This is a genomic window from Mucilaginibacter metallidurans (assembly GCF_003286435.2).
GTDB lineage: Bacteria > Bacteroidota > Bacteroidia > Sphingobacteriales > Sphingobacteriaceae > Mucilaginibacter > Mucilaginibacter gossypii.
This window is the reverse complement of sequence record NZ_CP043449.1, coordinates 2,246,965-2,304,635: the sequence shown is the minus strand read 5'-3', so window position 1 is coordinate 2,304,635 and position 57,671 is coordinate 2,246,965. Positions and strand designations below refer to the sequence as shown.

General features: G+C 43.1%; 43 protein-coding genes and 1 tRNA gene (2 of these 44 only partly in view). 12 read left to right on the top strand and 32 right to left on the bottom strand.

Features of this window, described 5'->3' with window-relative positions; genetic code table 11:
• From DIU38_RS09980 to DIU38_RS09970, 3 genes are all read right to left on the bottom strand, one after another.
• Nucleotides 1-766: the beginning of a SusC/RagA family TonB-linked outer membrane protein gene (locus DIU38_RS09980; RefSeq protein WP_243770771.1), read on the bottom strand. The gene continues 2,588 nt to the left of window position 1, outside the view; only the first 766 of its 3,354 coding nucleotides appear in the window; it begins with the start codon at nucleotides 764-766; its stop codon lies beyond the left edge, outside the window.
• A 124-nt stretch (nucleotides 767-890) separates the two neighbouring features.
• Nucleotides 891-1,835 (bottom strand): FecR family protein, encoded by a 945-nt coding sequence (locus DIU38_RS09975; protein WP_112652365.1) that lies wholly within the window; start codon nucleotides 1,833-1,835, stop codon nucleotides 891-893.
• 70 nt (nucleotides 1,836-1,905) lie between these two features.
• Nucleotides 1,906-2,499, bottom strand: coding sequence for an RNA polymerase sigma factor (locus DIU38_RS09970; protein WP_112652366.1), 594 nt, complete (start codon nucleotides 2,497-2,499; stop codon nucleotides 1,906-1,908).
• Nucleotides 2,500-2,622: 123 nt separating this feature from the next.
• Here DIU38_RS09970 and DIU38_RS09965 point away from each other — a divergent pair, with 123 nt between their 5' ends.
• Nucleotides 2,623-3,426, top strand: a complete 804-nt coding sequence (locus tag DIU38_RS09965) for a 3-keto-disaccharide hydrolase (protein ID WP_244311278.1) — start codon at nucleotides 2,623-2,625, stop codon at nucleotides 3,424-3,426.
• A gap of 32 nt (nucleotides 3,427-3,458) precedes the next feature.
• The gene (locus DIU38_RS33920; protein WP_244311277.1) at nucleotides 3,459-3,620 is read left to right on the top strand and encodes a hypothetical protein; all 162 of its coding nucleotides are present in this window, start codon (nucleotides 3,459-3,461) and stop codon (nucleotides 3,618-3,620) included.
• Nucleotides 3,621-3,684: 64 nt separating this feature from the next.
• Here the strand turns inward: DIU38_RS33920 and DIU38_RS09960 are convergent, their stop codons facing one another.
• The 6 genes from DIU38_RS09960 to nirB form a co-directional block, all read right to left on the bottom strand.
• Nucleotides 3,685-5,127 (bottom strand): rubredoxin, encoded by a 1,443-nt coding sequence (locus tag DIU38_RS09960; protein ID WP_112652368.1) that lies wholly within the window; start codon nucleotides 5,125-5,127, stop codon nucleotides 3,685-3,687.
• A 4-nt stretch (nucleotides 5,128-5,131) separates the two neighbouring features.
• Nucleotides 5,132-8,647 (bottom strand): nitrate reductase, encoded by a 3,516-nt coding sequence (locus DIU38_RS09955; protein WP_112652369.1) that lies wholly within the window; start codon nucleotides 8,645-8,647, stop codon nucleotides 5,132-5,134.
• 120 nt (nucleotides 8,648-8,767) lie between these two features.
• Complete coding sequence (locus tag DIU38_RS09950) at nucleotides 8,768-10,060, bottom strand: MFS transporter (RefSeq protein WP_112652370.1); 1,293 nt, start codon at nucleotides 10,058-10,060, stop codon at nucleotides 8,768-8,770.
• A gap of 108 nt (nucleotides 10,061-10,168) precedes the next feature.
• Nucleotides 10,169-11,710: an alginate export family protein gene (locus DIU38_RS09945; RefSeq protein ID WP_112652371.1), complete on the bottom strand. Its 1,542-nt coding sequence runs from the start codon at nucleotides 11,708-11,710 to the stop codon at nucleotides 10,169-10,171.
• Between the two features lie 595 nt (nucleotides 11,711-12,305).
• Nucleotides 12,306-12,656, bottom strand: coding sequence for a nitrite reductase small subunit NirD (nirD, locus tag DIU38_RS09940; protein ID WP_090525796.1), 351 nt, complete (start codon nucleotides 12,654-12,656; stop codon nucleotides 12,306-12,308).
• A gap of 66 nt (nucleotides 12,657-12,722) precedes the next feature.
• Nucleotides 12,723-15,218, bottom strand: coding sequence for a nitrite reductase large subunit NirB (gene nirB / locus DIU38_RS09935; RefSeq protein ID WP_112652372.1), 2,496 nt, complete (start codon nucleotides 15,216-15,218; stop codon nucleotides 12,723-12,725).
• Between the two features lie 289 nt (nucleotides 15,219-15,507).
• Here nirB and cobA point away from each other — a divergent pair, with 289 nt between their 5' ends.
• Both cobA and DIU38_RS09925 read left to right on the top strand, forming a co-directional pair.
• Complete coding sequence (gene cobA, locus DIU38_RS09930) at nucleotides 15,508-16,236, top strand: uroporphyrinogen-III C-methyltransferase (RefSeq protein WP_112652373.1); 729 nt, start codon at nucleotides 15,508-15,510, stop codon at nucleotides 16,234-16,236.
• A 4-nt stretch (nucleotides 16,237-16,240) separates the two neighbouring features.
• Nucleotides 16,241-16,600: a DUF7009 family protein gene (locus DIU38_RS09925; protein ID WP_112652374.1), complete on the top strand. Its 360-nt coding sequence runs from the start codon at nucleotides 16,241-16,243 to the stop codon at nucleotides 16,598-16,600.
• A gap of 66 nt (nucleotides 16,601-16,666) precedes the next feature.
• On the opposite strand, the gene DIU38_RS09920 is transcribed toward DIU38_RS09925, so the two are convergent.
• A complete protein-coding gene (locus DIU38_RS09920; RefSeq protein WP_112652375.1) occupies nucleotides 16,667-16,903 on the bottom strand; it encodes a hypothetical protein in 237 nt (78 codons plus the stop codon).
• A 4-nt stretch (nucleotides 16,904-16,907) separates the two neighbouring features.
• Nucleotides 16,908-20,342 carry a beta strand repeat-containing protein gene (locus DIU38_RS09915; protein WP_146750378.1) on the bottom strand — a complete coding sequence of 1,145 codons (3,435 nt, stop codon included), beginning with the start codon at nucleotides 20,340-20,342 and terminating at the stop codon, nucleotides 16,908-16,910.
• A gap of 286 nt (nucleotides 20,343-20,628) precedes the next feature.
• On the opposite strand from DIU38_RS09915, the gene DIU38_RS09910 reads away from it, so the two are divergent.
• A complete protein-coding gene (locus DIU38_RS09910; protein ID WP_112652377.1) occupies nucleotides 20,629-20,958 on the top strand; it encodes an ArsR/SmtB family transcription factor in 330 nt (109 codons plus the stop codon).
• A gap of 14 nt (nucleotides 20,959-20,972) precedes the next feature.
• On the opposite strand, the gene DIU38_RS09905 is transcribed toward DIU38_RS09910, so the two are convergent.
• Nucleotides 20,973-22,103, bottom strand: a complete 1,131-nt coding sequence (locus DIU38_RS09905; RefSeq protein WP_244311276.1) for a hypothetical protein — start codon at nucleotides 22,101-22,103, stop codon at nucleotides 20,973-20,975.
• A 727-nt stretch (nucleotides 22,104-22,830) separates the two neighbouring features.
• On the opposite strand from DIU38_RS09905, the gene DIU38_RS09900 reads away from it, so the two are divergent.
• The 6 genes from DIU38_RS09900 to DIU38_RS09875 all read left to right on the top strand — a co-directional run bounded on the left by DIU38_RS09900 (nucleotide 22,831) and on the right by DIU38_RS09875 (nucleotide 26,626).
• Nucleotides 22,831-23,166: a hypothetical protein gene (locus DIU38_RS09900; protein ID WP_091170798.1), complete on the top strand. Its 336-nt coding sequence runs from the start codon at nucleotides 22,831-22,833 to the stop codon at nucleotides 23,164-23,166.
• 173 nt (nucleotides 23,167-23,339) lie between these two features.
• Nucleotides 23,340-23,426: transfer RNA gene (locus tag DIU38_RS09895), tRNA-Ser, on the top strand.
• Between the two features lie 251 nt (nucleotides 23,427-23,677).
• Nucleotides 23,678-24,886 (top strand): site-specific integrase, encoded by a 1,209-nt coding sequence (locus tag DIU38_RS09890; RefSeq protein WP_112652542.1) that lies wholly within the window; start codon nucleotides 23,678-23,680, stop codon nucleotides 24,884-24,886.
• 137 nt (nucleotides 24,887-25,023) lie between these two features.
• Entirely contained in the window at nucleotides 25,024-25,536 is a 513-nt protein-coding gene (locus DIU38_RS09885; protein WP_112652379.1) for a hypothetical protein, read from the top strand.
• A gap of 11 nt (nucleotides 25,537-25,547) precedes the next feature.
• Nucleotides 25,548-25,931 (top strand): hypothetical protein, encoded by a 384-nt coding sequence (locus DIU38_RS09880; protein ID WP_112652380.1) that lies wholly within the window; start codon nucleotides 25,548-25,550, stop codon nucleotides 25,929-25,931.
• Nucleotides 25,931-26,626, top strand: coding sequence for a hypothetical protein (locus tag DIU38_RS09875; RefSeq protein ID WP_112652381.1), 696 nt, complete (start codon nucleotides 25,931-25,933; stop codon nucleotides 26,624-26,626). Before DIU38_RS09880 ends, DIU38_RS09875 begins: the two co-directional genes overlap by 1 nt.
• A gap of 350 nt (nucleotides 26,627-26,976) precedes the next feature.
• Here the strand turns inward: DIU38_RS09875 and DIU38_RS09870 are convergent, their stop codons facing one another.
• From DIU38_RS09870 to DIU38_RS09800, 15 genes are all read right to left on the bottom strand, one after another.
• Nucleotides 26,977-27,897 (bottom strand): DUF5712 family protein, encoded by a 921-nt coding sequence (locus tag DIU38_RS09870; RefSeq protein WP_112652382.1) that lies wholly within the window; start codon nucleotides 27,895-27,897, stop codon nucleotides 26,977-26,979.
• A gap of 57 nt (nucleotides 27,898-27,954) precedes the next feature.
• A complete protein-coding gene (locus tag DIU38_RS09865) occupies nucleotides 27,955-28,509 on the bottom strand; it encodes a BfmA/BtgA family mobilization protein (protein ID WP_112652383.1) in 555 nt (184 codons plus the stop codon).
• A gap of 358 nt (nucleotides 28,510-28,867) precedes the next feature.
• Nucleotides 28,868-29,185 (bottom strand): hypothetical protein, encoded by a 318-nt coding sequence (locus DIU38_RS09860; RefSeq protein ID WP_112652384.1) that lies wholly within the window; start codon nucleotides 29,183-29,185, stop codon nucleotides 28,868-28,870.
• Nucleotides 29,182-29,451, bottom strand: coding sequence for a helix-turn-helix domain-containing protein (locus DIU38_RS09855; RefSeq protein WP_112652385.1), 270 nt, complete (start codon nucleotides 29,449-29,451; stop codon nucleotides 29,182-29,184). The genes DIU38_RS09860 and DIU38_RS09855 overlap by 4 nt, the downstream gene beginning before the upstream one ends.
• Before the next feature lie 210 nt (nucleotides 29,452-29,661).
• Entirely contained in the window at nucleotides 29,662-30,423 is a 762-nt protein-coding gene (locus DIU38_RS09850; RefSeq protein WP_112652386.1) for a hypothetical protein, read from the bottom strand.
• 268 nt (nucleotides 30,424-30,691) lie between these two features.
• The gene (locus DIU38_RS09845; protein ID WP_112652387.1) at nucleotides 30,692-32,047 is read right to left on the bottom strand and encodes an IPT/TIG domain-containing protein; all 1,356 of its coding nucleotides are present in this window, start codon (nucleotides 32,045-32,047) and stop codon (nucleotides 30,692-30,694) included.
• Between the two features lie 467 nt (nucleotides 32,048-32,514).
• Nucleotides 32,515-36,636, bottom strand: coding sequence for a hybrid sensor histidine kinase/response regulator transcription factor (locus DIU38_RS09840; protein ID WP_112652388.1), 4,122 nt, complete (start codon nucleotides 36,634-36,636; stop codon nucleotides 32,515-32,517).
• Between the two features lie 202 nt (nucleotides 36,637-36,838).
• Nucleotides 36,839-37,714 carry an AraC family transcriptional regulator gene (locus DIU38_RS09835; RefSeq protein WP_112652389.1) on the bottom strand — a complete coding sequence of 292 codons (876 nt, stop codon included), beginning with the start codon at nucleotides 37,712-37,714 and terminating at the stop codon, nucleotides 36,839-36,841.
• Nucleotides 37,701-39,380, bottom strand: a complete 1,680-nt coding sequence (locus tag DIU38_RS09830) for a DUF5060 domain-containing protein (RefSeq protein ID WP_112652390.1) — start codon at nucleotides 39,378-39,380, stop codon at nucleotides 37,701-37,703. Before DIU38_RS09830 ends, DIU38_RS09835 begins: the two co-directional genes overlap by 14 nt.
• 10 nt (nucleotides 39,381-39,390) lie before the next feature.
• Nucleotides 39,391-40,452 carry a glycoside hydrolase family 26 protein gene (locus tag DIU38_RS09825; protein ID WP_112652391.1) on the bottom strand — a complete coding sequence of 354 codons (1,062 nt, stop codon included), beginning with the start codon at nucleotides 40,450-40,452 and terminating at the stop codon, nucleotides 39,391-39,393.
• A 233-nt stretch (nucleotides 40,453-40,685) separates the two neighbouring features.
• Nucleotides 40,686-41,606, bottom strand: coding sequence for a hypothetical protein (locus tag DIU38_RS09820; RefSeq protein WP_112652392.1), 921 nt, complete (start codon nucleotides 41,604-41,606; stop codon nucleotides 40,686-40,688).
• 17 nt (nucleotides 41,607-41,623) lie between these two features.
• Nucleotides 41,624-43,132, bottom strand: a complete 1,509-nt coding sequence (locus tag DIU38_RS09815) for a RagB/SusD family nutrient uptake outer membrane protein (RefSeq protein WP_112652393.1) — start codon at nucleotides 43,130-43,132, stop codon at nucleotides 41,624-41,626.
• An 18-nt stretch (nucleotides 43,133-43,150) separates the two neighbouring features.
• Nucleotides 43,151-46,177: a SusC/RagA family TonB-linked outer membrane protein gene (locus tag DIU38_RS09810; protein ID WP_112652394.1), complete on the bottom strand. Its 3,027-nt coding sequence runs from the start codon at nucleotides 46,175-46,177 to the stop codon at nucleotides 43,151-43,153.
• A gap of 234 nt (nucleotides 46,178-46,411) precedes the next feature.
• Nucleotides 46,412-46,825: a hypothetical protein gene (locus DIU38_RS09805; RefSeq protein ID WP_243770878.1), complete on the bottom strand. Its 414-nt coding sequence runs from the start codon at nucleotides 46,823-46,825 to the stop codon at nucleotides 46,412-46,414.
• 593 nt (nucleotides 46,826-47,418) lie between these two features.
• A complete protein-coding gene (locus DIU38_RS09800; RefSeq protein WP_112652395.1) occupies nucleotides 47,419-49,974 on the bottom strand; it encodes a M1 family aminopeptidase in 2,556 nt (851 codons plus the stop codon).
• A 417-nt stretch (nucleotides 49,975-50,391) separates the two neighbouring features.
• On the opposite strand from DIU38_RS09800, the gene DIU38_RS09795 reads away from it, so the two are divergent.
• Nucleotides 50,392-50,733 carry a helix-turn-helix domain-containing protein gene (locus tag DIU38_RS09795; protein ID WP_112652396.1) on the top strand — a complete coding sequence of 114 codons (342 nt, stop codon included), beginning with the start codon at nucleotides 50,392-50,394 and terminating at the stop codon, nucleotides 50,731-50,733.
• Nucleotides 50,734-51,102: 369 nt separating this feature from the next.
• Here DIU38_RS09795 and DIU38_RS09790 read toward each other — a convergent pair whose 3' ends face one another.
• From DIU38_RS09790 to DIU38_RS09770, 5 genes are all read right to left on the bottom strand, one after another.
• Entirely contained in the window at nucleotides 51,103-54,162 is a 3,060-nt protein-coding gene (locus tag DIU38_RS09790) for an efflux RND transporter permease subunit (RefSeq protein ID WP_112652397.1), read from the bottom strand.
• 9 nt (nucleotides 54,163-54,171) lie between these two features.
• Nucleotides 54,172-55,224 carry an efflux RND transporter periplasmic adaptor subunit gene (locus DIU38_RS09785; protein ID WP_112652398.1) on the bottom strand — a complete coding sequence of 351 codons (1,053 nt, stop codon included), beginning with the start codon at nucleotides 55,222-55,224 and terminating at the stop codon, nucleotides 54,172-54,174.
• A gap of 12 nt (nucleotides 55,225-55,236) precedes the next feature.
• Nucleotides 55,237-56,601 carry a TolC family protein gene (locus tag DIU38_RS09780; protein WP_112652399.1) on the bottom strand — a complete coding sequence of 455 codons (1,365 nt, stop codon included), beginning with the start codon at nucleotides 56,599-56,601 and terminating at the stop codon, nucleotides 55,237-55,239.
• Between the two features lie 55 nt (nucleotides 56,602-56,656).
• A complete protein-coding gene (locus tag DIU38_RS09775; protein WP_112652400.1) occupies nucleotides 56,657-57,268 on the bottom strand; it encodes a TetR/AcrR family transcriptional regulator in 612 nt (203 codons plus the stop codon).
• A 71-nt stretch (nucleotides 57,269-57,339) separates the two neighbouring features.
• A protein-coding gene (locus DIU38_RS09770) for an SDR family NAD(P)-dependent oxidoreductase (RefSeq protein ID WP_112652401.1) crosses the window boundary here: on the bottom strand, nucleotides 57,340-57,671 show its final stretch. The gene runs 430 nt beyond the window's last position; 332 of the gene's 762 nt are visible here — the last part of the coding sequence; the start codon falls outside the window, past its right edge — the gene reads right to left on this strand; the stop codon is at nucleotides 57,340-57,342.

Sequence of the window (57,671 nt, the reverse complement as noted above, 5' to 3'; positions counted from 1 at the left end):
TGCTTTGTGCTACCTGAACACCTGCAGCCTTACCTTGTAGTTGTTGGGCAAACTGCATTACAGGCATATCCTGAAGCGGAGCTGCATCAACCTGGGTAAGCGAGCCTGTAACTTCCCTTGCACGCTGTTTTCCATAACTTACAGTAACTTCCTTTAGCTGGTTACCGGCCACAAGGCGAATATTTAAAGTAGTTGTTTGATTACCATTGACTGTAATATTAGCAGATTCAACACGGGTGTAACCCACAAATGAAGCGGCCACAGTATAAGTACCTTCGGGCATGCTGATATTGTACCTGCCATCTGCATCTGTCATCATTCCAAATGAGGTGCCAACAACACTTACCGATGCACCGGGCAGGGGTTGTCCGCTTTCATCTGTTACCCTGCCGCTTACGTGCCCTGAGAGCTGCCTGTATAGTATAATATTACCGGCTTGCTCCTTAAAACCTATCTCCTGCCCTTTTAGCAATGCTGTAAGGATGTTTTTAAGGCTTTCGTTCTGATAATTTGCCGCGTTGACATGTTTATCAGCGAGTTTTAAAAACAACTCGTCATAGGCAAAAACAACGTTGGCCTTTTGCTCCAGTTTTTTTATAACTGAAGAAAGGTCTTCGTTCCCGATGCTGATATCAAGCCGGGTATTAACCCCCTGGGCCGCTAACTCAGTGGCTTTTACCGATACCAGGCCGATGGTTATTGATATGGAAATTAGTAAAAAAGAGATACGCATAAACTGTCTGCATAACTGTGTATGGAAATTCATATTTTTGATTGCTTTGTAATAGTCAAATTTTGCTGAGCATTGCAGGCTGGGGTCGGCAAACCTTCACCTGCTGAAATTAAAGCCGGCTCCTGCTGAAACAGGACCGGTTTCTCTTTTAAAAGGGTTAATAAATAATTACTTCAGTACCCTCCTTTCTGAAATGTGCATTATGTATGGCGCTGATGAGTTTCAGCGTTTCTGTTGCGGGGGTGTTGCGCTTAATGCGTAAAGTGAATAAATAATTATGTACGCGCTTGCTGCCTGCCTTTAACGTAAGGCCATGCAGGTTTTTGAAAACCAGCGACAGTTCCTCAAACTTTACGCGGTTTAAATAAGTGTCACCATCTTTCCAGCTCTGGCTTTGACCAGCATCCACTTTTTTCTGTTCAAAGGTGCCTTTATCAGTCAAATAACTAAGTTCCTGCCCCGGCGTGAGGAATGACAGCAGCCTTGTGCCTTTACTTACCCCTACCTTACCCGTAACAACTGTTATTTTAACATGAGGCAGACTATGGTATGCATAGATATTGAACGAGGTTCCTAAAACCTGCACCTGTAACGGCGCCGTGATAACCCTGAATGGCTTATGGACATTATGCTTTACTTCAAAATAAGCCTCGCCTTCATCCAGGTAAACCTGGCGTATAGTTTTATCAAAATTAGAAGGGACCCGTACACGGCTTTGGGCATTTAGCCAAACAACAGAACTGTCGGGCAAGGTCAGTTTCCTGATCTCACCGTTATGTGTACTTAAAGTGGTATAAGTTTCCCGAACTTCAGTTGCGGGCTTTCTCAGAAAATAAATCAACGCAGCCGAGCAGCATAACAATAAAATACTTGCCGCAATGCGATAGTTGAACCACATCAACCGTACAGGCGTGTTGATGGAGCCGCCGATCTTTGCGTGCATAGCATTTCTTACACGCTCAAGCTCTTCTGCCGGCAACGCTTGCTTTTCATTCCCGGCATCATATGAATCATACCAAGCTTCAATGATCGCTTTTTCGGTTTCGTTGGTTGTGCCTTTCTGGTACCGGCCAAGTTGTTTTATAAATTTACGTAGCTCCATAGTGGGTTTTCAACAGTAAGTCGTTAAAAGGCCCTGGAGGTACTTATAATTTACATCAACATTTTGTTAATTAATTGTAAAGCACAAATAGTATTAGTGCTAAATAGGCGGCGCTTTGTTCGGGGTGTTTTTCGGAGATAACGATACGCAGCCGGCGCAGTACTTCAGAGATATAATTTTTTACAGTTTGCTCGGCCAGTCCCAATTCGCTGGCAATTGCTTTTACCGAGTGGTTTTCGCTGCGCAGTTCGTAAACCTTTTGCAGCATTTCGGGCATATGCTTAACCGCCTGTTCAAGCGTTTGCTCCAATTCAAGATATCCGGAATGGTCATGTATGGAATTTTCAAGCAATTCTACACGCTGCAACGCATCCTCCAGGCGCACATGCGTAACCTTTTGCGATCTGAAATAGCTGATCACGCTCAGACGTACCGCGCTCAATAAATATTGCTCGAAACTTGTTTGAATGTTTAGGGAATGTCTGCGCTGCCACAGTTTGATGAAAATTTCCTGAATGAGGTCCTGCGCTTGTGCTTCGTCGTCAATCCTGGCCCTGGCCGCCCGGTATGATCGCTCCCAGTAACGCTCAAACAGCAGATCAAACGCCGAATGATCGTCTTCCCTGATTCGTGAAAGTAAAATAGTATCGGCAATTTCTATCATTTGATGCTACAAACCTACATTACTAATGTTAACTAAACTTTAAGAAAATGATCGCTGCATGGTTGTTACAAAAAACCAACCGTGTAATAAAATATTGAATGATAGTTTGTAGATTTAAAAATTATGAGAAACCAAACTACTATTAAAAAGAACTCAAATAGCAGATTCATCCGCATACAGCTCATCGCAGGATTGCTGCTTTTAATAATTTCGGGAGCCAAAGCTCAACAGGCAAAGGATCCTGCTGTTATCGGCCGATGGGATATAACTATTGATAAAGGTGGCAAAAGCCTTCCTTCCTGGCTGGAAGTTCAAAAATCAGGCACACATACCCTGATTGGCCGTTTTACCTATGCTTTCGGAAGTGCGCGACCAATATCAGAAGTAAAACCACATGACGGCAAATACAGCTTTTCTATCCCGCTGCAATGGGAAGAGGGAAACCGGAACATGGATTTTGAATTTGAGGTTAAGGGTGACGAATTAACCGGAACAATGGTATATTCAGATGGGGTTACTTATCATTTTACAGGTGTCAGAGCTCCATCAATGACAAGGGCAAAGGCACCGGTTTGGGGCAAACCTGTTAAACTGTTCAACGGTAAAGATACCAAAGGCTGGCATACTGACGGCAATAACCAATGGGTAGTAGAATCGGGCATATTGAGAAGCAAGCACTCCGGCGCAAACCTTATTACCGATCAAAAATTCAGCGATTTTAAATTACACATCGAATTTCGCTATCAAAAAGGCAGCAACAGCGGCGTTTACCTGAGAGGGCGCTATGAAGTACAGGTTATCGACACTAAAACCGGTGAGCCTGAACCTATCAATAACCAGTTTAGCGCTATTTACGGTTTCCTGCCGCCTAATAAAATGATGGCAAAAAATGCCGGGAATGGCAATCATATGATATTACACTGGTAGGGCGTTTAGTTACCATCGTAGCCAATGGCACCATGGTGATATGCCAGCAGGAGATTCCGGGCATTACCGGCGGGGCTATCGACAGTAAAGAAGGCGAACCAGGGCCGCTGCTGATTCAGGGGATCACGGACCTATCGATTACAGAAACATCATCATTACTCCGGCAAAATAAATTACCGAAGGTATATTATTAAAAAAATCGGCCTGTTTACAATAAGCAAACAGGCCGATTTTTTTTAATTAATTTATTAAAAACGATTAATCGGCTTGATACATCAGTTCTGCAAAGTTTTCCTTTTCGGCGCCGCAGGTTGGGCATTCATAGTAGCTTAAATTTTCAAAAGGCATTCCGGGTTCTATATTATTAAAAATATCTCCATACAGCTCGTCATAAATAGTGAAGCAGCTTTTACATTGATGAACTGTTTTTTGATCGGGTGATTTAATTTCAGTATTGGTTTTGCTTACCGGCAACGGTGATAGATTATTGATTTGTTGTTCATAAAACATATCGCAAAGCGCTGTCAGGTGCCTGCTTAAATCTGCTTTGGCAACACCTTGTTTATAAATCACAAATTCGCGGGTATTGTGGTTAAAATCGCGGGTATGCACAATTTCAAATTCATCGGGCATCCGCGCGCGGATCATAATTGAGCCATAAATCCCCGATTTAGGCGACCGCTTTATGGCAAAGCTAAGTCCATATGTTCGCAAATCGGCCTCTTCAAATTCGCTTACCAATTGCTGCTTAAGCTCAAGGCAGGGATTGCAAAGGTCTTCAACCTGCCAGTTAAGCTCATTTGAAGCATGCCTGATGTTTACCCGGTATTTATTAAGCAGGTTGCCCCATAACGGCCTGTGCTTTGCCTCGATATTTTTTATAAGCAGAGATTTCCATGGGCTAAAATACAATTGTCCAACCCGGGTTTGCATGCACAGGTTACAGATCTCTTTTAAAAACTCAATATCAAAAAGCTCGTGACGCCTGTAAATGCCCAGCCAATATTTGTTACCCTGCTTATTAAAACCCTCATAATAGGGTAGTTGAAATTCGGGAATGATAAGCGGTTGATCAATTTCCTGGATTACAAATTGGTAACCGGCAGTAACTAATTGATAAAGCTTATCGGGATTGATTTCAACCTGATCGTAAAACAGCTTTTTGTTGGCAAATATAACCTGTTGTATTGCTTTGCCAATGGCGGGAATATCATCCGAATAAACCAAAACAGGCCAGCAATACAGGATATTAGTTTTAGGAAACCTGATATACAAGTACCAGTAATTACTTACCGGCGAAGAAATAAAATTAAGGTTACCGGTAAAAAACGAAGCAAAAGTTTGATTGCTGTCAACCAGGTTTATTTTCAGTTCGGGCTGATAATCAAACAGATCGAAAATGTCTTTATAAACACCTTCTTTGAGCCAGTTCTCCTGGTTAAAAATACCATCGGCGATATACGAACTGGTGATGTTGGGATAAGTATCCTGGTTAACTTCATGGTCAATACCGGCACTAAGCATATCAAATTCCAGATCCTCCAGCTGTGTTTCTTCAATTTCAAAATACATTTGCTGCCTGTTCCCAAAACGGACCTGTTTAGCACCAGCATTTTGCGCGATGATGAGCATCTCGTAAAAATCACCGGCAGAAGCTACACCGCCGGGCAAATTTATCTTAATTAGTTGCTTATTATCCATTGGTTCAAGCTTTTAATAATTGTTGCTCAAGTACTTCTTCTAACAGGCGTTTTACTTCGGGCCTGCATGATCCGCAGCCTGTTCCGGCTCCGGTTTGGCTGCAAACATCGGCCAGTTGGGTACAGCCGCCGGCTACTTTATTACGTATATTATCGGCACCCACATTATTACAACTACAAACCAGTTTGCCTAAAACAGGTTCAGCCGTTTTACCGCTGCGAAGCAGTTTCAGGCGCTTATCGCTAAGCTCGGTTTTGTTTGCTATCAGCTCTCTGAATTCCTGAAACTCGCCTTTATCTCCAATTAAAATGGTGCCCACCAGCCTGTCCTGGTGAATAATGCATTTTTTATAATAACGTTTTGCCTTATCTATAAACACAATTTCTTCATAGTCTTTTTCATTCGGGCAATCAGATAAACCGATACTGCACAAATCAAAGCCATGAATTTTGATGATATTCATAAACAGGCTGCCCTTATAATAACTGGCTATGTCGCCGTTCATATAACCTGCAACTACTGCGGCTTGCTGTTCCGCAGCAGCGGTTATACCATATAACGTGCCGTTAAACTCTGCTATTTCGCCAATGGCGTATATGTTCGGATCGCTGGTAAGTAAACGTTCGTTTACAATTACGCCGCGCTTAATTTCAAGGCCGCAATCTTTTGCTATTTCAAGATTTGGCGTAGTACCAATGGCCAGAATCATTGCATCGCAGTCAATTTTTCGCCCGCTTTTTAAACCGACACCGGTAAGCTTGCTGCGGCCATAAAATAACTGCACTTCATCATCATAAAAAATATCGCAGCCCTGGTCAACCATTTCTTCGTGCAATAACCTGCTGCCCAATTCATCCAGCTGACGGTTCAAAAACCTTGATGTACGTTGAATAATGGTGATAGTAATCCCTATTTCACGCAAGGAAGCCGCCATCTCCAATCCCAATAAACCACCTCCGACTATTACTACGTGACCATTTTTGGGAACATGCTTTTTAAAGTTATCAGCATCATTGCGGCTACGCATACTGAAGATCCCTGTCAACGATGGAACGTTTTTAGGAATTGCCGCCCGGCTGCCGGTAGCCAGCAGCAATACATCGTAATAAGTTTTTACACCCCGGCTATCCAGCACATATTTGTTAACACGGTCTATTTTCTCGACACTTATGCCACGTAATAACCTTATTTTAAGTTCGGGTTCTTCCTCATCCGTCATTTTTACCAGTTGCTCCCAGCGTTGCTCGCCGCTGATATAATCTGGCAGCATAACGCGGTTATAAAAAGGATGATCTTCTTTGCTAAAAATGATGATCTCATCATCTTTGTTCAACTCCCGGTATGACCGCACGAAGCCGTGCGCACCGGCACCGGCGCCAACAACCACAATTCTTTGAAAAGGCTTTTTATACTTTTGAATCTTTACTGCGCAATACTTGAAATCCGGCTCTTTTGATATCGGATCAAGTGCGTCATTAGTAACATTGTTAATGCGGTGCAGATCATTGTTCAGGATCTTGCCCCAATGCATCGGCACAAAAACAACACCCTGTTTTATCTGTTCGGTAATCCGGGCTTTTACCCGCACTTCACCCCTCCGGGATGTGATAATAGTAACATCGCCTTCCCCGATCTCCAAAGCTTCCGCATCAACAGGATTGATTTCGATAAATGACTCTTTGATATGCTGATTAAGCTTATTTACCTTACCGGTTTTGCTCATGGTATGCCATTGATCGCGGATGCGGCCGGTAGTTAGAATGAAAGGATAGTCGCCGTCAGGAACCTCGCTGGTATGCGCATCAGGTACCGCGCTTATCTTAGCGTTACGTGTTTCGGTATAAAATTGCTTGTCGGTAAATAAGCGGGGCGTCCCTGGTATTGCATTGCGTTTTTTATACGGCCATTGTATTGACCGTTGTTGTATGATGGTTTCGTGCGTGAGCCCGCTGATATCAATATTGGTTTTGCCTGTTAGTTTAGCATGCTCGGCATAAATTTCGGCAGCATTTTTAAAATCAAAGCCTTTATACCCCATTTTTTTAGCAAAGCGGCAAATGATCTCGCTATCCGGCATAGCTTCGCCCGGCGGGTCAAGTACTTTACTCAAATAACTGATACGCCTTTCAGAATTGGTCATAGTACCCTCCTTTTCGGCCCAGGCTGCTGCGGGGAGGATCACATCGGCATAAGCCAATGTTTCGGGCTTATTACTAATCTCCTGAACCACTACAAACTTTGCTTTTTTCAAAGCCTCTTCGGCAAGGCGTACGTTTGGTAAGCTGGTTAAGGGGTTGGTACACATGATCCAGATGGCTTTAAGGCGGCCATCATTCAGGGCCTCAAACATTTCGGTAGCGGTAAGGCCGGGTTTGGCGGCTATCTCTGTACCTCCCCAAAACTTCTGTACCTCCGCCCTGTCTGACGGATTGGTTAAAACACGATGCGCCGGTAAAAGATTAGCAAGCCCTCCCACTTCACGCCCGCCCATAGCATTTGGTTGCCCGGTTAGCGATAATGGGCCAGATCCCGGCTTACCAATATGGCCTGTTATCAAGTTAAGATTCAGGAGGCTTAAATTTTTATTTACCCCAACAGCGCTTTGATTTAGCCCCATTGTCCACATCGTTATGAAACCTTTTGCATCGCCTATATAACTGGCAGCAAGCCGGATGTCGTTTTCACTTACACCGCAAATTGCAGATGATTCAGCAAGGGTACGTTCAAATACCAATTTGCTGTACTGCTCAAAACCATCAGCATGATTGTTTACAAAATCAATATCGATATCCCCATTCTCTATCAATACCCTGCCAATAGCGTGGTTAAGGGTGATATCGGTACCCGGGTTTAACTGCAGGTGCAGATCGGCATTGCTGCAGGTATCCGTAACCCTGGGGTCAACAACAATGATTTTCACATCGGGATTTGCGGCTTTATGCGCTTCAACCCTTCGCCATAAAATAGGATGGCACCAGGCTGGGTTAGCTCCGGTAACATAAAAGCAATCGGCCAGTTCAATATCGTCATAACAAACAGGTACAGTATCCTCGCCTAAAGCAATTTTATACGCGGCAACCGCGCTGCTCATACACAAACGCGAATTAGTATCTATATTATTACTACCAATAAAACCTTTAATTAGCTTATTGACAACATAATATTCTTCAGTAAGGCACTGGCCTGAGGCATAAAATGCAACCGAATCCGGCCCGTATTTATCAATGAACGTTTTAAAAATGGCTGCTGTGCGCTCCAATGCGTCGTCCCAGCTTACCCTTTGCAGGGGCATGCTTTTGTTATAACGCATTTGAGGGTACAGCAGCCTGTCGGTTTTATCATTAGCTGTGTAATGCAGGTTAAGCCCTTTACTGCACAACATGCCTTTATTTACAGGATAGTCCTTATCGCCCTCAAGCGTTATACTGCCATTTTTTTCTTTATTAATTACCACGCCGCATCCTACTCCGCAGTAGCAGCAAGTACTTTTAAATGTATTTTGAGGGCGTTTATTCAACATTTCTTTTAAGCTAAAAGCTTAAGGCTGAAAGCCAAAAGCTCTTTTATTTATTACTATTTATTATGTGTTTTAAGCAGAAAGCGTTAATGGCTTTCTGCTTAAAATTTTTTTGCCCGGGCTTTAAGCTCCTAAAGCTAAAGCAGGCTCATCTGCTGTTTGAGCTTCAGCCTGTTTTTGAAAACGGGTGATCAATACAATCACGGAAATCACCATAACAGTTATACCGATGTAAGTAAATGCCTGTATATAAGTGATATGTTCGGACTTGAAAAGAAACCCAAACAACATCCCCCCAAGGTTACCGCCTGCACCCACTATACCGCTTACCATCCCAACATTTTTACTATTGATAAACGGAACTATACCATAAGTAGCACCATTTGACATTTTGAGGAACAGTGCAAACGAGAGCATGGAAATAATAGCCATTGTAAGGTTGCCCGAATTTGCAAACAGAACAAGACCAATGCCTTCCAGCAGCAGTACGCCGGCAAGCAATAAGCCCTTGCCCCGCATTCCGAATTTGCCACCAACTTTGTCAGATACAATGCCGCCTAATGCACGGGCAAAAATGTTCATGAAGCCAAAAATACCTGCCCAGAAACCGGCCGAACTTTGCGACAAATGAAAAGTATCTACAAAATGCAGGGAAGCTACATTATCAAAAGTGATCTCCATACCAAAACACATCGCATAGGCCAGTGTAAGTGTCCAAACACGCCAGTCGGCCAATATCGACCAATCGGTTTTTGATGGGTTGGTTTTGGCATAACCTACTTCATCATAGTTACCGTTAGGCGTGTCTTTGGTAAATTTCCAGTATACGAATGCTATTATCAGCATCATTACACCCGGAACTATCATGGCGTACCTCCAGGCTTCGGCCTTGGTAAAACCGGCTCCTACTATAGCAGCAAATATTAAAGGCATCACCATATTAGTTACACCGCCGCCAAGGTTACCCCAACCGCCGGTTACAGCGTTGGCTGTACCTTTTATGTTAGGCGCAAACATCATAGAAGTGTGGAACTGGGTAATTACAAAAGATGAACCTATTACACCGATTGCCAACCGAAACAATAAGAAAGACGTGTAATCATGCGCCAGACCTACCAGAAATACAGGTAAGGACCCTATTATTAATAACCTAACAGCTGTTTTACGCGGTCCCCAGGTATCACAAAGTTTACCTATAATAAGGCGGGCAATAATTGTTGCAGCTACAGATGCAATGATGGTGTTACCCACTTGTCCTTTACTCAAATGTAATTCGGCACGGATGGTTGGCATTAATGGGGCCAAGCCGAACCAGCCAAAAAAGCATACAAAAAACATGAGCCATGTGATGTGAAAGGTGCGCATTTGTACACCCTTCAATGAAAATATGTTGAGTTTGGTAAGTTGTTTTTCCATTTTTTTTAAGCTTAAAGCTCAAAGCCTAAGGCTAAAAGCTATTTGTTTGTACTTTGATTTTTTAACATTTCTCGCTTTCGGCTTTTAGCCTTAAGCTTTCAGCCTACATTACTTGTTTAAAAACTCAGGTTTGATATTAAGCTGCAGGTACGCCCAAAACGGGTGAAGTTTGCTGCTATCCGGCGTTAAACCTTTAGCATACTCCATGCTGTGGGTTGCTGCCATATAGGATAAGCCCAGATCAACAGCGGTAAATTTGTTAAGCTTATAGCTGTTGGTGAGATCAAATTCGGTACCCAAATATTTGTCGATAGGTTGGCCGTTTGTTCCTTTCTGATCTTTAGCCAACAGAAAGTAATGATTAGCCAAATCAACGCTAAATCGCTTATTATCTGAAAGATATTTGATTTTAACGTAAGGGTTGCTCAAGCCGCCGGTTGGGGATCCGGTGCCTGCATAAAAATAGTCCATATAACCCCAGAACTTATGCGGAGTACCATACAATGGGTCAAACCTGTGATTGGTTTTTGAAGTGGACAGCGCATCATTTCCTGACAGATAGTCCCATCCGGCTGTGTAAGCCATGTTACTGCTTTTGTATAACAAAGATGCGGTATAAGTGTAAGCACTTAACTCAGCACCGTCGCGATCATGACCTCCCTGGTAATAAAATCCAGCGGTAGCAGCCCATTCATCTTTGCTGCCGAAAACGGGATTAACAAGCAGCCCGGTTGTATAGCGGGTATTAACTCCAGGTTGATTAAACCGGCGGCCATATATATAACCAACATCTTCGCCTGATACATTTTTTACCGAATCGAGCTTGTATTTGGCAAACTGATCGGCCAGGAAAAGGCCGGTTACTTTAGTTTTATTAAATTTTTTAGCAAAGTAGAGATATTCAAGTGCTTTATAGTTTTGGTTTTGCCCATTAGTACCGGGAGGATTTAAAAATGAAAGATTGCCATTTTTGGCACTAACGCCCGATGCATTTACCAGCGGGATAAGCCCGGCAGGGGTGTTAGCCAGATTACCTTTGCTATCCTTTACTGTAGCGGGTACATTGGCCGGCGTATAATAGGTGCCATTATAGTTAATAGCATCAGAGCTTTGATTAAAGGCAGCGCCGAGATCAACCTGCCAGCCTGATTGAAGAAGTTTTAATACGATGGCGTCGTGCCTGCGGGCTTGCTGAATCCAGTCGGTAGCACCAAGCAAGCGTTCATCGTCATAGCTAATTTCCTGGCGACCAGCTTTTATGGCGAAATAATCGACAGGTGATCTTTTAAAGGAAGTGTCTTTTTTGTTGGAGAGGATCAGCTCGGCCCAGGCTTCGTGAAGGCTTAGCCGGCTGCCATCGTTGATAGTAATAGTTGAGGCATCCTGGCCCCAAAGCCTTACATCCTGTACGGATGTTTGGAAAATAAGCTTGCTGCTTTTGTAATTAAAGGTGAGCCGCGTTCGTTGTGACACAAAGGCCGCGTTTTTGTTACCTATCGGTTCTAAAGTTCCATAACCATCACGTAATTCGCCCCTTGTTTTGATCTGCCCTGTCAAAGACAACTGCGCAGAAGCATTATAAGAAACGAAACATGATATAATTAATAGAATTTTTCCAATAGTGTATTGATTAGATACATTTTTGTACATTTGAATTGGTTTTTTATTTGTTAAAGCGATTAAAAACTATTTAACCCTGTCTGGGAATGCGACCTCCCGGCAGGGCTTTTTTATGAATTTTTGATTTTTACCATAGGCTCAACCTTTTTTGATTTATTTATCTATTTAATTATGATAAATATAACTTATTTAATGATTGCGTACAAATAATTGATTTTTAAAATGAATTTTTATGATTAAAATCATTAAAAACTATATTTTTTGATAAAAACTCAAATTACAAACGATCAAAAACAGATGAAATGCATTTTTAACAATTTATTAATAGATAAAAAACCAATAAACCATCGCAAAAACCAAATTAAAACCCTTTAAACAAAACAAAATCACTATAAAAAATCGCATACATCGATATAAAGGCATTTAAATTTGCTTTAAACTCTAAAAATTCGAAAATAAATTCAAAATAAGATAGCAAAAACGAACATGACTTTATTAAGCACTGCCTTGGTGTATGAAATACACCGAAATTTCAAACAAAAACACAAAAAAAGCGCCATTACCCCTTTCGGCAACGGCGCTTAATGTAAATTAAGTTCTATTTTCCGCCTAAATACACTAACATTTAATCAACTCCGACAAAAACTTTTCCATCGGCTATTTTTACAGGATAAGTTTTTATCACCAATTCCTCTTCACCCAGACACTCACCTGTAAGCAGCGAAAATGTTTTTTTATGAAAAGGACAAGCTACTTTTGGCTCGCAGCTTTCGCCGGCACTGCCGATCATGCCACGCGATATTGCCATTTGCTGCTTATGTGGGCAAAGATTTTGCGTTGCATACCATTCATTGCGACGTGTAAAATTAAATATTGCTATCTGTTCATCGCCGTGCTTAATACATGATCCGCCATTTTCTGGCACATCATCAACATAACAGGCCATGATCCATTGGGTTGCTATTGTTGCTTCCATTGTGTTTTCTTTTTAATAATGATCAATCTAACTTTGAACTAAAAACTCGGGATTTCCTAATAAAACCTACCATTCCTTAGCGCGAACCTGTTCACGCATTGGCTCAAATTGAGCATGAGGATCTTTTTCATCAGGCGCATTTATAAAATGAGCGAAGCGCTTACGCATTGAAGGGTTATTTATAGCTTCTTTCCACTCGCAATGGTAGGTATTTACCAATGCCTGCATTTCCTCTTCCAACTGCTCACCCAATCCAAGACTGTCATTTACTATTACATTTTTAAGGTAGCTCATGCCGCCATCCAGCTTATTAAGCCAGGTTGCTGTCCGGGTTAACTGATCGGCTGTTTTTATATAAAACATCAGGAACCTGTCGAGATATTTAACTACAGTCTCCTTATCAATATCTGTAGCCAGCAACTGGGCGTGCTGAGGCTTTGAGCCACCATTGCCACACACATATAAATTCCAACCCTTCTCTGTGGCTATAATTCCAAAATCTTTTGACTGCGCTTCGGCGCACTCCCTAACACAACCACTTACGCCGCCTTTAATTTTATGCGGCGCGCGGATGCCTTTATATCTATCCTCTACCTCAATAGCAAAAGTTACACTATCATGCAAACCAAATCTGCACCAGGTACTTCCTACACAACTCTTTACAGTACGGAGTGCTTTACCGTAAGCGTGCCCGCTTTCAAAACCGGCATCAATAAGCTCTTCCCAAATTAAAGGCAGATCGCTCAAGTGTGCACCAAACATATCAATACGCTGCCCCCCTGTTATTTTGGTATACAATCCGTATCTTTTGGCAACCTGACCAATTACAATCAGTTTATCAGGCGTAATTTCGCCGCCCGGAATACGGGGCACAACAGAATAAGTACCTCCTTTTTGGATATTGGCTAAAAATCGATCATTACTATCCTGTATTACTTCCTGTTTTACAATAACATCATTCCATAAACTGGATAAAATACTGGCAACAACCGGCTTGCAAACCTCACAGCCATCGCCCTTGCCGTAATGGTCAAGCACCAGGTCGTAGTTTTTCAGCCCGTTTATTTTAACAAGGTCAAACAATTCCTGGCGCGAGTAATCAAAATGCTCGCAAATAACATTTTTAATATACTGACCGTTTGCCTTCATGGTGCCGGCAATCAAATCTTTTACCAACGGCACGCAACCGCCGCAGCCTGTGCCCGCCTTGGTACATTTTTTCATGCCATCAATGCCAGTAACACCACCGTCATTCACTGCCGAGCAGATAGCACCTTTGGTAACCGCCTCGCATGAGCAGATCAGCGCATCATCGGGCAAGCTCATTACACCTGCTCCGGCATTAGCTTCACGTCCCCTTGATCCTAATATCAGATCTTCAGGATCCGGCGGCAGTACTATTTTATTATTAACGGTTTGCAGCAGCATATTATAAGCATCTGCATCGCCGATTAAAATACCACCTAAAAGGTTCTTACCATCGTTTGTAATGTTAATGCGCTTATAAATCCCCTTATGCGTGTCCTCAAACAAAATGGTACGGCAATCAGGTTCAGTAATAAAGGCATCACCAAAACTGGCCACATCAACACCAATCAACTTTAGTTTGGTGCTCATATCATAGCCATAAAAACTCTTATCAGCCTCAGTTAAATGAGCTGCTACAATATCAGCCATCTCATAGCCGGGTGCAACGAGGCCATATATCATACCTTCGTATAAAGCACATTCACCAATAGCATAAATACATTCATCACTGGTTTGCATTTTTTCGTTCACCACAATACCGCCACGTGTACCTACATGCAAACCCGCCAATTTAGCCAGCTCATCGCGCGGGCGAATACCGGCCGAAATAACCAGCATATCTATAGCAAGCTGGCTATCATCATTAAATTTTAACGACTGTATTTTTTTATCGCCGGTAATAGCGGCTGTGCTTTTATTTAAGTGAATATGCAACCCCAGTTGGCTCAATTTCATTTGCAACATATTACTCCCTGCAGAGTCTATCTGACGCGGCATCAGGCGCGGTGCAAATTCGATGACATGCGTTTCAGAAATGCCAAGATCTATTAAAGCCTTAGCAGCTTCCAGCCCCAGCAAGCCGCCACCCATTACAGCCCCTGATTTTGCATTAACAGCGCAGCCCTTGATCAACTCCAGGTCTTCAATGGTGCGATACACGAACACACCTTCCTTTTCAATACCCGGAATATCGGGTACAAAAGCCGATGAGCCGGTTGCTAAAACCAGGTAATCATATTTAAGTGTAATGCCTTTTAAAGAGTGGATTGTTTTTTCAGTGCGATTGATTTCCTGAATGGGGTCATCCAAATGCAGCGCGATGCCATTATCTGAATACCACGATAAAGTGGATAACGACAGGTCATCAGCAGTCTTACCGTTAAAATATTCACTAAGATGCACCCTATCATAAGCGTGACGCGGCTCTTCGCCAAAAACAATTATTTGGAACTGTGTTGATCTGGCTAAAAGTTTTTCGCAAAACTTATAACCTACCATACCGTTGCCAACAACAATGATGGTTGGTTTTGACATATCGAAATTTTTTAAATGTTAAAGCAATTTTCAAACTAAAAATGAATCAACTGCGACCTTGACTTCATTTATATTACAATTATAACTCAAAAAAGCATCAAATAAAAATTTAATTTCAATTTTTTGTTAAATAAATCATGATTATTGACGTTTAAATTCATAAATTAGTGCTATTAATATAATTTACATCATTATTTAAACAGATTTTTTAAACTAATTTTGCTATTTTAACAAAACAACTAAAATATAAAGGCTTAAAATTCTATTTTTTAATCACTAATTTAATAAAATGCAAAAACAAATACAAAATCCTGAACTTTTTGTACTTGGAGCAGGTCCAGGAGACCCAGATTTGATGACTATCAAGGGATTTAAGGTATTACAGCAAGCAAATGTGATATTATATGACAACCTGGCTAACAAAGAGTTACTGGCGATAAGCCGGGATGATTGTGAAAAGGTATACGTTGGCAAGCAACCTTATGGTGATTATACACCGCAGGAAACAATTCATGAACTGATAAAACACTACGCATTTACTAAAGGTAACGTGGTAAGGTTAAAGGGAGGCGATCCGTTTATATTTGGCCGCGGGTTTGAAGAAATCATTTATGCACGTGAACATGGTATCACCACACATTACATACCGGGTGTAACCAGCATGCAGGCCTCCGGGCTGGAAGACATCCCCCTAACCCACCGACAAGTGAGCGAAAGCGTTTGGATGGTTACCGGCACCAAAAAAGACGGCAGCCTATCTGCCGATTTAACCTGCGCCATGCACAGTAACGCAACAGTTGTTATATATATGGGGATGAAAAAGCTGGCAGAAATAACATCAGCCTATATAAAGGCTGGCAAAGGGGATACACCGGCAGCTATTATACAACATGCTTCATTGCCCCAACAAAAATCTGCAAAAGGAAAAGTAAGCGACCTTGAAGCTATCGCGGCAGATAATCAGCTTACTTACCCCGCTATTATTATTATAGGTGATGTTGTTAACGTAAAAAATTAAGGAAATGAAGATCAGGATAAAAGGAAACTCACTGCGTTACCGCCTCACCAAAACAGACGTGCAAAACTTTAACAAGGACGGCTATCTGGAAGAAAGCACCAATTTTGGTTCACAAGTATTTAAATATGCATTGCAACGCTCTGCAACTGAATTTTTAACTGCCGGGTTCAGCGATAATACCATAATTATGTATATGCCAGCCGCGATGACCGTTGAATGGGCAAGCACCGACCGTGTTGGTTACGAAAGCAACAACAACCAGATGTACCTGCTTATTGAAAAAGATTTTAAATGTCTTGACAATGTGGCTGAAGACCAAAGCGACAATTATCCTAACCCATTGAGCTTAAAACTTCAACATTAACCTGGGAGTGAATTTATTTACTGATAAATATACTTTATCAGTAAATAAAAATCATTTAAACCGAAGTTATGATGAAGTTTTGGATTGGTTATTCAACCTTAAATGCCGCACGGTAAAAAATAACGCAACTAAAATTAATATCCATACCCAGGTATCAAGCGGGCAGCCATCAGGTCCACCATCATTACCATCGCAAAGGCCATCTCCCGGATCTGCATAACTCAAGGATACTGTAAGCAAATTGATTATAATAACAGCTAATACTGTTTTCCATTTTGATGTAATTATAGATAATACGTACATACTGTTATTGTTTAAAAAACATTCCGCTCCCAATCCTGTCTCCTGTGCTTTCATTAACTGCAACTACTATGTAAAGTCCCCGGCCTAAACTATTAACATTTTCCTGAAAGGTATTAGTACCAGTAGCCGATAGCTTTCTGACAATAGCGCCCGAAGGGCTAACTATACTTATCCTAACAGGTTTTGAAGATGTTTGTTCTAACTTTATATTTACTGTACTGGCCGAAACCACAGTTGGATATACCAGGAATTTACTTACACCGGGACCCGGCTGTATTTCAAAATTTAGATTATCAGATAATTTAGTTTCGCCGGTTACCAGGTTTTGGCTAAGCCTATAAATGATTTGGCCACTGCCTGGAGTTTGGTCAGTGTAGCTATACTTACCGGTAGCTGTTGACTGCAGGCTATCTATAGTCAAAAACGTTTTGCCCCCGTCAGCACTTTTTTGAACAGCGAATTTGGTAAAATTACTTTCATTATTGGTTTCCCAGTTTAGAGCTATCCCTTCAGTAACTTTCTTCCCTGTAAAGGTTAACAGGCGATAATCGTGACCAGGGACGATACCTATTTTAAGATAAAACCTGTCATGAGCATAACTTGCCGGGTTTGACTCTACCTTGAATGCGTATTCGGAGTTATGTACAACATCAAGCGAATCGTTGGTGTATTTATCCTTTAGATAAATTGAATACCTTGCATCTATATTCTTTTTTACGGGCGAGGTAAGTTTATACGTGCCATAATTCGAGAAAGTAACGATGAGATTTACACGTTTTAAATTTTCTATGTTACCTGTGTAATTAGCAAAACACCCTACCGAATCGCTGCTTAACGAGTAAAACAAATTGCCCTGCCCCGATGGCTGATAGTAGGGTGCATCTTCACCGGGCACGAACCTGGCGGTAGCATTTTCATCAAAATTGATGTCGGTAGAGTTATGAACAATAGCGTCTTGTACCAGGTTCATAGTTAGACGAGGAATACTGCTTTCAACATTATTGGTAGCCGGGCTTGCTGCAAATGAAGCCGTAATGTTTTTTGAAGGGCTGCCAACAACATTAAATACAGGGGTTGATGGAAGCGCTCCGCTATAATTTGAGTATGCTACCTTCATTGTTTCATCAAACTTAATAGCTGAAGCAGAGGTTGCAACGGTAAAAAATCCTTGCCCTGATAAAGCGTAGCGGCTTGCTCCTGTGCCAATAGATCCGGTACTGGCATCATACAACGCGAATTTGGTTGACGAGCTATTGGTTCCGGTACTGGCATCTTTTACCAGCATATAATAAAATTTATTAGTAGTGTTTACAGTGTAAAGGGTATGCAGATCTATTACCGAGGCATATGGATTACCAATAAGGTTTAAACCTTGTTTAACAACCGGTGTTGACGTGTGATAAGACAAGGTAGCCGGGGCACTTACTGCCGTAGTGGTATAATAAGTTGGCGGTGTCGATGGAAAATTCACAATATTGGCCGTTAATGTTGCATTGCTGGCCCCCGTACCCTTAATAACAGTTCCAAAAAAGTTTAGCGTAGCATTATCTGTTGCCGGAAAAGGCCTTACAAAGGGGTTTGCTACACTCCTGCTCCCTCTGAAATAGTATAAAAAACCGTTTGCTGGTGGCAAACCCTGACTGGTTGAGCTAAAAGGCTTGTATTCATTATTCAATACCTGATTTACATCCGAAGTAACCGGTGCATTTTCATCATAAACAAATACCGAAGGGCTGTTGCCGGTAGCTGTAGCATCATCAAATCCATTTGCCGTACCACCTGGACCGGTAATGTATGTTGTAGCAATAAGCGGTAAAAGATTATAGGTGCTAAGCGAACCTGTTGTTAAAAATGTTGATGTTGTATTAAGTACCGGCGATGACATTAGCATATAGCGACGCAATGTACCTTTCACATAACGTTGAACATTGATACTGCCGGTAATGGTGCCTGCTGAAAGACTGCCGATACTTGCATCGCCTGCAGCGGTGGATAGTATGGTAAGCGCCGTTGTGGTCGATGTGACATTGCCTACCGCAAGCGTTGACGATGAGTTAACATTTAATGTATAAGTTGGCGCGACGGTAAATGTACTTCCTGAGGCCATTGTTTTTGTTCCGCCTGTGGTGAAGGTAACATTGTAAAAATTTGTTCCCGTGGCAGTTGCGTCTGTAAGCGTTTGGGTTGTACCGTCAAATGATATCAGCGCGGATGGGTTAGGCGTGAACGTACCTGTATTTGTGTAATTACGCGAGATATTTAAAGCACCCGTACCCATATTCATGGTACCTGCATTGCTAAGTGTTCCGTTTATATCAATTGATCCCGTACCACCGGTAATGGTTGCTGCCGAATTATTCGTCCACGTGGCCGCTGTTGATCCGGCTACCCCTATAGTAGTGGTAGTATTTGTGGGGTTTGAAAAGGAGACGTTTGAGTTTGTCGTAAGCGCGGAATCGACGTTAAGATAACTCGTCTGCCCCGTACTTGCAGATCCACCTATAACCGCTGTCCCCGTCCCCTGGATCACCAGGTTATCATAAATAGGATCAGTTGAAGCGTTAGTGTTAACTACCCCACCACCAGGACCAAACCCAAGTGTGGCTGTAGTATAAATTAAAGGATTTGAGCCGGTATACCTGACCGTTGCCTTACCGCCCGGGTTATGGTCGCCATAAAAGTTTGCTGAAGAATACGGGGTAACTAATGTACCAATAGCACTCGTATTAGCCAATACTAATGTGGGATTCGTATTCGTGTTTGTTACTTTATATGATGTACGGGCATTGACCGTAAAGTAACCTGAATTTCTGGCCGTCACACCCCGGTTGGTAAAATTGATCTGCCCGTTTATGGTCATCGTGCCTCCTTCAAGCCTGATACCGCTGCCATTTATTTGCCTGACGTTTAAATTAATATTAACGTTATTGCTTACTGTAAAAGCAGATGCTTCAAGGATTAAAAACGAAAAGGATGAGGTTGTTACAGAAGCAGTGCTGCCAAACTGTAAGTTGGTGCAGGTTACAGTTCCCGTTCCCCTGATATCATTAAAAATACTTGTGCCTGAAGTGCTTGAATTATAGTTTTGGGTAATATCTCCCGCTACGGTAAGTGTGGCGCCGTTAACAGTTAAAACGGTTCCCGTTAATGTTGTACCGCTTAGTACATAAGTGGAAATGTATTGAATACTTCCAAATGTAATGGAGCCAACTGTTACACTTGTAGCCAATACCGGCTGATTGGTATATATTGATCCGGTTACCCCAAACTGAACAATGTCATCGGTTCTGCCCCCACTCCCCGGATAAGTGGCTGTTCCACTTCCCGAGCCGGAAATAGTCCAATTCGCTGTAGTATTCCAATCCGTTGATGAACTGCCATCCCAGGCAAAGGTATAAGAAGCGAGTGCGTTGCTTGCACAAAAGAAAAGATTTATCAAAAGCAGTAAAAAAAATTTCCGTGGTGTTTTAAAGACATCCCGCAAGTGCATAGTTATCCCATATTTATTAATAGTTACGTTTTACGAAAAACTTATCGCAAAGGTTTTTAATTAAAACATGAATTAACCTATAATTAACACTTCTTGCTCTATCTTGCTCATTTTAAAGCGTATTTACAGTTGAGCAATATCAGCGTATGCAACCTTATGAAGATTGGATGAAGGCTTGAGCCGAGAGTTGTTCATGTTTAAATATGAATTATATATTTGTAACTCATATTTAAACATGGCTAATCATAAAAAGACTGAGTTTGCCGCAACAGATCAGGACATATCAATGGTAGCAAAGGCGCTTTCGCACCCTGCAAGAATCGCTATTATGCGCATTTTGGCACAGCACAAGCATTTTACCTGCGGCGAAATAGTTGAAATACTCCCTTTAGCGCAGCCAACGGTATCCCATCATTTAAAAGAATTGATGGATGCCAAGCTGATCACTGTTGCAATTGATGGTAAAAAATCGTTGTATGATGTAAACTGGCCAACCTGGAACAGATATACAGCCGAGTTTGAAAATATGCTCAGTGCTATTAACAAGGTGGAACAGCAGCCCTGATCTGCCCGCTCAATTTATGGGTTATATTCATACACAACCTTATAAGGCACCTGTTTAAGTGAGGCAGATACTTGTCCTATCTTCAGATCGCGCAGTTGTGGCGTAGGCTCACAAAAGGAATAAGCTTTTCCTTTATAAAGCAAGGGTTTACCCATCGGTTTATCAAACTGCACTGCCATAGTTATATGAGTTGGATATAACACCGCTATCATCGGCAAATTGTATATTTCTTTAACAAGGTAAAAAAATAATGCGGCACGATCGTCGCAGTCGCTGTATTGGGCAAACAGGGTTTCTTCGGGGCTCAACCGTTTCTCCCGGCCAAAATTCATATCATCATTTTCATATAAAAAGGCATATCGCGTAAAATGCATCAGGTAATCAACGCCTTTTTTGAGACTCATGCCGTCCACATTTTTCTTTAGCAAAGGAATCAGCGATCCATAAGTTTCTTTACTTAGGGGAATATTGAAGTAATATTCAAAATCGACAACCGGATAATTCCTAAAAATAGAATCAATCAGCGGGTTAAGCTTAATCTTGAAATAGTATGCCTTATGCCGATAGGTAAACTGCAGGTCCTTTTCAACATAGTCCGCAGGCGTAAAATCAGGCATGCTCGTAACCTTATATGAAAATGAGTTTATTGCACCGGGCACATTGATATCAACAGGAATAGCAGGTTGTATTGTAAGATCGGTACCCGGGTAGTCATGAATGTTAAGACACATGTACTTTTTATCATTAACCGTATAAGAAGGAATATCTGATACATCCTCATTGTTGTAAACATAAAAAATGATTTTTTTTCCGGCCAGCGCCAATCGTGCATCATAGCCCGATTTAACCATCAGGAACCATTTATACAAGGTATACCTACTGTAATTTTTTTCTTTAGGACTTATCTGCTGGGCAGTTTTACGCACGAGCTGGTAATACAGCCAGTCATTAAGCTGGTGATCTTGTTTATAACTCAACAATGCATCAAGTAGAGGTTTATAATTACCGGCATCAACATTGATATAAAAGCTTTTTATGTTATTTACCGATAGTCCGCTTGTGGTATCGCTAATAGTTAAAGCATCGGCATTAAATGTACCATCATAAAAAGCAAAACAAATCCTACTGTTATTTTGAGCAAACAAATTAACTGTACTTAAAAGTATCAAACAAGCGAATAATATTTTAACATATCTGCCCATAGCAAACCCATCATTTTACTTATAAGGGTTAAAGCATTTTGGTTTATGTCTAAATATACAAAATTGCAAATTAAAACATCAATTGACTTAATATTATTTTAATCGTTTAACAACATACTATTAATATTAGGCGCATAGATTTGAATTGGAAAATTATGATGCATGGGGACAGAAACATTAGGTAAAAGAATACTATGCCTATTTATAGCTATAGGATATTTCTTTTTTTCGTGTTTGTATGTTACACGATGCCCCAAAATTGCAGGTCATGCTAAAACAGGAAAGTATTTAACGCTTAACAACGGAACGGTAAAACAAAACGGTCCGGTTATTTCGAGTGCAAATAATGGTAAATCGGCACCTGTTCTCTTTTTATCCCGCCCGCGGGTCATTTTCGGCAAAACCTTAGCTGCATTAAATAATCAATTCAGGTTAATTCGTACCTGTGATTTATGCCCGTTCCGGCTCATATCGCAATATGACACTCAAAGCAGGTTTCGGTCTCACAAGGTTTTTTACGCTGCTAATATTTTTTCCATTACCTGTACCTGGAGAGTCTGAGTTATCAGCTTCTCGCCTGCCAGTACCTTTTACAATGTTTTCTTATTACCTGCATTTACAGCGATTAACGCTGTATTATTAATTTATTTAAAAATCGTGTATACAAGTTATGCCTTATTTCAACTTAAAATTTTCAAATACCGATAACGAACTGGCTAATTTTGCCAAAGCCCTTGCGTTGCCGGTCAGGATTGCCATTGTTCGTATTATTATAGCTAACGGCAATTTAGTGCCCAAAGAAAGTTTATATAGCATCCCGTTTAACCAGGAAACAATAACCAAGCATATTGCCGAATTAAAACGGATGGGTATTTTAAAGACTCATGGTTTACGCGGCTCAATTAAATACAGCATTGACGAGCGATTGTTTCGTCAAATGGCCGATGGATTTGCCATGCTATTTGAAAGTATAAGAAGATTTGAACATGATCTGCAGGATTATTAAACTTGATTATACGAACATCGAGGTGAATTTCTGAACGTAAAATGATTAATTGCAAAAAAAATTCAATTATAATAACCTGATAAACAGATACTGCGTTATAACATTTGCTTAACCTGTGCTTAAAGTGCCAATTCAGATTTGGCAATTCGGTTCAGATTTGTACTTTTGCGCCCGGAGAGTTGGCAGAGTGGTCGATTGCGGCAGTCTTGAAAACTGTTGAACTGTGAAAGGTTCCTGGGGTTCGAATCCCTAACTCTCCGCTGATTTTGATATCAAATTATTTAAAAGCCTGCAAATCAAATGATTGCAGGCTTTTGTTTTTATGTCAAATGCTCAAAATAGCCATCGATTCGCGTCAAAAAGGAGAGCGATAAGGTGAGTAATTTTGAGATTTTAACGACTCACCGAATTGAACATATTGTTTTGATTATCAACATGTTCAACACTTAAACATCTTGATTTCTATTAGCTGCAAGCTTAGTTTTGTTTCACCTTTTTAATGTTATTTAACATGAAAACTAATTTCAGCTTGCTCTTCTATTTGAAGAAACCAAAGAACTACAATGAAGGCCCCATACCCGTGTATTTACGTATTACGGTAAACGGGAAACGTGCGGAAACTACCACATCAAGAACCTGTGAACCCACGCAATGGAACAGTAATGCAGGCCGCTTAAAAGGCACAAAGGAGTCTGTCCGGGCATTCAACGCCTACCTGGACACATTGCAGGCAATGGTTTATGCAGCTCACGAAAGCCTGACAACGCAGAAGGTAGCGATCACTGCTGACCGCTTAAAAAACCTATTAAATGGTAAGCCGGAAAAGCTCTATACCATTATTGACGTTTTTAAAGAGCATAACAATCAAGTCGCTGCGCTCGTGGGGTCTGATTTCGCTAAAGGAACTTTAGAACGTTACAAAACATCCCTAAAACATACTCAGGATTTCATCAAATGGAAATATAATGTAAATGACATTGATGTTAAAGAAATTGATCATGACTTCGTAGTGAGCTATGATTTCTACCTGCGATCAGTAAGAAAATGTGCTAATAACTCGGCCGTAAAATATTTAAAGAATTTCAAGAAGATCATTCGCATCTGTATCGCAAGTGGTTGGATGGTTAATGACCCGTTCGTAAATTATAAAGCCAAGGTAAAAGTGGTTGACAGGTTATTCCTTAATGATGAGGAATTACGGCGAATGGCTGCGAAAGTTTTTGGTACAGAACGCCTGGGACAGATTAGGGATATTTTTCTGTTCAGCTGTTTTACAGGGCTTGCTTATGCCGACGTTCAAAAACTAAAAGCCACGGAGATCATTACCGGTCCTGACGGAGAAAAATGGATAAACACCCAAAGACAGAAAACAGCTACCCCTACGCGTGTGCCGTTACTTCCTCCTGCTGTTTCCATACTCAATAAGTACAGCGATTCTCCGGTATGCGAACATTCCGGTAAAGCCCTGCCTGTATCAACCAATCAAAAGATGAATGCTTATTTAAAAGAGATAGCTGATATCTGTGGCATCCCTAAAAAGCTAACTTACCATATTGCCAGGCATACATTTGCGACTACTGTAACGCTATCTAACGGCGTACCCATTGAAAGCGTGTCGAAGATGCTTGGGCACACTAACATTAAAACAACCCAGCACTACGCAAAGATCCTTGATATGAAAGTGGCGCAGGACATGTCTAAGCTAAGACAGCTTTATTAAAAGCACCTATTCAATAATCTTGAAGCTGCCTGAGGCTTCAAGCTTATTCATTATATTCTTAACTAACACAAAAGGGAAAATAAGATTAATCATGTTCCTTGGCCGTTAGCTTTTACAGAATTAAACACTCGACGAAGATGAGCAATCAAAACAATTATAGGATTGATACACCGGAGGAAGTTACCGACAGGTCAATCGTACACAGCAAAACATATAATGACCGCATGGCTAACACCGAAAAAAATATTAATAACTATCCAAAAGTTTATTTACCGGATTACGCTTCACAACTTGAAGAAATCGGTGTGAAACTGGATAACCTGGTTAACCTTCAACCGGAAAACAAATTAGAATTTGTCATAGACAGTTTGGAGAAAAAAGTTGATAAAGCGATTAAATCCTCTCCGGAACAAATAAAAATAAAAATGCTGCTTGTTTATTTCGGCCTGGTTTCCGCAACAGCAATTTCCTTCGGTTTTGCATTAGCTTTAAAATTAGAGGTCAATGCGTTAGTAGGCTTACTCCACGAACAAGCAGGAAACATAAGTAAACTTGCGCCTATCCAATCTCAATCTAATAATAAAAGGCCCGCCATTAGGCCAATTGGACACAAAAGAGCGCATCAGCATCACGCTATTATCAAACAATAATTTGTAAAATCATGTATAAAATTCTAAATTTGAAAGAGTTCGTCAGCCAGGATACATTTAATATTGTTTACGACGAACAAAAAAAAGCAACCGCCGTTCTTATTCCTGTAAGCCATTGGCATCCGGCAAAGGCAGCGGAATTACAAAATCTAATGGAGCAACTAACTTACATACCAGTTTTTGAATGTTCTTTAAAAGAGCTTGAAGAACGGTTGCATCCTGAAATCCAACACGTAGAAGCCGAAAACACGCATTTGGGTCTCTATAACGTTTACGAGCCAACCGGGAATCAAGAGCGTAGAAATCACGTTATCCGTGAATATCAAGACCATCGCGAGTTGGTTAAAGTAAACGCCTCTACAGGTGAAAGCCAAATAATCCGCAGCAGATTTTAATGGAACAGCCAGAACTGTTTGTTTTTGCCGGGCCAAATGGCGCCGGTAAAAGCACGCTGTCATCCTCAATGGTACCACCAGGAACCCCTATTTTTGATGGCGATAAAGAATTTATGCTGCTTAAAAAGCAATTTCCAGGCTTAGACAGCGGTAATCTATATGACGCAGTTAACGGGCATGTATTTTCGGACTGGAAAGAGAGCATGCAAGCCAAAAATGCAACCTGTGCTTTCGAGACTAACTTTCGAACAGAAGATATCATGACATCAGTTAATGAATTTAAGATTAAGGGTTATAGCACCCGATTATTTTTCTTTGGCCTGGATGAAATTGCTATTTCTTTTGAGCGTGTACGTTTAAGAGTAGCTAAAGGAGGACACGATGTATCAGCAGATAACATCAAAGCAAATTATGAGCAATCTTTAGTTAATCTGCAAAAACATCATCGTGCTTTTGACCAGGTTATCTTAATGAAAGCCGCATCTAAGGAAAAGGGGCAAAGTCTTTCAGTATATCTGAAATATGCGAACGGTAATCTTGTCGAACAGGCACCTAATTTACCAGAATGGGTAAACCGCATTGCTCAAGACACGAGAACATCCGTAGAGCAAACGCCAGTGCAACAGCGTATAACAAAACCAGAACAGGGTCAAAATCTTGGGCGTTCATTGGGTAGCGGTGGCTTCAAGCTTTAATTAATTTCGTACAGGTAATTGGTAACCGTAACAGGCGCCAAGTACCTATATGCACTTGCGCACACCCAGTCATATCACCGCTTAAACAACGGGAGCTGTTAGCAGGAAAACTGTCAAGGCCCGGCGATAGCCGGTTTATATAGCCTTGACTGTTTTCCTGCGTAGCTAACTTTGTGACTGCGGTGCTGTGACTAACCGATAACCAGTGCGTGGGAAAGGCAGATGTGTATGAGGAACGAATACACTCCTGCACGCGCGGCGGCGAGGCTGGCGGCGCAATGAAACCCGGAGCGAAGCGCGTGGTGTAATGGAGCCGCCTGCCGCAGCCGCATGGGCCACATGATCTTTACTTAGCGTGATAGCTGTTGTCCCTGATCATAATCCTGTCCAGGTCGTTTTTTCTTTTTGCGCCTCCGGCCATCGTCTACCGTCGGCGGCCCATAATTTTTGGCAGCACCATCAAGCAATACATCCAGAACCCCTTTGCTATGGCTTTGCTGGAACAGGTTACCAGACTCCTGAACCCTCTGTTTTTCCCTGAACTCAGCCTTTTGTTCGTAGCTTCCATGTTTCATAGCATTCGCATAACCAAACGATTCTTTGACCTCCCTTTCATAATTAAACATCCTGTCAAAGATCTGCTCCGCCGACTGCTTAAAAGCCACCCGGTCAAACTGCCCGACGATCTTACTGTGTTCAGCATTCGTCCCTTTTGAATTATTTAAAGGGCTTAATTTGATGGTATTACTGGCATCCTTCCTGCTGACGATGACCTGAACATGCATTTGCTCCCCCGGCTTGACATCTCCTCGGCTGGCCTTGCCTTTTCTCACCTCCAGATCTTTGTAAGTGTAATACCTGTTGTTTTCCAGCTTGGCATAATAAACCAGGTCTCGATTACCTTCTACCCGGTCACGTTTAAAGTTTTTCGCATAAGCATCCATCACCTCATTGGCATAAGCTTTTAAATAATCTTTCGCACCCTCCTTTCCAAACTTCTCATTCAGGTACAATAACTCTTTTTCACTCGGGCTGATGTTCACCAGGAAAAACTTGGCATCGTCTTTTGAAAGTTTCGCTACGTTATTATCGATACCCGACCTTACCTCATAGGGCTGGATATTATCCCGTACGTGGTTAAACCAGTACTTAGGTTTATAATGCTTATCCTGCGCTTCAGCCATACGGTTTTCTTTTTCCAGGTAGGCTACCAGCCGGCTGCTGCTGCCTTTATTGTTCCCGGTTTCACTGCTCGTGATATTGATGTGCATTTTTTTTCTTGTTTAAGTGTAAATACAATCCCCGTTTACCGGCTGACTCATTTGCAATCACAGGCTTTCCAATTGTTCCCTTGCAAAACGCACCAGCTCGTCCTTATCTGCCTGTTTCGCAAATACATTCAATTGTTCCCGCTGGGAAACATAATGCTCCAGGATTGATTTGAAACGGACTTTCAGGTTTCTTTTTTCTACTTGTAGCCGGTCTATGATTTGCAGGTATTTTACGATGTCTTCAATCGCTTTTCTCTGGGCTGCATAAGCTTCCCTTTGCTCTTTGTTATGCGTGATGATATATTGATTAAAATAGTCCACGATCTTTAATTGTGAATTGATCATACGCTCCGATTCTTTTTTTAAGGGCGTCAAAAGCTCCTGTTCCTGTGTCCTGATAAACGCAACGATATTGTCCGTTTTCCTGTTGATCGCATTTTTCAATAGCTCATCGTTCAGATCCCTCGGGGCTTTCTTGGTCTTATAAAAATAGTCCACCATGAAAATGAACAGGTCAAGCTTCGAAAGACCGCATTTATTAGCAATGATCACCAGCTTCTCATCTGTTTTCACCGGGAACCGGATCGTTTTTATATTTTCATCCTTGCTCATAAGATCTTTCGTATTGCATTAATTGAGTATACCGCCAGGTATACTGTTTTCGTTATCGTTAGCATAAAAGCGGGGGAAAGTATACCGCAGGTATACGCAAAACCGCGTTAGCCCGCAGGGCGAGCGGAAAAGTCGGGTGTGCCCGACTTCCGCTCGCTCCCTCCGCTTTCGCGAAGCGACCACCGCTTTTCCTCCTGATTTGCGAAGCAAATCATTGCCGGTGCAGCTATTGGCTGCACCGGATTTATAGATTATATAGCTGGATATCTTTCTATACCTATATCTGAATAACTTGTTATTCAGATATACAGTTACCCGTATGGCCCGATATACAGCTATGCCGATATAAAATACCGGGCTACACTTCCCAACCGGCAGGCCAGTAAACCTGGCTGCCGAGTTTGGGGTGATAAGATGGTTCATAGTGGACGTAACCATAATCATCGAGTTCTTTGATACACTTGTGATACGTTGCAATAGATGCTATCCGGCTAAAAGCCATCAGCGTCTTTCTGGTGACACAGAATGGGCTTTTGAAACCAGCGCGCTGCCATTGGACGTACAATGCACTGAACAAGCTTATATGTGTTGTATTCAGTCGTCCATCCGTGCTCATGCGTTTAAGCAGCTTACTGTAACCGGCAAGTTCACTGGCCGCAATTTTATTGTTACTCATTGCAGCCCTCCTTCCAGTAGCTTGTTGATGTCGTCGAGCTTATAATACATGATACTACCAATACGGGTATAACTCAATGTCCCGTTGATGCGCAGGTTCTGTAAGGTGCCCGGTGATATTTTTAGCAGCTTTCGAACCTCGTTACTTTTGAGCCATTTTTTGGACTGGCCCTGGCTATCCAGTTGAACCAGTTTCTTGATTTCTGTTAACAGGTCACTTTTAAATTCATTCAGATCTCCTTTAGTGATCAGTTCACTTGCTTGCATAATCGCCTCCTTCGTTAATCATTAATTGATACTTGTACCGCCGATAACGGGTACGAAGCAAAGATGTCAGCAAAGCGATGTTGTTCATTACCATAGGCCAAGCTATGGTAATGGCAGCCAAAGCATAGTACTGAAAAAGAGCGTATTGAATAGTTTAGAGTCAATTGTTAACGTTTGCCTGCAAAAGAAAAATGAAACTAAAATCCGTTCTTAACTTGCCCTGCGTTTTGCAGGAACGATATTGAAATGCTGGTTTTCCGAGGGGATAGCAGATGACCTGCCGCTCGGGTTACCTGCGTCACGCGGGTAATAGCGCCGTACACGGTCTAATTTGATCGGTTCACCATCTTCCTGAAAGTACCGACAGATCAGTTTGGCCCAGGTGATGGGCATCTGCGAAAACACGAGTTCCTTATCGCCCACCTTTAGTGTCTCGATCTTTTTGAACAGGTCAACCACCGTAAGAAAATGACCGCTGGCAATATTGATCGGGTAGTCAGTATCCAACTTCTCGGCCTCCCTGCGCTCATCCAGCAAGCGTTGCAGTTGTTCTTTGAGTATCTTGATTTGGCCTTCCTTTTCTGCAATGATCTCAGCTTGGGTACGGCCAAGGTTCCATTGATCGATGCTTTGAAGATATTCTGCAAACCGATTAAGGTGAAACTTGTATCGAAAGTTTTGGGCATGACTTGAAGTATACCTATCTTTTTGTCTTAACTGTGCAATAGCATCCTGTATGACTTCCCACACATACCTGAAGAACTCCTGCTCAGTTGCATCATCGTATTCAGATAGAAAGAATTGGAGATGGTATTTGTAAACTTCATCGAATTCTTGTTCATTTTTTCGGTAAAGCAGGTTAAGAAAGTGGTTGTCCTCAACTTTTTTGTTCCAAAAAAATGGGCGGCCTATATCATTAGTGTCTTTATTAAAATCGAAAGGTGATCTGTGTTTGAAATATTGCTCGCGCATAGGGCATAATTTAACCTAAAGTTAATAATTTTAAGTAAAATTCGCATTTCGAAAACGGAAGAATATCGAACTATTTTAAAGGTTCAGCAAAAGGCTTGTGATTTCCGCATCGGTACGATCTCACCAGAACTTCCTCCAGGCACAGGTTTAAAGAAGGTCTGTATTTATAACTTCCTGATCGCTGGACTGGAAATTGGCCTACATGTATTGACCGTCTGTTGGCGGGTTAAGGTATCCCCGGGAATACCCCGAGCCAATTGAACGGACTTTATTGCAAACCTATTTTGCGGATGCTTTTGTTGCCTCTATCGGTAACATATAAAATCCCGTTTTTGTCGATCGCGATGTTTGTAGGGGCATTAAATGTCGCTGTCGTTAAATTACCATCGCTGTTGCCAGTCCTCTTGGGGATGCCCGCGAAGGTGCTGACCGTGCCATTGGGGGTAACTTTACGGACAACGTTGTTTATCGGCTCGGCCACATAGATGTTGCCGCCGGCGTCGGCTACGATACCTGTTGGGTTACTAAACCTGGCAGCCGTGCCTTTACCGTCCAGGTATCCTGGTACGGTACTGCCGGCAAGCGTGGTCACATTTCCCTGGGTATCTATTTTGCGGATCGCGTTGTTGCCCCAGTCGGCTACGTAGAGGTTTCCGTTCGCATCGAAAGTCAGGCCGCTCAGGTAGCTAAAGTTCGCTTTCAGCCGGGGGCCGTCGCGGTAGCCGAAACTATATCCTGCGAATAGAGCCACATCGCCTGTTTGCGTGAGGGTACGGATGATACCGTTACTGTCGCTGAAATACAGCGTGTTGTTTTTATCTGTTACGATGGCTGCGCTGGTATTTATTCCCGGGAAGATTTCATAACCGCCGCTCCCGATCACTCCGCCAAATTTACTCGAGGCAAAGGTGGTTACAGTGCCGGAGTTATCGATCTTTCTGAATGCTCCGTTCCCGTTATCGATCACGTATATATTACCGGCATGGTCGGTGGCCACATTCCCGGGGAAATTGTACCTGGCATCGGCCAGGGTGCCGTTCACGAAACCTGAAGTGACCTGACCGCTAAATACAATGGCCTTACCGGTGGTATCGATCCGGTAGATCATATTAAAGTGAAAGTCGGATACATATACATTGCCGGGGCCGTCAACTGCGATACCCGTAGGCCATTCCATTAATTGGTACAGGTTGGGGTCGGTGCTGCCTAATGGCCGCACGTAGCTAGCCAATGTGGTTACCATCATGGTATATTGGTAGTTAAAAACTGGCCCAGTGACCTTTGCCGCACCACTGACGGACAGGCTTATATTACCTGTGCCCGCGCTAAGCGGGACGATCGCGGTTATGATGGTTTCCGTCGCAGCGGTAATTTCGGCCGGTTTACCATTGAACCATACTTTATTGTTCCGTGTGTCTGGATCAAATCCGCTCCCTTTAATTTGTACGACGGTACGGTAGGGGCCTGTATAAGTACTGAGAGACAGTATAGTTGGTTTTAGGTCGGGACTACTGCCGTCCCCGTTACGCTCCGTATGTTGCTTTTTACATGTGGATATTATAAGCAATAAGGCTATTAAAAGGGGGACCTTCGCGGTGCTGAGGTATTTTGTGACAGGTTGCATAAATAATTTAGCAATATACAAAATTTAAGTGTCGAGTTATAAAAGAAAGGCAACCTGTTAAATCTATAGAGAATGTAGAGGGTTTGTCTTGCGGTTATAAATCACTTTAGATTTCTTTGAAAAACAGATATTTCGTATATTTGAAGTACAACGATTTATGGCCAAATACAGTTTTGTACAAATCGTTGAATGATCTTTCAGTAATTTATAACTCATTATAATTTAAGGACTTACAAGCAAGGTTCGATTCCCGCTCTGAGTGCTTGAAAATCAAGCGATTAGATGAAAGACACTAATCGCTTTTTTGTTGTCAAAAAATCTTGGTCGAACATTGTCGAACATTTGCAGGATGTTATACTTAGTTGCTTAATTAGCATAGTGCAATAATATTAAAACGTTTCAACTGCACTCTCACGAAAAATTCTGGTGCCATGAGAGACTTCGCTTTTATATCAAATTCCCCGCGTTTAATTTAAATCGGGCAGCCTATATTTTGCCCGGTAAGCATTGGGCGAGCAATTGTATACCCGCTTAAACTCCCTAAAAAAGTAGGTTTTGTTGTTAAAACCGGTACGGTAAAATATTTCAGATACCGTCAAATCTGAAGTGGTAAGCAGTACCGCGCTTTTTTGCAACCGCACGTGTCTGATCAGCTCTGTAGGACTCATGTTCGAGAGGGTTTTTATTTTCCGGTACAGTTGGATCTTGCTCAGGTTAAGCGCGTTTTCCAGGAACGCGCCATCTAATTCTTCTAACAAATTATCTTCTATAATACCTACCACCTTCTCTATAAAAAACTTATCACTATCGCTGATGTCATTAACGCCAAGCTGATTGGCTTGCTTAGTATTGTTGAAGAATTGGTGCAGCTTTTCACGATATTCCAGCAGTTTCTGAACCCTTACCAGTAAATGCTCGGTTTGGAAGGGTTTGGGTATATACGCATCCGCTCCTAACCCGTAACCCTCGGTTTGTTGCTGAAGCGTACCCCTTGCCGATAGGATGACAAATGGAATATGGCATGATTCGGGCGTGCTTTTAATTACGCTGCAAAGCTGCAAGCCGTCAAAATCAGGCATCATGATATCGCTGATGATCAGATCTGGTGTGATGCGTTTGATCACTTCCAAAGCTTCTTTGCCTGTAGCTGCCTCATAAACTATATATTGCTCCTGCAAAATATCTTTTAGTAAATAGCGGATGCGCTGTTCATCCTCAACCACGAGGATCATTTTCTTCTCTTCCTGCTCAAAACTATTAATAAGCGCTTTTTTATTGTTCTCGGCTACAGTAACCTGTAAGCCCTCCACCCTACCCGCGGCTATCGATTGGAAAATGTATGATGGTTTTTCTACCTTATCGCCTTGTTCTGTCACCTGCTCGTTCTTGTCTGGAATAAAACTTAATGGCAAGTATACCTTAAACGCTATCCATCCATTATTGCATTGGGCGTTTACTTCACCGTTAAGTAAAGTAACCAACTGGCGCGTAAAGGCAAGCCCTACTCCCGAACTGATCTTGCTCTGCTGGCTCCCATCGGCCACAAAAAACCTATCAAACAGCCGGTGCATCTCTTCGTCAGTTAAAGTGCAAGCCGAATTGGCAACTACAATTTCCAACCGATTTGTTTCTGCAAGTTTATTTACCGAAAATATGATCGATTGCCCATTGCCCGTGTGCTTAAAAGCGTTTGACAGCAGGTTAAAAATGATCTTTTCTAATTTATCCTTATCTATCCATAAACTGATCTCCGGTTCAATATAACAGGAAAAATCAAGCTTTTTAGGTTCAGAAAGCGGCTCAAATAATCCGGCAATGTTGCCAAGCAGAGTAGATATATTCAGATATGAGAAATGATTTTTCAAAAAGCCGGATTCGGCCTTGCGGAATTCTAACAACTGTAAAACTAAATAATGCAGCCGGGATGCTTCCTGTTTTACTACGGATAAAAAGTAATTATCCTGCTTAGTATCGTCCTGATTACCTTTGTATAAATACCTTTCGAGCGAACCCAAAATGAGTGTTAAAGGTGTTTGCAGTTCATGAGCTATATTGGTGAAAAAGTTAAGCTGTTCCTGGTGCAGTTTCTCATCTTTTTCATGCAGCATATGTTCCATCTTAAGTTCCTGCATCATCATGAATTTGTTTTTGCGGTACCTGAAATAGAGGTAGCCTGAACACGCAAGCACAGCGGTATACAATAAATAAGCCCAGCCCGTAAGCCAGAAATACTGTTTTACGGTAATGCTAAAAGCCGGGATTCCATTAGTCCAGATGCCCTCTCCGTTTGTCCATTTGATGAGCAGCTTATAGTTTCCGGCAGATACGTTATTGTAGATGATCTTTTCGCTGTTGCCCATGTAATGCCACTCTTTATCGCCGCCCTCAAGGAAATAGGCATACTGGCATTTTTGCGGATGCAGATAAGTTATAGGCTGAATATTCAATTCAAAATAGTTATCCTGCGGGGCCAGTTCGTAATGCTGGTTTACTGCCGAACCGTTTTTGGTAAGCACATTCAGGCCGCGCTCGGTAGTGAACTTACCGGCAAACTGCAGATCAGAAAGCAGCAAATGGGGCTGCTCATTATTGATGATGATGTTTTGGGGCAGAAAATAATTAAACCCGTAAATCCCGCCAAAAAACAACATTCCGGCAGCGTCCTTCCAAACGGCGTTATCGCTAAACTCATCACTCTGTAAGCCGTCCGACTCTTTAAATTGAACTATTTTAAGGTTTTTCGGGTTGATCCTGGCCAGGCCTTTGTTGGTGCTGATCCAGATATTGCCGGCATTATCTTCATTAATGGCATGCACCGTATTATTCGGCAATCCGTCATCAACAAACAACTTGCTAAACACAGGTTTCGCCTCATTGGCCGCAAGCTGTTCATCAATCCAGTTCAGGCCGAAACTTGTACCCACCCATAACTTCTGATGCCCATCCATATAAAGCGAAAGCACATCATTATTGGATAAACTGTTATTGTAAGAGAAGGCCTTGATAGTTTTAAACCTGCGCAGCTTTTTATCAAACATACTTAACCCACCATAACGGCAACCAATCCAAATACGATCATCTTTCCCATCGGCCAGACTGTAAATCACGTAACTGCCCGGCCCGGCGTTTGTGCCGTCATAAATGTATTTTTCAAGATAGCTCAATGAAATTTTTCCGGCATTGTTTATATCCAGCTTAAGGTGAACCAAACCGCCCTCATTCAACCCTAACCATGCCGAGCCGTCCAGGTCATGCAGCACACAATGTACCGAACCGAACGATGGATACTTGCTGCTGCCACCAATCTCTTCCCACTTAATAAATCGCTTTAAATGTTGATCATAAAGCGTAATACCCGGCGCGTCTGAACCGATGTAAACCATACCGGTTTTATCTTTGGTGATAGAATACACGCAGTTATCCAACAGGTCCACATTGGTATGGAAGGATTTGATGGTGGAGAATGAAACATCACTTTTGCCAAAGTTTTTGATAGTAACGATGCCGTTTCCCTTAGTGCCAACCCATAATTCATTATTAACCGAGCAAAAAGCGCGTACCGGGATATGGAACGATTGCCCGTTGCTTTGTTTTTGGATAATGCCGAAGTAATTTTCTTTAGGCGTTACTTTCAGCGTGCCGTTGCCATCGGTACCTATCCACAGTAAATTAGTACCAGCCTCCTGCAATGAGGTTGTCCGGATGTTTTGCAGTACAGGTATTTCAGATGATAAAAAAGTGGATGGTTTAAAATTCTCGTCGTATTCGCCAATACCTTTCGATGCCCAGGCAAACACATAATGACCACGGTAAAAGCTCATTGACCGTACTTCGTGAGGCAACTGCAATATTTTTTGAGTTGAAAGATCAGCCTCAACGCTGAACAACTCAGCGCTTTTGGTTGAGTAGAAAATCTTTCCATTTACAAAAAATACATTATCGATATTTTTAACGGAGGGGAAAGAATGCTGCTTTTCAAACCTGTTACCTGTTTTGCTAAATACCTCGAGGATACCATCATCCTTTAATAACCACAGATTATTCTCTGCATCAAAAAAGATCTTGGTCAATAAAAAATTATGCAAACCCTTGATATCAACCTTACTGAATTTATCTGTTTGCTGGTTGTAAAGGTCAATTTCATCACCATTGCGGCGGGCGGTATAAACCAGTCCGTTATTATCAACCGCGATAGTGTAGCCGTTGGAGACTACTTTTTTACGGTTATAAAAATAGTTGCTGAAATCGCCGGTGCTTTTATTGAATTTGGATACGCCTTCAACTGTGCCTATCCAAATATTGCGGTGCTTATCGCCGGTAACATGGTAAATGATATTACTGGCGATGGAGTTTTTACCGGGTTTGGTACGCTCGTAGTTAAATACGTGGATGTTTTTACCATCGTAAAAGTTAAGGCCATCCCAGGTACCAAACCATATCAGCTGCTCGTTATCCTGGTAAATGGTATTGATGCAACTGTTGGAGAGGCCGCTGCTATTATCAATTTGCTGATAAATATATTGCGCACGGCAAATTCCCGCAGATAGCGCTAAATAACATAATACTACAAAAAAGTAAAGTTTCTTCATGCGCGAACCTCCTTGCAAATCAACCTGACTAAAGGAAAACTAACATTGAAAGCCGTTATCATCCTTAAACGGCCGTTATAACTGGTTTAACAAACTTAAGTATTAGCCCGCTTTTTGGGTAATACTATTTTAACAATATCATACACCAATAGCGTGGAGGGTGTATCGTTTACGTTACCATTTTAACAATGCGGTAGGGCGATCAATAAACGGCAAGCCTGTTGCCGCTATATTTTTCCCTGAACTGTTTTGGTGTACACAATTTTTTCAGTTTAAAGATCCGGTGGAAATTAGTGAGGTTATTGAAGCCGCAGCGATAGGCTATTTCACCAACCGGATAATTGTTCTCGATCAGCAACCGTGATACATGCCCCAATCTGATGCGGGCAAGGCAATCATTAAAGGTTAAGCCGGTGCTTCTTTTCAGCATCCGGCTAAATAGATCATCGGGCAAATTGACAGCCTTAGCGGTTTCTGTAAACGTAAGTTGCTGCTGATAATGTTCGTTGATGAATGAAAGCGCTTTTTCGATCAACACTTCCTCAACTATATCTTTTTCAACAAACTCAGCATCGCACAAACATTTATAAGGCGACAAAGAAAGCTGATGAAGGATTTTCAAAAATCCAACCACCGAATCGAACCCGCTTTTACCGGATAAAGCTACAATTTGGCTGCTAACCTCATTAATAGTTTCCGAAAGAAAAACAATACCCTTCACTGATGCCTGGAACATTATTTTGATAGCATTTAAATGGTCTCTGTTCAGCATTGCTTCGCCCAAAATATCCTCATGAAATTGTATGGTTATCTCGCGGATCTGGTCGCTTTTGCAATGATGATTTAGCCAGCCATGCTTCAGGCCTGGGCCGGTCAGTACCAGCTCAGAATCGCTAACCTCAGCCGAATGATCGCCAATTACACGTTTAGCACCGGCTGCATTGAGGATGAGGTTGAGCTCCATTTCCTTATGACGGTGCACCGGGAAATCGAACCGCTTTTTATTCCTGTCAAAAAGCAGGAAGCAATCAGCCTGTGTAAGCGGTGTTATCTCACGGAATACATCAACGCCTTTCATCGCTTATAATTAATACCCTTGCTTCTTTTGGATGTAAGTTTACCTGACTAAGCGTTACATCTTTACCGGGTAACCTACCAGCAGCTTCTGTTTTATATTCACCCGTTTCCGGCGAAAATGATTGAACGCTAAACTTGTTCAACATTACAGGTAAGTTTACCGGTGCATCTGTAGTCCTATCGGTATTGTTAAGCAGATAAATAAAATACTGATTACCGCAATGCATGCTATAAGCTTCAATTTTCCCTGCTGATACCGCGATTTGTTTAAACCCGCCGTTACCGGCTTTCAACATGGCATCGCTAATGGAGCGTACTCCTTTAAAGTAGTAAGCCATTTTTTCATCATCAAACAATTCCCACCACCAGCTCATGGGCAGCAGAGGTGTTTCGCTGAAAAGGCCATACCATAAACCGCGTTTAAAATCAAAATCAGCTTCTTTAGCATATTTAGGGTCGGCATCTTCCCAACGGTAACCAAATTCGCCAACAACATAGGGCTTGCCATAGCCTTTGATATAAGGCGGATATATTGCCGGAATTTTTTCAGTATGCTTATAGATGTGTTTCTGGTTAAAATCGAAATAAGCTACTGAATTAAGTCCCTGGATATCCCGGTGCGAGATGCTGGTGGTAACCAGATGGTGATATGGATCTATATCTTTTAAATACCTGCTCATATCATCATGCCATTGGGTAATGTATTGATGAGGGATCAGGATGCTATCTTCCTTATTGAAAGCCGCGTTATCCACCTCGTTAAAGAACTCAAATGCCGCAATATTAGTGCTGTATCCCCAGCGGGCAATTATATACCGAAGCTTGTTTTTATATTTCTCCTTAGCTTTTTGTGAACTAAAAAACTCCGTTGATGTTTTTGCAGGGCCGCCGTTGATCACATTATACGGGCTATTTTTCCAGCCACCGTTTTCCATCAGGTGGCCGTGCCAATCTAAAGTGAGCATAAAGTACAAACCCAACGAGTCGGTCATGTTTACCAGCTCGTCCATTCGCTTAATGGCACCGGGGTTAAAGTACTGATCGGTGTTCGAATACCTTTTGGTTGATGATACTTTTTTCCACTCCAGCGGCAGGTTCCAATAACACATCCAGGTACGGAAAAAGTTCGCGCCGTTTTTGGCAAGCGTAGGCAGCAGATGATCATAGGTCCATTTATCATCTTCAAACTTTCGCGATTCCCAGGCTACATTCTCTCCAATCCCCCTAAACAGTTTACCGTTATCGAATCTGAAAGTCCAGGTGGTGTTTTTATGCAGAAACCCTGGTTTCGCGGATGCTTCTACGTTGAAATGTTCCTCAGCCGACTTTACTTCGCCTGCCTTACTCTTCAGGACGAAATGATAGCTGTATTCGCCATTTTCCTGCGCCGCGAAGCGCGCTTTCCATATTGATTTTTCACTTTCGCCTTCTTCAAAGTAACAAGGCAAAATAACCGGCTTACCCGAAGGGCTGATCATTTCCAGATCCAGGCTGATATCCTGCTGATCATAAGGAGTGGTAAATGCCGTGGACAGGTTAATATCCCATTCCGCTTTTTTGTATTGAATTACCCGCTTGTTCAGCAAATGGTAATCTATTTGCCGGGCTTGCGCCGTTATCGCAAACAGCACTAATAACAGGGTGTATATGTTTTTCCGTAAACTCATTTAATAATTTTTATTTCCAGCCCGGCATTTTATCAAGCGTGATCACATTCGGGGCGGTGTGAAGGTTTTTAATATCCGTATCGCTGTTATTGCTAAATTCCAGTTCGCTCCACCCCATAAAAAATGTCCATTTAGGTTGAGCAGTTAGCTGGGCCGCTGTGGGGAGTTTCTGGCATTCGCCTATAGCTATCGGCTTGCCGGCGGCAACTGTTACCATCGCGTTGTATTTAGCCTGTGTGTATCCGCTGCCATCATAAACATCAAGCGCTGCCACATCATAATAATCGGCTCCGGGGTTGTAGGCATTCACATCATCGTTCAAACTGCCAAAATCCTGTACATCCCAAACCCAGATCAGGTTGGTGAGGCCTTTGGTTTTTACCATATAATCGTGCAGCATCTGGTACAGTTTGCGGGTGCCGGTTGGGCCGGGCCTTCCTGCCCACCAAAAGCTTCCCTGGTTCATCTCGTGCATGGGGCGCCACAATACTTCCACATTTTTATCTTTAAGCTGTTGCAGATAAAAGCAAACTTCATCAACCAAAGCCTTCCATTTATTATTCATGGGCGAGCCATCGGTGGTAAGTTCTGTCCACTGGTCGTTGCTGAGTTTGCTGAGCACGCCGTTAGCATCAAAGCCGCAGGGCTCGGCAAGGGCCGGGTTACAGGAGTGCCACATGATATTAACAAGTGCGCCCTTGTTCCACTGATTAATGGCTTCATTGATCATGGTTTGCCTGTCGTTAATATTATCCTGCTGAAACAGGAAATCGCCGCTCCATAAGCCGGGGTACTTGCCTGTTACGCTGTAAACCTTCTCTGTCCATACGGCGGGGGTAGCGTTAGGTTCGCGGTTATGGATGCCGGCTATGGTTTTACTGCCCGATATCTTATAGAGGTAGTTTAGCGATTTAAATGGTGTTGTGGGTACGGTAACAACCGGCGTATCAACCGGCGGTTTGTTTCCGCCGTCGCCGCCTCCGGGCGCCGCGTCGGTCTTTTTTCCTCCGCAGGCAAAGAAAACGGCAGTTGCCGCCGTGATCAGTATTAAGGGTATTTGCATTTTTTTCATATAGGTCAAATTCAACGTATTAATAGCAACAGCCGCTCAACTCCTGCCCATAGACATCAACTTAAGGACAAAAAACTCTTCAAAAGCGCGGGATTGTGCGGTTCCCCTCTTGAGAGGGGTGGAGGGGTGTGTCATTCTACGCGCGACTTATCGCTTATATAACACACCCCTGCTCCCGCGCTTTCCCTTCGCGCCCCATCTCGAGAGGGGAATTTGAAGTACTTCGTTTTATTTTATTGCTTCTTCACATCAACCCAAAAAACCCTTGGGTGCTTCACAAACTTGTCGTAATCAGAGTAGATGTTATTCCAGTCGTCAACACCATTCAGGGTAAATTTGAAGGCGTTATCGGTAATGGTTTTGTTCAAGCCATTGCCCAAACTGGTTGTACCAGCGCTTTCAAAAGTTCCGGTTGAGGTGCTGCCATCGGCAAAGGTGAAGGTGATGGTATTGTTTGAATAGTTATGCAGCCAGGTACCCTCCCCCTTCGGAATTTTACGGTAAAAGCTATTTACATCCGTTACAGGGTTTTGGATGTATTGAAAATTGGCGTACTTACCGTCGGCACCAGCATTGTTCACTATTTTGCCGTAGGTATTACCATCGGCAGTTACACCGGTGTAGGTGAATGTAAGCGAGTTATCCAGCTCAACCGATGGGCCTTCGGTGGCCGGCCAATCCCATGGTTTATCATCCAGTTTTAAAACCGCGCCACCGCCGTACTCCGGACCGGTACCCCCGTAAACTACAAGGGCGTTAATTTTAAAGGTGCCTAACAACGCTTCCGAAAAGGGTTGCAGGACCACTTTCCAATCTTTTTTCTCACCTGTTTCGGATGTTACGGTATAGGTAGCTTCATTGCCGCTGCCCGAAAAATCAACCTCTGCACCAGATGCCGGTTGCAGGTTTGATTTGTACGATGCTATTACCGTTGGTTTTACTTTGCTGAAATCATTGGTAGGTTGTACCAGTACGCGCACCGTTACAGTTGAGGCATCACGGTCAATCACCGCCGGGCCGATCTGCACCAGCCCTGCCCCTACACTGAATGATTCTATTGCCCGCTCGTGGCTCTTGATGCCATCCATCGGGTCTTTCTGGCAGGATGTTGTTAAAAACGCCGCCAGTAAAATGATATATGATAGTTTTTTCATTTTCAATTATTGTTTGATCACTTACCTAAATTGGGGTTCTTGTTTATCTCGGCCTGCGGAATAGGGAAATAGTACGGATCGCCGGTTATGGTTTTGCCATAGGTATCCTTCAGCACTGATTCCATTTTATGACTGCGGCGAAGATCGAACAAACGGTTGCCTTCAAAACACAGTTCCCATTTACGCTCCTGGATCACGGCATCCCTAAACTGCGCTACCGAAAGGCTTGGCGGCAAATTGCCCAGACCTGCCCGGCTGCGGATGCGGTTCACAGCAGTATAACCTTCGGCTGTTGGCCCGCTTGCTTCAGCATAGATCAGCAACACATCCGAGAAACGGAGAATTGGTGTATTGGCACTGGTTTGCTGCCCGGTTTGCCAGCCCGAATCATTGAATTTATTGCTGAACGGACGGTAATAAGCATCGGTAATACTCAGGTTTTGGGTTGGGCCTTTGTTACCGCCTGCATCGCCCACATCATTTATGGTTGAAATGATCAATTGCGTTTTGCGTTTGTCGCTGGCATCAAAACTATCGTAAAGACCGCTCTCGGTAAGGAATTCGTTAAAGCCGCCGGGCACGTAGGTTCCGTTAGGTAAACGGAAGTTAAGATTCGGCATAAAAAATAAAGGGAGTTTTGAATATTGACCTTCATCGGCACCGCTCCTGTCAACCGAGGCATCAAATAAATGCTCTGGGCCTAATTTTTTGTTTACATCGTAAATAGCAACGAGGTCGGGATCAAGATTGTATACCGATTGTCCGCTTACCACTTTACCGGCCCATGTTTTGGCATTGGCATACATATCATCGGCATTGCTCACAAAATCATACCCCGGCGAATTACTTGCTTTGGCCGATGCCAACGTGAGGTACACTTTAGCCAGTAAGCCTTCTGCACCAACCTGATTTACGCGGCCGAGGCGTACAGTTTGATCCATCATACCGGCGGCCTTTGTTAAATCGGCAATGATCAGGTCATAAATATCCTTCATGCTTGATTTAGGTAGATTGGTTTGGCTGATATCATCAACCGGATCAGTATGCAGTGGCACACCGCCAAATAAGCGTACCAGGTTAAAATAGTGCAGCGCGCGTAGCGTGTAAGCCTCGCCAACAATCTCGTTGCGGGCAGCATCCGTCATACCGGTAATGGCCGGTACGTATTTGATAACCAGGTTGGCCCTGTTTATCCCCACATAAGGAAACTGGTAAGCCGATGCCAATGTGCCATTGGTTGCAGTAACGCTTAATTGATCAAGCAGCATCTCGTCGGCGCTTTTACCGCTGGCCGCGGCTACGTCTTCGGTTGGCAGCTCGGTTAGTACAATGAAGTTACGCGAATAGTAACCCAGATCGGGCAAAATGGCATAGGCATAAATCAGCGCCGAATTAGCATCCGATTCGGTTTTATAAAAGTTGGTGGTGGATAAAAAACCGTAAGGCTTTTCTTCCAGTTGCTTCTTACAGCCCAACGTAAGCGTTGTTGCCGCTAAAGCCAGTATAGTGTATTTAAATTTGTTCATGTTGATGGTTGTGTTTAATTAAAAACTAACATTGAGGCCTAGCGAATATTGGCGCGGCTTACGATAGCCCCCGCCATACTGCCCGTTCTCGCCAACCTCGGGGTCAAAGCTTGGGCTGAAATTGGTGAACGTATACAGGTTGGTACCCGAAAAATAAACCCGCAGACTGGAGATCCCTTTAATCAGGTTTGGCTTCAGGGTATAACCAAAGTTGAGGTTTTGCAAACGCAGGTAGGTTCCTTTTTGCACATACCAGTTTGAGGCATAGTAAACACGTGTAGCGTTTACACTCGGGTACAGGTTGGTATGGTTATCGGGTGTCCAGGCCTGCAGTTGCGCGCTTGGTGTAAAAGTTTGAAAATTGAAAATATCGTTTCCGCTTACACCATAAAATTGCGCGTATAAATCAAACTGACCATATTTTAACGAGGTATTAAAGCCGTAGTAAAATTTAGGGTTTGGGTTACCGATAATGTATTCGCCCTGCCCTACCTGGATCGGTCCGCCAGCCAGGTATTTGATATCGCCAACTGTTGCTGCTGTGCCATCAACCGGGTTGGTGCCGCCTGCGGTTTGTACTATGCCATCAAACTTATATCCGAGGAATACGTTGGCTGGCTGGCCATTAATGTAATAGTTTAGCGGCGCACGGATGGCTTCGATATCCTGCCCGTTAGCTTCAATCTGGTTGCCGCCGCCAATAGCTATTACTTTGTTCCTGTTAAGCGCGAAGTTACCGCCAATGCTCCACGAAAATTTGTTCCCCTGGAAGATCTGCGCGTTGGCCGAAAGCTCAATACCGCGGTTATCGATAGTACCATCGTTCACCTCGATCACCGAAAAACCTGATGACAAGGCTACCTGGTTTTGGCGAAGCAGATCGGTAGTGTGCTTGTAGTAATAATCGGCAGTTAAGGTAAAGCGTTGGTTAAACAAGCCTAAATCAAAGCCGATGTCAAACTGACGGGTAGTTTCCCATTTCAGGCTTTTATTTTGCAGTCCGTTAAACACTTTGCCGTTCACGTTCGAACCATCGTTATAATACGGTGGGCCATAACCGGTTTGAAAACCGCCATCGGTAAAGTATTTATAACTACCTAACGTAGCCAGCGACTGGTACGGACTGATGCCCTGGTTACCGGTTAAACCATAGCTGGCGCGGATCTTCAACTCCGAGATCTGGCTGATGTTTTTAATAAAAGCCTCCTCGTTAGCCCTCCACGCGATAGCGCCCGACGGGAAAAACGCCCACTTATGGTTTTCGCCAAATACGGATGAACCATCGGCCCTGCCTGTAAACGTAAACAGGTACCTATCCATAAAAGTATAGTTGGCCCTGCCTATAAATGATTGTAAAGCAGTTTTGGTAAGCCCGTTACTGATAAACTGGGTAGTGGCCGCTTTCAGGTTTTCGTTCTCTAAAACATCGTTCACAAAACCATGGCCCTGCAAATCTGATGTACGTACGGTATTGGTTTCCTGCGTGTAACCGGCAACTACGTTAATGTGATGGTCTTTACCCATAACTCTATCATAAGTCAGGTAGTTTTCGTTGATTAGGTGATCGCCGTTGTAGTTGTTGATATCGCCATAACCCTGAAACAGGTAGCCGGTTGATGTAGCGTCCCTTGGCTGGTAATTATCATTCACCGCGTTGCCGTGGGTATAGCTTAATTGTGTTTTTACGTTGAGGCCTTTGATGATCTCCCAGTTGATATAAGCCGTAGCCAACAGATCGATAGTTTTACTTTTATTAAGCACCTCATTGGCAATTTGCAGCGGGTTGCCGAAATCATTACTACCTATGTGGAAGTAAGTACCATCCGGGTTAAACGCCGGGAATACGATACTCCTATCCACAGATAAACCTTGCCCGTAATTTTGAGTTGAGGTAACAATAAGGTTGGTTCCCAGTGTAACTGTAGGTTTCAGTTTTTGCTCGATGTTTACCCGGCCGGTGTATTTTTTATAGCCGTTATTGATGGCCAAACCCTGCTCATTATAGTAATTGCCCGAGATGGAGTACCTTGTTTTATCGGTACCACCATCGGCAGATAAGGTATAGTTTTGCGATACCGGGTTGCGGTATACCAGTTTAGACCAATCGGTATTGTAAGCCCATTTTGGTTTGCCTGGGTCGATGCCCCTTAGTTCGGCTAACGAAGGGTAGTAAGTTCCACCATACACCTGACCGATAAATAACGGAGCAATCCCCGCGTTGATACGGGCCTGGTTATCGATAGTAGCGGCCTGAACCGGATCATGAAAAACATCGAGCTTATTGCCCAAGGTTGATACCGTGTTCAAAGTACTCAGGGTGATATGCGCCTGGCCGGTTTTACCTCTTTTAGTGGTCACCAAAATAACACCATTGGCACCCCTCGAACCATAAATAGCCGCCGATGACGCGTCTTTCAATACATCAATCGATTCGATATCATCCGGGTTGATCTGTTTCAGGTTACCGGCATCGCCCAGTGGCAAACCATCTACCACCACCAACGGATTTGCATCAGCCCTTGAGCCTAAACCACGGATACGAATCGTTGAACCCGAACCCGGCTGCCCCGATGTACTTAACACCTGTAAGCCCGGAATTTTACCTTGCAACAAGGCATCAACCGATGCTGCCGGGGTTTTGATCAGGTCGCTGCCTTTTAATGATCCTACCGAACCGGTAACGTCACGTTTTTTGGCTGTTCCGTAGCCTACTACCACTACCTCATTAAGGTCGCGGCGGGCATTCAGCATGTTTACGTTAATTTTTGTTTGTCCGGCCTCAACCTTAACCTCTTTGGTTTGCATCCCCAGAAATTTAAAAACAAGGGTATTGCCGGTTCCTGTAAGGCTGATCTTGAAGCTACCTTTCGAGTCGGTAGCAGTTTGCGCGGTACCATCTTTAACAGCTACCGAAACGCCGGGTAAGGTAAAACCCTCCTGGTCGGTAACTATGCCTGTAACTTCCCTTTGTTGTGCCATGGCGGTAAACGCGCCAAGCAAAACCATAAGGATACAGGCAAACTTTGCGTAAAAAATTTTCCTCATAAAATTTAAATTGGTTTATGAGGGCAATGTTAGTTAAGTGCGTTTTTTAAGCGATACAGTATTGTTTCAATGTAGTACACTAAAGGTGTAAATACACAAAAACAACCATTGCGGATAGATAAATGCCGGGATATTAGAAGGAATAGGATAACGCGACTGGAAAGAACTTTTAGATTACGGCGATAAAATATGGATAATTAGATTGGATGAAATATGTTTCGAGTATAGTCCAAACTACATCAACAATACTTTCAAGGCATCAATTACCCGGCCGTCATCCAACAATTGCTTAGCTTTTAAATGCAGGTGTAAGGCGCGGGTGTCATCAATGGTGGTATCAACCAATTCTTTCATTTCGTCGGTTTGGCTAAAATCGGCTACCTCCTCATCGGATGGCAACGTTTCAACAAGGCCCAATAAGCCCAGATTATTCCCGGTTAGTATTTTAGAATTTTTAATCTCCGGGGGGAACGCATCAATACCGATACCTATGCCGACACCGCCCGTTGGTTTAGCGATTTTAAACAAATTATCGCTGGTTACCCTACAATACCAATCGCCGTCTAAACGAGCTTCCAAGTTTATTTTATGTGGGTCTATTTTACGGTTGGCATCCAAAATAGCTTCATCAACATGAATCCGCCGCACCTCAGCAATAACCAAGTTACCTGCACCTCCGTTTCGAAGTTTTACCGTTCATCGCTTAACATCATTCTTTCCGTTTAACTAACAATTTCATTAAAACAGTTGCTCAACACGCTTAGAAATTGTATATTTATACTAATAAACTAAATAGCATAATAAGGTCAATTAGTGGCCATTGGTGAGCACACGGTGAGTAGTGTCAAAAGCCAAAATATTGATATTGAAAGTGAGTCTGTTATGTGATTTTCCACGTTCCCTCCGGAAATTTCATCATCCTATTAATTTGATATTCAGGATTGATTTTAGTAAATTTGAATATAGCATTTGCAGCTAATAAAAAAAATAAATGTGGTGAGTAATTCGGTGAGTACGTAATAGCAAACCGTTCAAGATATCTAATAAACGGAGGAAATTAAGGTAAATACAAATCCCTAACTCTTCAGTTCCATTAGTATCTCCCACGGACTATAGTCTACCTGTCAGCTTTTGATCCCTTTGTCCTCCTCGGTACCCGAAGCCCGGCAGATCGGTACCCAGCCGTCTGGAGGCAACGTGTACATAAAGCTGATCACAATATTCGAGCTATTTATCAGCAATCACCAAACAATGCTTTGCGCCCGCATTACATGATCAGCCGCCTGTAATAACTTATTCATTAATTTAGGATCCAGATCAGGGTGTGCTTTGATGTAGACCTTCACCATGCCTGCCACTTCAGCACATTGATAACTTCCGAGCGTAGCATTGATGAACGACTGCGGAAAGAAAATATCGCCTGTCGCCTGGACCTCTTCCAACAGGTTCAGGCTTTCCGGCACATATTTTACTGCGGTCGATTGCCTTAAGGGATGATGAAGGTAACCCAACGCAGATAATACCCATGATTCCTTTGCCCGGTTCTTGCGTTCTTTTAAACTACCAAAAAAGGCATCACGGACCTTAACATCCGGGGATAAGGCAGGCATCAGAAATTCGAGTCTTTTTTTGCGGTCTGCATTCTTTATGCGTCCTTCCTGCTGTTTCAATACCAGTGTAAGGGTATCACTTCTCAGGGCAATGCCAAGAGCCATACCGGTATAGTCCTCTTCCGTCAGCTTCACGCCATCCGGCGGAAGCTGATCCCTCCAAATCTCATAGATCCGTTTCCCAGCGGATTGGCTTTGATAAATATTTTGATAAGCACTGAACAGGACCTTTTTGTTATTAGCGGCCTGCTGCTGCATCGCCGTCCACAACAGTTGCTCCAGGGGCTCTGCACACGCGTTGCGGCTAACTGGCGTATTGAATTCCCAGTACAAGGTGGCGACATAGCTTGTTAACATCCGCAGATTTGTTTCCTCTCTCTCCAGGCAAAGGCCTTTCTCAAAAAGTTCCAATAGACCAGTCGGCGTATAACCCGTTCCATTGAGCATGTTCTCATAAGCATTGATGTAAATAGCCGCACGCTGTACCGGGCTTTTCAAACCGAAGAGGTGATCCGGCCGGAGATCTTTATTAACCGGGAACAAACCGTATCCCAAGCCATTGGAGTTGTAAATAATATAGCTGGGCTTCGCTTTTCCAACCATGTTCTTAAGATGAATGACCTGTTCATTTAGGTCAACGGAAACCACTTCCTGGTGGTCCGGGTAAACCAAAGTAAGCTCAAATACCTGCGGCCAAATCCTGCTCGTTCCTTTCTCTGCGTGTTGAGAAACAGAAAAGCTGCTAATCTTATTACCTGCATACCGCAGATCCGCGTCAACAACCGGCCTGCCCGTTTCATTGACCCAGACATTGTTCCAGGCATCGAGATCAGCCCTGGTATGATGCCCCAGACAGGCAACCATTTCAGGCCAGTTGGCGTTCCCGTAGGCGTATTTTTTCAGATACTCCCTTACCCCTGCCTGAAAATTAGCCGCCCCCATCAATTGTTCTAACTGGCGCATCATGATGGGCGCTTTATGGTAGATGATATTGCCATACATAGAGCCCGCATCTTGAAGGTTATCCAGCTGCTGACGGATCGGGTTCGCTCCCGCTGTACGGTCTACCGCGTAGGCAGCCGGATAATGCTCCTGCACAAATTTAAGATTAAAGGACTCCTCGCCCATCAGTTTTTCCGTAACCTTGTCTGCCATAAAATTGGCAAATACCTCTTTCATCCAGACATCATTGAACCAGCGCATGGTGACCAAATCGCCGAACCACATATGAGCGGTTTCATGGGAAATCAGGTTAACCCGGGAAATAAGCTGTTCCTTCGTTGCTGCATCGTCCAAAAAAAGACTTGACGCCTTATACTGCACTTCCCCCGGATGCTCCATGCCGCCAAACTGGAAATCGGGGACGGCAACAAACCCGGTCTTTTGAAACGGATATGTAATCCCCGTCCAGTTTTCCAGGAAGTTTATTGCCCGGCTATGCAAATCAAAAACGCTGTCCAGGCTCAGTCTGATTTTCTTTTCATCCGTTTCCCGGTAGAGCAATTCCATATCCCGGCCATCTATACTTTTCTTAACCGACTCATATTGACCGGCCGTGAACGAAAACAGATAAGTCGGCAACTGATCGCTGGGCATAAAATGATAAATTTTATAATGTCCCTCCGCGAAGGAATCTTTCAATATCCCATTGGCAAGCACCTTCCACCCTGCCGGCACACGAATACTTAATTGGAATATCGCTTTGAGGTCGGGCTGATCAAAACAGGGAAAAACGCTGCGGGCATGATCCGGAACAAAAAGTGCATACAGGTAGTCATCGTTACGGTTGAGCGAAGCATTCCCCGCTATAAAACCAATTTTGATTTCATTAGGCCCTTTTTTTAATGCCTGTGCCTCAATTAAGATATGTTCATGTTCCTGGTTAACCACTGCCGGGTGCCCATTGACCTCCATTTTTGTAACCCGGCCTACCGGCTGCTTAAAGTCGAGCTGCAATGGCTTGGCATTATCGGAAAGGTTGAATCTAATACTAACACTCCCGTCAACCGGGTCGTTCTTTAATTCAGGAACCTTAAATTCTACCTTATATTTGATATCGTGTACAGCCGCCTTACGGTACTTTGCCAGAGACAGCGATACGCCCGGCTGAACGGGTAATATTGTCTCCTGTGCTGAAACGAAGAAGTGCGGTAAGAGGATCGCGGCTGCGGTTAAAAATATTTTCATAGCTGGGTAGCTAATATACACTGTATAAGACTTTCGTACCGCTTAAATTCACACACAAATAATTCGTTAGGGAATGCAGTAAAAATCCTTTGAAAAAGATTGTATCGAAAAGTCCGGGCCGGAGGTAACGGTATAAACAATGCTTAAGCAAAAGTACAATGAACTTGAATTGAATGGAGATCCACTTAGGATTTACGAGCCTAGTGGCGTATAAAAATTCGGAATATCGTTATGAAAACTGCTTTAAAATATGGAGCCAGCGAGTTACCGGTCAATTTAAAAAATTTATGGGTGCTCTCAAATGAGGTACGAAAACTGGTTCGGTAATACAGTAAAGATATCCTACTATCCTATGTAGGGCTGATCTTAGCTTATACGGAAACCTTCTACAAAAGGCAGTTTCAGAGTAGAGGGGTAATGGTTAACAAGGTCATAAACGACTTTCATTCGAACCTTGAAGGATATTTTGCAAATGAGGCGGCCCGTTCCGGTTTTCCATCAGTGGCCTACTTTGCAGAGAAAGCTTTTTTATCAACAAATTATTTTGGTGATCTCGTTAAGCACTTGACTGGTAAATCTGCTACAGATTATATTCAAAACTATGCGATCACCCTGGCTCAACAAAAACTTTTAAATAGCACTTTGACCATAGGCGAGATATCTCGTAGCCTGGGTTTCGAGTATCCCAATTATTTTGCCTTTTTTTTTCGTCGTAAGACAGGTCTCTCTCCCACGGACTATAGAAAACAATCCGAATAATAAACAATAACGACCAACAGTGAGAAGTTTAAGATTTATTAGTAGACATATTAAAATGTGTAGGCTAAACCATTATCCGTCTCCACGCTGAGAGGGGATATTGGACCATCTTTGTAATATGAGAAAGTTTATTATTATCATTTTTCTGCAACTCCATATACTATTATCATAGCTTGAGGCTGCGGTTAGTCTGCCATGATCTGGATCTTGAAAAGTCAGTTTACAAATCGCTTCCTCACAATTGAAGCTTTTTGTTTGGGGTTTATCACGATCTTCAAAAAACGGGCCGATATCAGCTGATATTGGCCCGTTTGATGCTTTCTTATCAAAGAGGGTGAACGTCATGATTTTTATAGCTGTATTATATATTTACTGTTCCGCATTGCTGTCTAAAGGTGGCGGAATCAATTTATACATTACAGGGGTTACTATACGCGACAGTATGGTCGAGCTGATCAGCCCGCCGATCAGTACAATCGCTAACGGTGCGATCAATGGATTGGGGTTCAAGGCAATTGGAAGCAAACCGCAGATTGCCGTAATGGAAGTAAGCACAACGGGTAGAAATCGGGTTTCGCCTGCCATCGCTATTGCTTCATCAATGCTATGGCCTTCCTCACGCAGGTGGTTGGTAAAATCAACCAGTAGCAGCGAGTTTTTAACCTGTATGCCTGACAGACCTATAAAACCGATGATAGAAACCAGTGACATCGGGTTACCCGTGAAAAGCAGGAATACCACACCGCCCAATATACCCAGGGGTATGATCGATAGTACGATAATGATCCCTTTAAATGTCTTGAACTGCAACAGCAGCACACCAACGAAAAGAAACGTGCTCAGGATGATCACCGACAGAAAGTTACCGCCTAATGCATCGCCTTCCGATTCCGCTTCTCCGGATAACTTGTAATAATAGCCCGGCGGCATTTTTAATTTATTCAGTTCAGGAACAACCTCTTTCAGGATATCATTGGCCAAGACGTGCTCTTTTGTTAAGGAAGTAACTTTTACAAAGCGCGATTTATTGAAATGGTTGATCGCCGTTGGCGATGTTTCAAACGAAATAGTAGCAATCTGGTTAACCAGTACGGGCGTGCCCTGGATATTATTTACGTACAGGTTCTTCAGGGCATCCAGGTTTGAGAACTTATTTCTGGGCAGGGTGATCACCACATTCCGCGAATCGCCCCTGTCATCAATATAGTCACCAACGGTTAAACCCGCCACGGCCATCCTTACCACTTTATCCACATCGCTGGTTAACACGCCTAAGGTACGGGCCTTCTCTTTGTCAATTTTTATTTTGACGTCTGACTTATAGGTATTCAATTCGTTGTTGATATAAAAAGTGCCCGGATTTTTTTTCAGGACCTCCTCCACTTTAAAGGAAAGCTTCCGTAAGGTGTCCTGATCCTCACCAAAAACCCTCACCACAATATTGGCTTCAATCGGAGTACCTTGTTCAAAATCTTTAACTTCTATCCTTGCATAAGGAAAATCGTTGAATTTTTTTCGCAGTTGTTTGATCAGATCTGTTTTCGATTTTGGACTTGTCTCTTCGTCCAGTTGAACGAATACCTGGGCAAAATCAGGCTTTACATCCTGCTGGTGTACGTTGTAATAGATCTGTGGATTGCCTTTGCCCACGTTAGATGTGTAATAAACGATCTCTTTGTGTTTCTTCAGTTCACCTTCTACCAACCTCGTCACGCGGTCACTTTCGGGAATGTCGGCTTGCAGGGGCAGTTTGATATTGATCAGGAACATCGGCTTTTCAGAGGTTGGGAAAAGCTTAAAACCGGTTTGTGTGAAAAGGAAAAAGGCAAGTCCGCTTAAAGCTAAGGAGATACCAATAGTGGTTTTGGGCCACTTTAAGGCAAGCGGCATTACCCGGGCATAAGACCTGGTGAGGAAACGTTGCAAGTGCTTTAAAAAGAAGTTACCCTCGCCATGTGTATGGGTTTTGAGCATCCTGCTACCCAAAAAAGGCACAAGCGTTAAGGCCACGATCATAGAAGCTAATACACTGGTCATCACGGCCATCGGCAGGCTACGAATAAATTCACCTGCCATATCGGGCAAAAAGGCAAGTGGCAAAAAGGCAATAACTAAGGTAGCCGTACAGCCTATAACCGCTATCCCTATCTGTTGAGTGCCTTTCAGGATAGCATCCTTTCGCGAATGCCCCTCGCGGAGCCAGCGCTCGATGTTCTCAACCACTACGATACTATCGTCCACCAGCAACCCCAATGCCACCACAAGCCCTACGATACTAAGCTGATTTAGGGAATATCCCAATAAATTCATGGTAATGAGCCCCAGCGCCAAAGAAAGCGGGATAGAGATCATCACGATCAGGGACGCTCTGAATCCTAATGGCAGCAAGGTAATTATCACTAAAACGATGGCTAATCCAAAATCAAAACCCAGGTGGCCCAAACGCTCGGAAACCATGTTGGCCTGGTCAAAGTTTTTAACAAGCCGGACATTCTCGGGCAGGCTTTTGCCGAATTCATCCAGTACCGGTAAAAACTCCTGCTGTAAGCTGGCGATATTCACATTGTCTTTCATCCCCGCTGTAACCAGCACACAACGGTGCCCGTTCAGCCGGGTGATATGATCGACAATGCCATCCTTGTAGCTCACATCGGCCACGTCTTTCAGATAAATGATCTTGCCGTTCGCATTATAAATAACGGTATTGGCTACATCATCGACGGTCTTGAACTTACCGCTGGTTTTTACATTGAATATCTTGCTGTCCAAATTGATGCCGCCGCCGGGGATATCCGCTGCCTCGCTTTGTAAACTGCCTATGACCACATTGAGCGGTATTTTTAACTGTGCCAGTTTATCCAGCTGCATGTCGATACGGATCTCCTGCTCGGGCATTCCAAAATACTTAACATCCTTCAGGTTGGTGATCTTCTCCAGGCGCGTTTTCAAAATATCCGCTTCATCCCTTAATAACTTTCCGGAAGCGTTATCAGAAACTAACGCCACTTGCAGTACCTTTACATCAGATGAGGATATTTTTTCTGTTTTGATCAGATAAATATCTTTTGGAAGCTCGCTATTTTTTAAAGCGTTGATCTCTGTCGATATCTCCTGGTATTTGTTGTCTACGTCCACGCCATATTTAAACTTTGGCTGGATAACCGCAACACCGTCTTCCACAGTGGTCAGGATCTTTTCGATGTTTTCCAGTCCGTAAATTTTGTTCTCAATGGGTTTTACCACCTGCTCTTCCATATCTTTCGGACTCGCGCCTGGATAGATCACAGTGATTAGGTATTGCGGCGGATGGGTGGTTGGGTCTTCCGACCGTGGCATGGTAAACAACGTTAATACGCCTACTACAGCGACAAGCAAAAATATGATCAGTGTGAACTGGTAGTTCTTAACTGCGAAATTTGTGATTTTCATAACTGCAGCTTACTTGATGATTTTAATAATGGACTGTTCGTTGAGGTAGGCGCTGTTGGAAACCACGATCTGGTCTATACCTTCCAGTTTATCCTTGAGATATACATTGTCGTTATCGAACTTCAGGATGGTAACCGGCACTCTTTTTACACGGGTCGCGCTAACGGTAGTAAACACAAAACCTTTATTGCCATCGGCCTCCACCAGCGATCCATAGGGGATCACCATCACACTTTCATCCTGGTGGGTGGCTATTTCCGCCTTGCCAAACATGCCAACCGCAGGTTTTATGCCACTTAAATTCAGCTTCAGCTCTACCTGGAACGATCCAAGGGCCTGGTCTGCAGCCTGCGACTTGCGAAATACCACCGCATCAAATTGCCTGCCTGCGTATCCATCGAGCGTGACTTTGGCTGTTTGCCCCGGTTTGATGATGGCCCACTCGCGGTCGGTTACGCCAACCTTTAGTGAATAACTGTTGTGCTGTTCGGTAGAGTTGATGAGCAGCACCGGCATTCCTTCGGCAATCACTTCGCCCTCATTGGCGATCTTCTTGCTCACAAAACCATCGGATGCTGCGTATATTTTGGAATAGCGGTCATTAAACGCCACCGCTTCCCGGGCCTTTTGCGCAACGTCAAGGGCAGTTTTAGTATTTTGTAACTGCTCTAAGGTATAAACGCTGTCTTTGTAAAGGTTCATTGCACGGCTGTAATCGCGTTGTGCCTTTTCCACACCCAGGCTGGATTGAGCCAGACCGGCTGAAATCTCGGTTGAATTGAGCGTAGCCAGTAATTGGCCTTTTTTAAAGAACTGCCCTTCCTGTACGAAGATCCGGCTGATCACACCACCTATTTTAAAAGCATATTTGGCTTCATCTTCGGTGCTCACCAGGCCGGTTGCACTAATGTGGTCGGGAACTCCTAATATGGAAACCGATGCTGTTTTAACGGGGATGATATCCGGTTCACCCATTGCATTTTGTTCCTGGTGTTTTTGTTTGCAGGAGGTTAGCAGGAATATGGCTGCCATTATTATGCTGAGTAATTGAAGTTTTTTCATTGTTGTATGTTTTTATTGTTGAATTGTAAAACTGGCATTAGCTCGTTCGATGGCCGTATAGGCTATCCAGGTGTCGTAAATGGCAATGTTGGCATTAAGCTGCGCATCTATCCACTGATTTTGGGCATCCAGCAGTTCGATGTAAATGGCCATTCCTTGCTTATATAGCTTGACCATATCGTTGTAGTAGGTCTGGCTGGTCTTCAACTGGGATTGTGCCGCTTCGTATTGTGCAATGGCGCTTTGCATGGCGGCCTGGCGTACTTTAAGCTCGGTAAGGAGTTGCTGCTGTACATAGTCGGTCTGTGATGCCAGGGCCTCTCGGTCTGCAATCGTTTGTTTTACCCGGTAACTATTTTTCCCGGAGGAAAACAGGTTCCATTCCAGGGAAACGCCTAATAAGTAATAGCGACTTTGGCTATTGAACTTCCAGTCGAACGCCTGCGATCCAAGGTCGATAAAGGTGCCCAGCTTGGGGATGATATAAGATTTGGCGAGCCCATTCAGGTTGCCGTTAATGTCTTTTGCGATCCTGAGCTTGGATAATTCTTCCCTGCCGCTAACGCTATTCCCCAACAATTGCTCCCTTGCGGGTAGCGTGGTAATATCATCCAAAAGGATGCTGTCCGTTAGCGAGCGATTGATCAGGAAGTTAAAATAGTAGCGGGCCGATTCCGCAATTTTCTTTGCGCCGGTAAGTGAGGCATTGATCCTGGATACTTCGTTCTGACTTCTGAGCACAACTGTGCGATTTACTTTACTGTTGTCATACAGCTTGGTATTGATTCTTTGGCTTTCTTCCACCAGCCGGAGCGAGGATTCATAGATCCCGGTAGCATAAATGGCTTTCGAGTAATTATAATAAGCCGTTTTGATCTCTTTGACCAGTTCGCGTTTATGAAGCTGGACTTCGGTTTTTTGCAGATCCACCTGCTGCGCCTTGATCCGCTTATTATAGATGAGCTCCGCATTCAAAATTGGAAGGGTGGTGCGAAACTTGGCGTCATAAAAATTATCCGGGTTGAGCAGAATATGCTGGTTTTGTAACTGCGGAAAAGCATTGCTGCCGGTCAGTTTATTCAGCGTAGAATAAACCCCGTTGAACAGGTCGCCCGTTGGAAATTCTATCGTCCGTCCGCCGTCGGCTTTCGTATAGGTGGTTGAAAAGGTAACCTCGGGCCCGAACATGCTTTTTGCTTCCTTCAATGCATATACATTTTTTTCGAGTACAAAGTCCTGTTGCTTAATGCTCTGATTAGAGTTGAGCCCCTCGCGGATGTATTCATCCAGCCGGCTTTGAGCTTTTGCCGAGGTAGCGGCTATCAAGGCTGCCGCCACCAGGACAAAACCATATTGGATATGTGTTTTAGATTTCATTTTTAATCACTGTTATAATTTTAAACATTGTTCAATAAAATGTCAAAAAAAAGCGTTAACTTTTTTCAAGGAGCGCGACAAAACACTCATAGCCGCTCTGCATCAGTTCCTCGTTCGTTCTGCCTATGAAACTTGTAGTACGGTCTTTGCAGAAGAGGGCACAAATGCCGTGCATTGCGGAAAGGATCATAAAGGTTAGATCTTCTGTATCCAAATCTTTGAATCTTCCCTTTTTCTGGCAGTCCTTAATTACAGAAGCCAGGCGGTCGATCGCTTCCTGTGCTATCTTAAAGCCACCATCATTTTCGGACATTTTTGCCGGTTCTTCCACCAGGAACATCAGGTTATAATAATCCTTGTTTTCTTGTGCAAATTGGATAAAGATGCGGCCCATTGCTTTCAGGCGCTCAAAAGGGTCACCCACCTTGTCTAAAACTTTGAACTGGTTGAGCAGTAACCCGAACCCTTCCTTATGCAGTTCCTGGAAGATCTCACTTTTATCTTTAAAGTAAAAATAAATAGAGCCTGGGCTGTAGTTGATCTCGTTGGCGATACTACGCATGCTGGCTTGTTCATAGCCTTTTTCAAGGAATACTTTACGTGCTCCGTTTAAAATGCGTTTATGCATTTCCTGTTTCTCTTCCAATTTTCGTTCTGCTATGCCCATTTTTATTAATAATAAGATACAAATATAATAGCGCCGGCCGGGTGGCGAAATTTCGCACCACGATTCGGCGTTTAGTTTTTCATGCCGGGGCTAATTTGTCCCATAATGTTTACAGCGGATTTTCGGCTCAATAATTTGAATCCAAATAGCATGAACCTATTCTTCCAACCTTGCACCACTCTCGGCTTCCGCCTGTTTTCCAGAGCCTTTACCATTTCTTCGGCGACATCCTCAACAGAAGACATTACAAATTTTGGAAAATCACTGGTGTGTCCGCCTGCATTTGAATGAAAGTCTGAGGCTGCAGCACCGGGATTAAAACCCATCACAAAAACTCCTTTTTTCTTGAACTCATACCACAGTGATTCCGAGAAGTTGGCGACAAAACCTTTGGTAGCTGCAT

Coding starts and splice junctions, on each gene's coding strand:
- DIU38_RS09975 (WP_112652365.1), bottom strand. CDS start 1,835: ATGGAGCTACGTAAATTTATAAAACAACTTGGCCGGTACCAGAAAGGC.
- DIU38_RS09970 (WP_112652366.1), bottom strand. CDS start 2,499: ATGATAGAAATTGCCGATACTATTTTACTTTCACGAATCAGGGAAGAC.
- DIU38_RS09965 (WP_244311278.1), top strand. CDS start 2,623: ATGAGAAACCAAACTACTATTAAAAAGAACTCAAATAGCAGATTCATC.
- DIU38_RS33920 (WP_244311277.1), top strand. CDS start 3,459: ATGGTGATATGCCAGCAGGAGATTCCGGGCATTACCGGCGGGGCTATC.
- DIU38_RS09960 (WP_112652368.1), bottom strand. CDS start 5,127: ATGGATAATAAGCAACTAATTAAGATAAATTTGCCCGGCGGTGTAGCT.
- DIU38_RS09955 (WP_112652369.1), bottom strand. CDS start 8,647: ATGTTGAATAAACGCCCTCAAAATACATTTAAAAGTACTTGCTGCTAC.
- DIU38_RS09950 (WP_112652370.1), bottom strand. CDS start 10,060: ATGGAAAAACAACTTACCAAACTCAACATATTTTCATTGAAGGGTGTA.
- DIU38_RS09945 (WP_112652371.1), bottom strand. CDS start 11,710: ATGTACAAAAATGTATCTAATCAATACACTATTGGAAAAATTCTATTA.
- nirD (WP_090525796.1), bottom strand. CDS start 12,656: ATGGAAGCAACAATAGCAACCCAATGGATCATGGCCTGTTATGTTGAT.
- nirB (WP_112652372.1), bottom strand. CDS start 15,218: ATGTCAAAACCAACCATCATTGTTGTTGGCAACGGTATGGTAGGTTAT.
- cobA (WP_112652373.1), top strand. CDS start 15,508: ATGCAAAAACAAATACAAAATCCTGAACTTTTTGTACTTGGAGCAGGT.
- DIU38_RS09925 (WP_112652374.1), top strand. CDS start 16,241: ATGAAGATCAGGATAAAAGGAAACTCACTGCGTTACCGCCTCACCAAA.
- DIU38_RS09920 (WP_112652375.1), bottom strand. CDS start 16,903: ATGTACGTATTATCTATAATTACATCAAAATGGAAAACAGTATTAGCT.
- DIU38_RS09910 (WP_112652377.1), top strand. CDS start 20,629: ATGGCTAATCATAAAAAGACTGAGTTTGCCGCAACAGATCAGGACATA.
- DIU38_RS09900 (WP_091170798.1), top strand. CDS start 22,831: ATGCCTTATTTCAACTTAAAATTTTCAAATACCGATAACGAACTGGCT.
- DIU38_RS09890 (WP_112652542.1), top strand. CDS start 23,678: ATGAAAACTAATTTCAGCTTGCTCTTCTATTTGAAGAAACCAAAGAAC.
- DIU38_RS09885 (WP_112652379.1), top strand. CDS start 25,024: ATGAGCAATCAAAACAATTATAGGATTGATACACCGGAGGAAGTTACC.
- DIU38_RS09880 (WP_112652380.1), top strand. CDS start 25,548: ATGTATAAAATTCTAAATTTGAAAGAGTTCGTCAGCCAGGATACATTT.
- DIU38_RS09875 (WP_112652381.1), top strand. CDS start 25,931: ATGGAACAGCCAGAACTGTTTGTTTTTGCCGGGCCAAATGGCGCCGGT.
- DIU38_RS09870 (WP_112652382.1), bottom strand. CDS start 27,897: ATGCACATCAATATCACGAGCAGTGAAACCGGGAACAATAAAGGCAGC.
- DIU38_RS09865 (WP_112652383.1), bottom strand. CDS start 28,509: ATGAGCAAGGATGAAAATATAAAAACGATCCGGTTCCCGGTGAAAACA.
- DIU38_RS09860 (WP_112652384.1), bottom strand. CDS start 29,185: ATGAGTAACAATAAAATTGCGGCCAGTGAACTTGCCGGTTACAGTAAG.
- DIU38_RS09855 (WP_112652385.1), bottom strand. CDS start 29,451: ATGCAAGCAAGTGAACTGATCACTAAAGGAGATCTGAATGAATTTAAA.
- DIU38_RS09850 (WP_112652386.1), bottom strand. CDS start 30,423: ATGCGCGAGCAATATTTCAAACACAGATCACCTTTCGATTTTAATAAA.
- DIU38_RS09845 (WP_112652387.1), bottom strand. CDS start 32,047: ATGCAACCTGTCACAAAATACCTCAGCACCGCGAAGGTCCCCCTTTTA.
- DIU38_RS09840 (WP_112652388.1), bottom strand. CDS start 36,636: ATGAAGAAACTTTACTTTTTTGTAGTATTATGTTATTTAGCGCTATCT.
- DIU38_RS09835 (WP_112652389.1), bottom strand. CDS start 37,714: ATGAAAGGCGTTGATGTATTCCGTGAGATAACACCGCTTACACAGGCT.
- DIU38_RS09830 (WP_112652390.1), bottom strand. CDS start 39,380: ATGAGTTTACGGAAAAACATATACACCCTGTTATTAGTGCTGTTTGCG.
- DIU38_RS09825 (WP_112652391.1), bottom strand. CDS start 40,452: ATGAAAAAAATGCAAATACCCTTAATACTGATCACGGCGGCAACTGCC.
- DIU38_RS09820 (WP_112652392.1), bottom strand. CDS start 41,606: ATGAAAAAACTATCATATATCATTTTACTGGCGGCGTTTTTAACAACA.
- DIU38_RS09815 (WP_112652393.1), bottom strand. CDS start 43,132: ATGAACAAATTTAAATACACTATACTGGCTTTAGCGGCAACAACGCTT.
- DIU38_RS09810 (WP_112652394.1), bottom strand. CDS start 46,177: ATGAGGAAAATTTTTTACGCAAAGTTTGCCTGTATCCTTATGGTTTTG.
- DIU38_RS09800 (WP_112652395.1), bottom strand. CDS start 49,974: ATGAAAATATTTTTAACCGCAGCCGCGATCCTCTTACCGCACTTCTTC.
- DIU38_RS09795 (WP_112652396.1), top strand. CDS start 50,392: ATGGTTAACAAGGTCATAAACGACTTTCATTCGAACCTTGAAGGATAT.
- DIU38_RS09790 (WP_112652397.1), bottom strand. CDS start 54,162: ATGAAAATCACAAATTTCGCAGTTAAGAACTACCAGTTCACACTGATC.
- DIU38_RS09785 (WP_112652398.1), bottom strand. CDS start 55,224: ATGAAAAAACTTCAATTACTCAGCATAATAATGGCAGCCATATTCCTG.
- DIU38_RS09780 (WP_112652399.1), bottom strand. CDS start 56,601: ATGAAATCTAAAACACATATCCAATATGGTTTTGTCCTGGTGGCGGCA.
- DIU38_RS09775 (WP_112652400.1), bottom strand. CDS start 57,268: ATGGGCATAGCAGAACGAAAATTGGAAGAGAAACAGGAAATGCATAAA.